At 44.6% G+C, this 56,674-nt stretch carries 51 protein-coding genes, 15 tRNA genes, 4 rRNA genes and 1 pseudogene (2 of these 71 running past the window's edge); 28 read left to right on the top strand and 43 right to left on the bottom strand.

Going from position 1 to position 56,674, the window contains the following annotated elements; genetic code table 11:
• The 4 genes from lptA to VA249_RS12495 all read right to left on the bottom strand — a co-directional run.
• Positions 1-188, bottom strand: the 5' end (the start) of a protein-coding gene (gene lptA, locus VA249_RS12510) for a lipopolysaccharide transport periplasmic protein LptA (protein ID WP_221068173.1). Its footprint begins 307 nt before the window's first position; the window shows 188 of its 495 coding nt (coding positions 1-188); the start codon lies at positions 186-188; the stop codon falls past the left edge of the window.
• Positions 169-732: an LPS export ABC transporter periplasmic protein LptC gene (lptC, locus tag VA249_RS12505; RefSeq protein WP_221068172.1), complete on the bottom strand. Its 564-nt coding sequence runs from the start codon at positions 730-732 to the stop codon at positions 169-171. The genes lptA and lptC overlap by 20 nt, the downstream gene beginning before the upstream one ends.
• Positions 733-831: 99 nt before the next feature.
• Positions 832-1,803 carry an arabinose-5-phosphate isomerase KdsD gene (gene kdsD, locus VA249_RS12500; RefSeq protein WP_221068171.1) on the bottom strand — a complete coding sequence of 324 codons (972 nt, stop codon included), beginning with the start codon at positions 1,801-1,803 and terminating at the stop codon, positions 832-834.
• Positions 1,804-1,840: 37 nt separating this feature from the next.
• Complete coding sequence (locus VA249_RS12495; RefSeq protein ID WP_221068170.1) at positions 1,841-2,806, bottom strand: calcium/sodium antiporter; 966 nt, start codon at positions 2,804-2,806, stop codon at positions 1,841-1,843.
• A gap of 398 nt (positions 2,807-3,204) precedes the next feature.
• Here VA249_RS12495 and mlaF point away from each other — a divergent pair, with 398 nt between their 5' ends.
• From mlaF to VA249_RS12455, 8 genes are all read left to right on the top strand, one after another.
• Positions 3,205-4,008, top strand: a complete 804-nt coding sequence (gene mlaF / locus VA249_RS12490; protein WP_211915910.1) for a phospholipid ABC transporter ATP-binding protein MlaF — start codon at positions 3,205-3,207, stop codon at positions 4,006-4,008.
• A complete protein-coding gene (mlaE, locus tag VA249_RS12485; RefSeq protein WP_128810089.1) occupies positions 3,998-4,789 on the top strand; it encodes a lipid asymmetry maintenance ABC transporter permease subunit MlaE in 792 nt (263 codons plus the stop codon). Before mlaF ends, mlaE begins: the two co-directional genes overlap by 11 nt.
• 2 nt (positions 4,790-4,791) lie before the next feature.
• Positions 4,792-5,280: an outer membrane lipid asymmetry maintenance protein MlaD gene (gene mlaD, locus VA249_RS12480; protein WP_128810090.1), complete on the top strand. Its 489-nt coding sequence runs from the start codon at positions 4,792-4,794 to the stop codon at positions 5,278-5,280.
• 3 nt (positions 5,281-5,283) lie between these two features.
• Complete coding sequence (gene mlaC / locus VA249_RS12475) at positions 5,284-5,922, top strand: phospholipid-binding protein MlaC (protein WP_221068169.1); 639 nt, start codon at positions 5,284-5,286, stop codon at positions 5,920-5,922.
• Positions 5,922-6,242, top strand: coding sequence for an STAS domain-containing protein (locus VA249_RS12470; protein WP_221068168.1), 321 nt, complete (start codon positions 5,922-5,924; stop codon positions 6,240-6,242). Before mlaC ends, VA249_RS12470 begins: the two co-directional genes overlap by 1 nt.
• A 3-nt stretch (positions 6,243-6,245) precedes the next feature.
• Complete coding sequence (gene ibaG, locus VA249_RS12465; protein ID WP_005432865.1) at positions 6,246-6,500, top strand: BolA family iron metabolism protein IbaG; 255 nt, start codon at positions 6,246-6,248, stop codon at positions 6,498-6,500.
• A 9-nt stretch (positions 6,501-6,509) separates the two neighbouring features.
• On the top strand, positions 6,510-7,775 hold the full coding sequence (gene murA, locus VA249_RS12460) for a UDP-N-acetylglucosamine 1-carboxyvinyltransferase (RefSeq protein ID WP_221068167.1): 1,266 nt from the start codon (positions 6,510-6,512) through the stop codon (positions 7,773-7,775).
• Positions 7,776-7,917: 142 nt separating this feature from the next.
• Positions 7,918-8,643: a 1-acylglycerol-3-phosphate O-acyltransferase gene (locus tag VA249_RS12455; protein ID WP_221068166.1), complete on the top strand. Its 726-nt coding sequence runs from the start codon at positions 7,918-7,920 to the stop codon at positions 8,641-8,643.
• A gap of 139 nt (positions 8,644-8,782) precedes the next feature.
• On the opposite strand, the gene VA249_RS12450 is transcribed toward VA249_RS12455, so the two are convergent.
• The 6 genes from VA249_RS12450 to arcA form a co-directional block, all read right to left on the bottom strand.
• On the bottom strand, positions 8,783-9,172 hold the full coding sequence (locus VA249_RS12450) for a RidA family protein (protein WP_211915915.1): 390 nt from the start codon (positions 9,170-9,172) through the stop codon (positions 8,783-8,785).
• Between the two features lie 135 nt (positions 9,173-9,307).
• Entirely contained in the window at positions 9,308-9,769 is a 462-nt protein-coding gene (gene pyrI / locus VA249_RS12445) for an aspartate carbamoyltransferase regulatory subunit (protein ID WP_128810096.1), read from the bottom strand.
• 17 nt (positions 9,770-9,786) lie between these two features.
• A complete protein-coding gene (gene pyrB, locus VA249_RS12440) occupies positions 9,787-10,716 on the bottom strand; it encodes an aspartate carbamoyltransferase (RefSeq protein WP_211915917.1) in 930 nt (309 codons plus the stop codon).
• Positions 10,717-10,806: 90 nt separating this feature from the next.
• Complete coding sequence (locus VA249_RS12435) at positions 10,807-10,902, bottom strand: aspartate carbamoyltransferase (RefSeq protein ID WP_225923909.1); 96 nt, start codon at positions 10,900-10,902, stop codon at positions 10,807-10,809.
• Positions 10,903-10,992: 90 nt separating this feature from the next.
• Complete coding sequence (argF, locus tag VA249_RS12430; RefSeq protein WP_128810099.1) at positions 10,993-11,997, bottom strand: ornithine carbamoyltransferase; 1,005 nt, start codon at positions 11,995-11,997, stop codon at positions 10,993-10,995.
• A gap of 156 nt (positions 11,998-12,153) precedes the next feature.
• Positions 12,154-13,374 carry an arginine deiminase gene (gene arcA, locus VA249_RS12425; RefSeq protein ID WP_211915919.1) on the bottom strand — a complete coding sequence of 407 codons (1,221 nt, stop codon included), beginning with the start codon at positions 13,372-13,374 and terminating at the stop codon, positions 12,154-12,156.
• A gap of 585 nt (positions 13,375-13,959) precedes the next feature.
• On the opposite strand from arcA, the gene rraB reads away from it, so the two are divergent.
• Together rraB and VA249_RS12415 are read left to right on the top strand one after the other, a co-directional pair.
• Positions 13,960-14,376 carry a ribonuclease E inhibitor RraB gene (gene rraB, locus VA249_RS12420; RefSeq protein ID WP_128810101.1) on the top strand — a complete coding sequence of 139 codons (417 nt, stop codon included), beginning with the start codon at positions 13,960-13,962 and terminating at the stop codon, positions 14,374-14,376.
• 149 nt (positions 14,377-14,525) lie between these two features.
• On the top strand, positions 14,526-15,326 hold the full coding sequence (locus VA249_RS12415; protein ID WP_221068165.1) for a glycosyl hydrolase 2 galactose-binding domain-containing protein: 801 nt from the start codon (positions 14,526-14,528) through the stop codon (positions 15,324-15,326).
• A 16-nt stretch (positions 15,327-15,342) separates the two neighbouring features.
• On the opposite strand, the pseudogene VA249_RS12410 reads toward VA249_RS12415, so the two are convergent.
• The 5 genes and pseudogenes from VA249_RS12410 to pepA form a co-directional block, all read right to left on the bottom strand.
• A pseudogene (locus VA249_RS12410) lies at positions 15,343-15,813 on the bottom strand (GNAT family N-acetyltransferase); the annotation flags it as partial.
• Positions 15,814-15,885: 72 nt separating this feature from the next.
• Positions 15,886-16,284, bottom strand: a complete 399-nt coding sequence (locus tag VA249_RS12405) for a DUF2061 domain-containing protein (RefSeq protein WP_005441986.1) — start codon at positions 16,282-16,284, stop codon at positions 15,886-15,888.
• A 226-nt stretch (positions 16,285-16,510) separates the two neighbouring features.
• Positions 16,511-19,366, bottom strand: a complete 2,856-nt coding sequence (locus tag VA249_RS12400; RefSeq protein WP_221068163.1) for a valine--tRNA ligase — start codon at positions 19,364-19,366, stop codon at positions 16,511-16,513.
• 96 nt (positions 19,367-19,462) lie between these two features.
• Positions 19,463-19,912, bottom strand: a complete 450-nt coding sequence (locus VA249_RS12395) for a DNA polymerase III subunit chi (RefSeq protein ID WP_221069948.1) — start codon at positions 19,910-19,912, stop codon at positions 19,463-19,465.
• 115 nt (positions 19,913-20,027) lie between these two features.
• A complete protein-coding gene (gene pepA / locus VA249_RS12390; protein ID WP_128810106.1) occupies positions 20,028-21,536 on the bottom strand; it encodes a leucyl aminopeptidase in 1,509 nt (502 codons plus the stop codon).
• A 199-nt stretch (positions 21,537-21,735) separates the two neighbouring features.
• On the opposite strand from pepA, the gene lptF reads away from it, so the two are divergent.
• Together lptF and lptG are read left to right on the top strand one after the other, a co-directional pair.
• Positions 21,736-22,836, top strand: a complete 1,101-nt coding sequence (lptF, locus tag VA249_RS12385) for an LPS export ABC transporter permease LptF (protein ID WP_221068162.1) — start codon at positions 21,736-21,738, stop codon at positions 22,834-22,836.
• A 3-nt stretch (positions 22,837-22,839) separates the two neighbouring features.
• Entirely contained in the window at positions 22,840-23,910 is a 1,071-nt protein-coding gene (lptG, locus tag VA249_RS12380) for an LPS export ABC transporter permease LptG (RefSeq protein WP_221068161.1), read from the top strand.
• Between the two features lie 76 nt (positions 23,911-23,986).
• On the opposite strand, the gene VA249_RS12375 is transcribed toward lptG, so the two are convergent.
• A complete protein-coding gene (locus tag VA249_RS12375) occupies positions 23,987-24,466 on the bottom strand; it encodes an RDD family protein (RefSeq protein WP_128810108.1) in 480 nt (159 codons plus the stop codon).
• Between the two features lie 280 nt (positions 24,467-24,746).
• Here VA249_RS12375 and VA249_RS12370 point away from each other — a divergent pair.
• Positions 24,747-24,831: transfer RNA gene (locus VA249_RS12370), tRNA-Leu, on the top strand.
• A gap of 136 nt (positions 24,832-24,967) precedes the next feature.
• Entirely contained in the window at positions 24,968-25,264 is a 297-nt protein-coding gene (locus VA249_RS12365; protein WP_221068160.1) for a hypothetical protein, read from the top strand.
• 91 nt (positions 25,265-25,355) lie between these two features.
• Here the strand turns inward: VA249_RS12365 and VA249_RS12360 are convergent, their stop codons facing one another.
• Positions 25,356-27,077, bottom strand: coding sequence for a DUF4955 domain-containing protein (locus tag VA249_RS12360; protein ID WP_221068159.1), 1,722 nt, complete (start codon positions 27,075-27,077; stop codon positions 25,356-25,358).
• Between the two features lie 199 nt (positions 27,078-27,276).
• On the opposite strand from VA249_RS12360, the gene VA249_RS12355 reads away from it, so the two are divergent.
• The 9 genes from VA249_RS12355 (at position 27,277) to VA249_RS12315 (ending at position 38,004) form a co-directional block, all read left to right on the top strand.
• The gene (locus VA249_RS12355; protein ID WP_221068158.1) at positions 27,277-28,812 is read left to right on the top strand and encodes a bifunctional GNAT family N-acetyltransferase/carbon-nitrogen hydrolase family protein; all 1,536 of its coding nucleotides are present in this window, start codon (positions 27,277-27,279) and stop codon (positions 28,810-28,812) included.
• Between the two features lie 224 nt (positions 28,813-29,036).
• Positions 29,037-30,287 carry a cyclic di-GMP phosphodiesterase gene (locus VA249_RS12350; protein ID WP_221068157.1) on the top strand — a complete coding sequence of 417 codons (1,251 nt, stop codon included), beginning with the start codon at positions 29,037-29,039 and terminating at the stop codon, positions 30,285-30,287.
• Between the two features lie 503 nt (positions 30,288-30,790).
• Positions 30,791-32,345 (top strand): 16S ribosomal RNA (locus VA249_RS12345).
• A 363-nt stretch (positions 32,346-32,708) separates the two neighbouring features.
• Positions 32,709-35,601: ribosomal RNA gene (locus VA249_RS12340) — 23S ribosomal RNA — on the top strand.
• A 91-nt stretch (positions 35,602-35,692) separates the two neighbouring features.
• Positions 35,693-35,809 (top strand): 5S ribosomal RNA (gene rrf / locus VA249_RS12335).
• 58 nt (positions 35,810-35,867) lie between these two features.
• Positions 35,868-35,943 (top strand) — tRNA-Thr (locus VA249_RS12330).
• An 18-nt stretch (positions 35,944-35,961) separates the two neighbouring features.
• Positions 35,962-36,078: ribosomal RNA gene (gene rrf / locus VA249_RS12325) — 5S ribosomal RNA — on the top strand.
• The 16S, 23S and 5S rRNA genes sit together here with 2 tRNA genes alongside, the layout of an rRNA operon.
• Before the next feature lie 31 nt (positions 36,079-36,109).
• A tRNA-Asp gene (locus VA249_RS12320) sits at positions 36,110-36,186 on the top strand.
• A gap of 381 nt (positions 36,187-36,567) precedes the next feature.
• Entirely contained in the window at positions 36,568-38,004 is a 1,437-nt protein-coding gene (locus VA249_RS12315; RefSeq protein WP_221068156.1) for an NAD-dependent succinate-semialdehyde dehydrogenase, read from the top strand.
• Between the two features lie 185 nt (positions 38,005-38,189).
• Here VA249_RS12315 and VA249_RS12310 read toward each other — a convergent pair.
• The 16 genes from VA249_RS12310 to mutY all read right to left on the bottom strand — a co-directional run bounded on the left by VA249_RS12310 (position 38,190) and on the right by mutY (position 44,367).
• A tRNA-Asn gene (locus VA249_RS12310) sits at positions 38,190-38,265 on the bottom strand.
• Positions 38,266-38,324: 59 nt separating this feature from the next.
• Positions 38,325-38,400 (bottom strand) — tRNA-Thr (locus VA249_RS12305).
• Positions 38,401-38,436: 36 nt separating this feature from the next.
• A tRNA-Asn gene (locus tag VA249_RS12300) sits at positions 38,437-38,512 on the bottom strand.
• Between the two features lie 59 nt (positions 38,513-38,571).
• Positions 38,572-38,647 (bottom strand) — tRNA-Thr (locus VA249_RS12295).
• Between the two features lie 51 nt (positions 38,648-38,698).
• Positions 38,699-38,774 (bottom strand) — tRNA-Phe (locus tag VA249_RS12290).
• Between the two features lie 235 nt (positions 38,775-39,009).
• Positions 39,010-40,635 carry a methyl-accepting chemotaxis protein gene (locus VA249_RS12285; protein WP_221068155.1) on the bottom strand — a complete coding sequence of 542 codons (1,626 nt, stop codon included), beginning with the start codon at positions 40,633-40,635 and terminating at the stop codon, positions 39,010-39,012.
• 254 nt (positions 40,636-40,889) lie between these two features.
• Positions 40,890-40,965, bottom strand: a tRNA-Asn gene (locus VA249_RS12280).
• A gap of 54 nt (positions 40,966-41,019) precedes the next feature.
• Positions 41,020-41,095: transfer RNA gene (locus VA249_RS12275), tRNA-Phe, on the bottom strand.
• A 7-nt stretch (positions 41,096-41,102) separates the two neighbouring features.
• A tRNA-Thr gene (locus tag VA249_RS12270) sits at positions 41,103-41,178 on the bottom strand.
• 89 nt (positions 41,179-41,267) lie between these two features.
• Positions 41,268-41,343 (bottom strand) — tRNA-Asn (locus tag VA249_RS12265).
• A gap of 42 nt (positions 41,344-41,385) precedes the next feature.
• Positions 41,386-41,461: transfer RNA gene (locus VA249_RS12260), tRNA-Phe, on the bottom strand.
• A gap of 7 nt (positions 41,462-41,468) precedes the next feature.
• Positions 41,469-41,544 (bottom strand) — tRNA-Thr (locus VA249_RS12255).
• Between the two features lie 56 nt (positions 41,545-41,600).
• A tRNA-Phe gene (locus VA249_RS12250) sits at positions 41,601-41,676 on the bottom strand.
• A gap of 100 nt (positions 41,677-41,776) precedes the next feature.
• Entirely contained in the window at positions 41,777-42,916 is a 1,140-nt protein-coding gene (gene mltC, locus VA249_RS12245) for a membrane-bound lytic murein transglycosylase MltC (protein WP_221068154.1), read from the bottom strand.
• An 82-nt stretch (positions 42,917-42,998) separates the two neighbouring features.
• A complete protein-coding gene (locus VA249_RS12240; protein WP_128810126.1) occupies positions 42,999-43,271 on the bottom strand; it encodes an oxidative damage protection protein in 273 nt (90 codons plus the stop codon).
• Between the two features lie 19 nt (positions 43,272-43,290).
• Positions 43,291-44,367: an A/G-specific adenine glycosylase gene (gene mutY, locus VA249_RS12235; protein WP_221068153.1), complete on the bottom strand. Its 1,077-nt coding sequence runs from the start codon at positions 44,365-44,367 to the stop codon at positions 43,291-43,293.
• A 203-nt stretch (positions 44,368-44,570) separates the two neighbouring features.
• Between mutY and trmB the strand changes: the two genes are divergently transcribed.
• The 3 genes from trmB to glsB all read left to right on the top strand — a co-directional run bounded on the left by trmB (position 44,571) and on the right by glsB (position 47,359).
• Positions 44,571-45,290 (top strand): tRNA (guanosine(46)-N7)-methyltransferase TrmB, encoded by a 720-nt coding sequence (gene trmB, locus VA249_RS12230; protein WP_128810128.1) that lies wholly within the window; start codon positions 44,571-44,573, stop codon positions 45,288-45,290.
• Between the two features lie 18 nt (positions 45,291-45,308).
• Entirely contained in the window at positions 45,309-46,337 is a 1,029-nt protein-coding gene (locus tag VA249_RS12225; RefSeq protein WP_221068152.1) for a TRM11 family SAM-dependent methyltransferase, read from the top strand.
• Between the two features lie 101 nt (positions 46,338-46,438).
• Positions 46,439-47,359 carry a glutaminase B gene (gene glsB / locus VA249_RS12220; protein ID WP_211915942.1) on the top strand — a complete coding sequence of 307 codons (921 nt, stop codon included), beginning with the start codon at positions 46,439-46,441 and terminating at the stop codon, positions 47,357-47,359.
• A 123-nt stretch (positions 47,360-47,482) separates the two neighbouring features.
• On the opposite strand, the gene hemW is transcribed toward glsB, so the two are convergent.
• The 7 genes from hemW to VA249_RS12185 form a co-directional block, all read right to left on the bottom strand.
• On the bottom strand, positions 47,483-48,655 hold the full coding sequence (hemW, locus tag VA249_RS12215) for a radical SAM family heme chaperone HemW (RefSeq protein ID WP_221068151.1): 1,173 nt from the start codon (positions 48,653-48,655) through the stop codon (positions 47,483-47,485).
• Between the two features lie 33 nt (positions 48,656-48,688).
• Entirely contained in the window at positions 48,689-49,291 is a 603-nt protein-coding gene (locus VA249_RS12210; RefSeq protein ID WP_221068150.1) for an XTP/dITP diphosphatase, read from the bottom strand.
• 94 nt (positions 49,292-49,385) lie between these two features.
• The gene (locus tag VA249_RS12205) at positions 49,386-49,817 is read right to left on the bottom strand and encodes a DUF4426 domain-containing protein (protein WP_211915945.1); all 432 of its coding nucleotides are present in this window, start codon (positions 49,815-49,817) and stop codon (positions 49,386-49,388) included.
• Positions 49,818-49,880: 63 nt separating this feature from the next.
• Entirely contained in the window at positions 49,881-50,171 is a 291-nt protein-coding gene (gene yggU / locus VA249_RS12200) for a DUF167 family protein YggU (protein ID WP_221068149.1), read from the bottom strand.
• The gene (locus tag VA249_RS12195) at positions 50,171-50,728 is read right to left on the bottom strand and encodes a YggT family protein (RefSeq protein WP_221068148.1); all 558 of its coding nucleotides are present in this window, start codon (positions 50,726-50,728) and stop codon (positions 50,171-50,173) included. The genes yggU and VA249_RS12195 overlap by 1 nt, the downstream gene beginning before the upstream one ends.
• 52 nt (positions 50,729-50,780) lie before the next feature.
• Positions 50,781-51,599, bottom strand: coding sequence for a pyrroline-5-carboxylate reductase (proC, locus tag VA249_RS12190; protein WP_221068147.1), 819 nt, complete (start codon positions 51,597-51,599; stop codon positions 50,781-50,783).
• Positions 51,600-51,773: 174 nt separating this feature from the next.
• Positions 51,774-52,484 carry a YggS family pyridoxal phosphate-dependent enzyme gene (locus VA249_RS12185; protein ID WP_221068146.1) on the bottom strand — a complete coding sequence of 237 codons (711 nt, stop codon included), beginning with the start codon at positions 52,482-52,484 and terminating at the stop codon, positions 51,774-51,776.
• 28 nt (positions 52,485-52,512) lie between these two features.
• On the opposite strand from VA249_RS12185, the gene VA249_RS12180 reads away from it, so the two are divergent.
• Complete coding sequence (locus VA249_RS12180) at positions 52,513-53,553, top strand: type IV pilus twitching motility protein PilT (protein ID WP_128810138.1); 1,041 nt, start codon at positions 52,513-52,515, stop codon at positions 53,551-53,553.
• 27 nt (positions 53,554-53,580) lie between these two features.
• Positions 53,581-54,687 (top strand): PilT/PilU family type 4a pilus ATPase, encoded by a 1,107-nt coding sequence (locus VA249_RS12175; RefSeq protein ID WP_221068145.1) that lies wholly within the window; start codon positions 53,581-53,583, stop codon positions 54,685-54,687.
• Positions 54,688-54,772: 85 nt separating this feature from the next.
• Here the strand turns inward: VA249_RS12175 and ruvX are convergent, their stop codons facing one another.
• The 3 genes from ruvX to gshB all read right to left on the bottom strand — a co-directional run.
• A complete protein-coding gene (ruvX, locus tag VA249_RS12170) occupies positions 54,773-55,198 on the bottom strand; it encodes a Holliday junction resolvase RuvX (RefSeq protein WP_221068144.1) in 426 nt (141 codons plus the stop codon).
• Positions 55,199-55,228: 30 nt separating this feature from the next.
• Positions 55,229-55,792 carry a YqgE/AlgH family protein gene (locus tag VA249_RS12165; RefSeq protein WP_221068143.1) on the bottom strand — a complete coding sequence of 188 codons (564 nt, stop codon included), beginning with the start codon at positions 55,790-55,792 and terminating at the stop codon, positions 55,229-55,231.
• Between the two features lie 139 nt (positions 55,793-55,931).
• A protein-coding gene (gene gshB / locus VA249_RS12160; protein WP_221068142.1) for a glutathione synthase crosses the window boundary here: on the bottom strand, positions 55,932-56,674 show its 3' portion. 208 nt of this gene lie beyond the right edge of the window; only the last 743 of its 951 coding nucleotides appear in the window; its start codon lies beyond the right edge, outside the window — the gene reads right to left on this strand; it ends in the stop codon at positions 55,932-55,934.

The following is a 56,674-nucleotide window of genomic DNA, read 5'->3' as shown; positions in this document are numbered from 1 at the left end:
TCAGCATCAATATTGATGCTACCTTGTTTCAAAGAGACATCGCCCTCGAAGACAACCTGATTACTCTTCATGTCCACTTGCTGTGTGTCAGAATTAATGTAAACGGGCTGTTGTGTGTCTGATTTTAGTGCCAGCGCTTGTGGCGCAGCTAATACCAGTGCTAATAGGCTAAGGTGTAACGGTTTCATATCGACCTTGAACTTCACTTGTTAGAGTCGCAGTGTGAGCATTTAAGTTGCCTTTCATTGCGCCTCCTGTCGTTTCAAATTGCGGTCCAACCAACATTACTTGTTGATCCGCTTTAAAATCACGGTTGGTTAGATTGATGACCATCTTGTCTGTTGCCATCGTGTCAAAGCTTGCATCTGGCAATAGGTTTTGCATGAGTACGTTATCGTACAACGTCAGGATTTGGTCTTCATCTAGTACGGCTTTGACCGCGCTAACTTTCCATTCAATAACGCTACCATCACGGTAAACCATTAGTGTTGGGTCATTAAAAATGGTTTCACCACTTTTGGCATAATGATCTAATGTGGTAGAACGAATGATGTAACTGCGGACACCATTTTCACCATATGTGATGTTTTCTAGTCCAGTACCACTGAACATAGGCAGTTCTAAATTGGGTGCGACTTGTAAACCATCGTTATTTTTCGGCGTGAGTAAGTAATACCCACACCATGCAATAACAAAGATCAACAGCACATAAATAAGGCGAGTTAAACTCATATAATAAAGGCCTTCTTTTAGCTCAGTACTTCCCTGACTACTGCCTTAATCTGATAAATTAATCGTTAAATTTGTTGTATTGTGCAACTCATGTACAAGTTACATTACGCCTGCTTTCAATAAGTCATGCATATTCAAAGCGCCGACGATTTTGTTATTGTCACATAAAATCAGTGCATTGATGTTCTTGTCTTGCATCATATTCAATCCCTCAACCGCGAGCATTTCAGGGGGCGCAGTCGTTGGGTTTTGTGTCATGACTTCACCAATTTTCGTGGTATGAATGTCGATGCGTTTGTCTAGCGTACGGCGTAAATCCCCGTCAGTGAATATACCAAGCATAGCATCGTGTTCATCAACGATGGCGGTCATTCCTAATCCTTTCTCTGAAATTTCGAGTAATGCATCGCGAATGAGCGCATTTGGCGCGACTTTTGGTAGAGCGCTACCTATATGCATAATATCAGACAGTTTCAGAAGCAGTTTTCTTCCCAGTGCGCCGCCTGGATGAGAAAGTGCAAAATCTTCGGCAGAGAAGCCTCTCGCTTGAAGCAAAGCGACAGCAAGCGCATCGCCCATAACTAATGTTGCGGTTGTGCTGCTCGTTGGTGCTAGACCTAACGGGCATGCTTCTTTCGGTACCGTGATTTGCAGATGCAGATCAGATAGCTTTGCCATGTTTGAGTCGGGCTTGCCCGTCATGCTGATGATGGTGATGTTCAATCGTTTTAGTACAGGAAACAGCGATAAAATCTCGTGGGATTCACCAGAGTTTGATATTGCGATAACAATATCTCCAGCGCTGATCATGCCCAAGTCACCATGAGCGGCTTCGCCAGGGTGAACAAAAAATGCAGAGGTGCCTGTACTTGCGAGGGTTGCCGCGATCTTATTACCGATATGGCCTGATTTTCCCATGCCCATAACAACAACTTTACCGCGGTTAGAAAGAATCAACTCGCAAGCTTGTTCGAATTGCGCATCAAAGTATTGGTCTAGTTGTTGAAGCGCAGAGACTTCGATATCTAGAACTTGTTTAGCAGCAGCACGAAAATCAAACTGAATGGACATATTAATGCTCCAATTTATCGTAATTTATTCTATTTTTTTAAGCGGTCATGTTTGTGAGTAGGTAGCCTTGGTATGCGACGAAACAGACCAATAAAATGCTGGCTTCAATACGATTAATACTGCGTGATTTACCTAAGCACATTGCGACAAGCAGCAGTGATACGCCAAGCATTACCCAGAAATCACGGCCCATAGCGTATTCGCTTAGCATTGATGGGTTGATAATGCCTGGTAGGCCCATTACTGCAAGAATATTAAACACGTTTGAGCCGATAATATTACCTACCGCCATATCGTCTTCACCTTTCAATACGCCAGCTAATGAAGCTGCTAGCTCAGGCAAACTGGTACCAACTGCAATAATCGTTAGGCCGATGACGAGGTCACTCATGCCGAAGAACTTGGCAATAATAACCGCGTTATCAACGAGTATACTTGCGGCAATCGGCAGCAAAATAAGACCGATAACGACCCACATGATGGCTTTTGGATTGCTTACGCCCTCAGGGATTTCGGCTTCTTGCTCTTCAATAAAGGCATCGCCCGCGTTTTGTTCTTTGCGACTTATCTTAAGCATGGCATAGAGGAAGCCACCAAATAACACAAATAACAGAACGCCCTCGTAAAAACCTAAGTGGTTATCCCATAGCAAAATACCAGCAAGGACAGTTACTGCTATCATTAAAGGCAATTCACGACGAATGACAGCAGAGCTGATAGAAAGTGGTTTAATCAGAGCAGTAATACCTAGGATTAGCGCGATGTTTGCGATGTTTGAACCGAGCACATTGCCGACGGCAGTATCGGTTTTGCCATCCCATGCAGCAGTCGCAGATACCATCATTTCAGGCGCGGATGAGCCCATCGCTAAGATTGTCATGCCGATAACTAAAGGTGAAATGCCAACGTTGCGGGCAAGAGCAGCTGAACCGAAAACCAGTTTGTCTGCACTCCAAACGAGTAATACAAGACCGACGATAAGCAACGCTACGGCTTCGAGCATGATAATTCCTAAGTAAGTAAATATGTAAAATGAGTAACCGCCAATTTTGACCTTTTGCAGCGAAAAATGGAAGATAAACAACAAATAAATTAAGACTTAGTAACGAAAATGCGCATCCAATTCGAGTTCTTCTGCGCGATGAGAGTTCGGTTTGCAAATAAGAAGACGGGTGCTGAATTTCATTTTGTTTTTTAAAAGATTAACGAAAGCTAGGATCCTTGAATTAATTGAACAGTGCTTTTAATTGCATCTCAATGTGCTTATGATTGCATCCATAATAAATGTACCGACGTAGTATTGAGATGTTCATCTTTCGAAGTAACCTCAAAATGCTTGGTTCAGCGAGAATGACTTAACGACTTTGTAAGTGAACACTTATAAAGTGTAGAAGAGATAATATGTCGAACAACGATTTAGTTACTTTACATAATCTCACTTTCTCTCGCGGTGATCGTACGATCTTTGATGATATAGATTTGCGTGTACCAAAAGGTAAAGTGACGGCCATTATGGGCCCATCAGGAATTGGTAAAACGACCCTACTGCGTTTGATTGGTGGTCAGTTGTCTCCTGAAAAAGGTGAAATCTGGTTTGATGGTGACAATATTCCCGCGTTGTCACGCAAGAAGCTTTACCATGCACGAAAAAAAATGAGCATGTTGTTTCAATCGGGTGCGTTGTTTACGGATTTGACGGTGTTCGATAACGTTGCATTTCCTTTGCGTGAACACACAGACCTACCAGAGACACTGATTCGAACCATGGTTCTTCTAAAACTCGAAGCGGTTGGACTTCGCGGGGCTGCGGAGTTAATGCCAAGTGAACTTTCTGGTGGTATGGCGAGGCGTGCGGCATTGGCACGTGCCATTGCACTTGATCCTGACCTGATTATGTATGATGAACCGTTCGTTGGTCAGGACCCGATCACGATGGGGGTTTTGGTCGAGTTGATCAGTAACTTAAATCGAGCTTTAGGCCTTACGTCAATCGTGGTATCTCATGATGTTCCAGAAGTAATGAGTATTGCCGATTGGGTTTATTTACTCGCAGACGGAAAAATTGTTGCTTGTGGTACGCCACAAGAGCTAAACGAAAATCCAGATCCTCGCGTACAGCAATTTTTGCAAGGTGATGCCGATGGCCCTGTACCATTTCGTTTTCCTGCACAAAGTATCGAGAAGGACTTATTTGATGGTCGATAACTTTATTCATTTTGTCGCCTCATTAGGAAAGCGAACATTGGCGATTTGTGAAGCCTTTGGTCGAGCGACGCTAATGCTGATTGGTGCTTTGGTTTCTCGGCCCCAGCCCGTCAAAAACTTCCCTTTACTCCTAAAGCAATTGTATTCCGTTGGTGTGCAATCACTGGCAATTATTGTGGTATCTGGCCTATTTATCGGCATGGTGCTCAGTTTACAAGGCTATGTTGTTCTAGTGGATTACGGTGCAGAGGGGAGCCTTGGTCAAATGGTCGCGTTATCGCTTTTACGTGAACTTGGCCCGGTTGTCACTGCGTTACTGTTCGCTGGGCGTGCAGGCTCTGCATTAACGGCAGAGATTGGTTTGATGAAAGCAACGGAGCAATTGTCTAGCTTAGAAATGATGGCTGTTGATCCTCTTAAGCGCGTTATCGCGCCGCGTTTTTGGGCTGGTGTTATCTCAATGCCACTGCTTGCTATGATTTTTATGGCGATAGGCATTTGGGGCGCGGAATTAGTTGGGGTTGACTGGAAAGGCGTTGATCACGGCAGTTTCTGGGCCGCAATGCAATCATCGGTAGAATTAGGTCAAGATATCGGTAATAGCACCATTAAATGTGTTGTATTTGCTATTACGGTTACTTGGATTGCTCTATTTAATGGCTATGACGCTATTCCAACTTCGGAAGGAATCAGTCGAGCAACCACGCGCACTGTTGTGCATTCTTCTTTAGCAGTACTAGGACTAGACTTTGTACTGACCGCATTGATGTTTGGGAATTAATCATGCAACAAACACGTAAAACTGAATTATGGGTTGGCAGCTTTGTATTAGCAGGAATTTGCGCGATTCTTGTGATGATTTTTCAGGTTGCTGACGTAAAAAGCATGGGCTCTGGCAATACTTATACCCTTAAAGCAGAGTTCGATAATATTGGTAGTTTGAAAGTTCGCTCTCCGGTGAAAGTTGGTGGTGTCGTGATTGGGCGTGTAAGTAACATTACACTTAATCCTCAGAGCCTATTACCCGTGGTGAGCTTATCGATTAACAGCCAGTACAATCAATTTCCAGAAACTTCTAGCGTGCAAATTTTGACATCTGGATTGATTGGTGAACAGTACATTGGCTTGGTACCAGGCTTTGTTTTTGATGATGAAGAAATGCTAGTCGATGGCGATACGATTGAAGACACCAAATCTGCATTGGTGTTGGAAGATCTTATCGGTCAGGTTTTATATAGCATTGGTGGTTCAGGCGATTCAGGTAAGGAATAACCCATGTTTTCAAGATTATTACTTTCTTTTGTAGCGGTATTTACTGCATTCGGTGCAATGGCCACTGAAGTAGATAAGACTCAACCCTATCAAATGATGAAGCAGGTTGCGGAAGTGACATTTGATCGTTTGAAAGCGGAACAACCACAGATTAAACAAGATCCAAATTTACTGAAAACCATCGTTGAAGAAGAGTTGATGCCTTACGTTAACGATCGCTACGCAGCATTAAAACTGTTAGGTCCAAATTTAAAAGGGGCAAAGCGTGAAGATGTCGGTGAATTCATTACCGCATTTCGTGCTTACTTGGTAACGTCATACGCGCAAGTGTTAACACAATATTCGGATCAGAAAATAGAATTTGGTCCTGAGCCCTACTTAGATGCGTCTAAACGCGTTACCAGCATCAAAGTTGATATCGTCGACGCACCGCGTCCTAACATCAAACTTGAGTTTAAACTGCGTAAAGATAAGAAAACGGGTGAGTGGTTAGCGTTTGATATGGTGGCTGAGGGTATTAGTTTACTGTCAAGCAAACAGTCAGAGTGGAATACGAAGATTCGCCAAGACGGCATTCTTGCCGTAGCGAAAGACCTTGAGAAATTGGCGGCTAAGCCAATTCGTTTCGAGGCGAGCAAGTAATGGCATCATCTCATAGCCAGTGGCATTTACAGACAGACATTCTTAAGCTTACAGGAGCGTTGGATCGGGATTCCGTACCAGGCTTATGGGCCGTGGCACAACAGTGGATGCCTTCTCAAGCAGAGTTAGAATGCTCGCTAAAGGGGATTGAGCGTGTTGACTCTGCCGGAATGGTGATGTTAATCCACTTAATAGAGCATGCAAAAAAACGAAACTGTCATATAATGCTCAGTTTCGTGCCGGCGCAATTGCGCACTTTGTTTCAGCTAAGCAACGTTGAATCTTTAGTGGCCAAACATATACAGAATTATCAGGGGTAAATTGTGGATAGCGCAAAAGTACAACAGTTACTAGAAGAAGCACTAAACCTTCAAGAAGTGCATGTTAAAGGTGAAGGTAGCCACTATGAAGTGGTTGCTGTTGATGCTTGTTTCGATGGAATGAGCCGCGTTAAGAAGCAGCAGTTAATTTACGGTCCTCTGATGGATTACATCCAGCGTAATGACATTCACGCGCTATCGATCAAAGCGTTCACTCCTGAAGAGTGGGCACGTGACAAAAAGCTAATGTCGCTTTAAGGTTTATTGATGGAAAAGTTTCGAGTTATTGGGTCAGACAAACCACTTGTTGGTGAAGTGACTATTTCAGGTGCAAAAAACGCAGCACTGCCGATTTTGTTTGCGTCTATCTTAGCGGAAGAGCCGGTAGAAGTGGCGAACGTGCCACACCTTCGTGATATTGATACGACGATGGAACTACTTAAGCGTTTAGGCGCTAAAGTAAGCCGCAATGGTTCTGTTCATGTCGATCCGAGCAGCATTAATGAATACTGCGCACCTTACGACTTGGTGAAAACCATGCGTGCATCAATTTGGGCGCTTGGCCCTCTTGTTGCTCGTTTTGGGCAAGGCCAAGTATCTCTACCTGGTGGTTGTGCAATCGGTGCTCGTCCAGTTGACCTACACATTACTGGTCTAGAACAGCTAGGTGCAACGATCACTCTAGAAGATGGTTATGTAAAAGCTGAAGTTGATGGCCGCCTTAAAGGTGCTCACATTGTGATGGATAAGGTGAGTGTTGGCGCAACGATTACGATTATGTGTGCGGCAACGTTAGCTGAGGGTAAAACCACGCTTGATAACGCAGCACGTGAACCAGAGATTGTCGATACGGCGGACTTCCTAAATAAGCTAGGTGCGAAAATCTCTGGAGCAGGTACTGATACGATCACGATTGAAGGTGTTGAGCGCCTTGGTGGTGGTAAGCACAGCGTTGTTGCTGACCGTATCGAAACCGGTACTTTCCTTGTGGCAGCAGCCGTTTCTGGTGGTAAAGTTGTTTGTCGTAACACCAATGCTCACCTACTTGAAGCTGTGCTAGCGAAGCTAGAGGAAGCAGGTGCGTTGGTAGAAACTGGTGAAGACTGGATTTCTGTTGATATGACAGATCGCGAACTGAAGGCGGTAAGTATTCGTACAGCTCCACACCCAGGTTTTCCAACTGATATGCAGGCACAATTTACGCTGTTGAACATGATGGCGAAAGGCGGCGGCGTGATCACTGAAACAATCTTTGAAAACCGCTTTATGCACGTACCAGAGTTGATGCGTATGGGCGCGAAAGCGGAGATCGAGGGCAACACGGTTATTTGTGGTGATGTCGATTCGCTAAGTGGTGCGCAAGTGATGGCAACAGACCTACGTGCATCGGCGAGTTTGGTGATTGCCGGCTGTATTGCTAAGGGTGAAACGATTGTTGATCGTATTTACCACATCGACCGTGGTTACGACAAAATTGAAAATAAACTGGCTGCACTTGGCGCAAATATTGAGCGAGTGAGCGAGGCAAGTTAAACTGCGTTGCAGGTGACTTGGATATCAAGAGAGCCGAAACTCAAGTTTCGGCTTTTTTATATCGCGTTTTCTTTCATAACTTTGATTATGAAAAGACAATAATAGCTGTACCTGGCGCAAAGCCGGTTCCTGGAGAACAACAATGATTGCACTGTTACGTGTATTTGCTGTCGCAATTTTCGCAATTGTGATGTTTATTGGTGGTTGTGGTTACTGCCTATTTAGCCCTCGAAACCCTAAACACGTTTTCACCTTTGGTCGACTTTTCGGCAAGATGTCTCGCGTGTTTGGTATTAAATTAGAATTACGCATTCCAGAAAACGCTTATGCCTGTGGTCAGCATGTTTATATTGCTAACCATCAAAATAATTATGATTTGTTTACGGTCTCTTCTGCGGTCACGCCAAAAGTGGTGACTGTGGGTAAAAAAAGCTTGGCGTGGATGCCATTGTTTGGTCAGCTTTACTGGCTAACAGGTAATATTTTGATTGACCGTGCAAACCGCTCTAAAGCGAAAGGTACGATTGACCAAGTCGTTGATAGCATTAAAAAGAGCGACGTTTCTATCTGGATGTTCCCTGAGGGGACACGTTCACGTGGTCGTGGCTTACTGCCATTCAAAACCGGAGCTTTCCATGCAGCAATTGGTGCAGGGGTACCTATCATTCCTATCGTGTGCAGTTCAACGGATAAAGTGAAATTGAACCGTTGGAATAACGGTCATGTGATTGTTGAAATGCTACCACCAATCAGTACTGAAAATTATGGCAAAGACAGTGTGCGCGATCTGGCGAATCTCTGTCGAGAGCAAATGAAAGAGAAATTGGAAGCGCTGGATGAAGAAGTGAAACAGCGTAATGCCGCTTAAGTTTCACTGCGAAGTCACAGCAAAATGACCATAAAAAAACGGGTAGCCTGAGCTACCCGTTTTTTGTGCTTGCAAACATTTTTCAGCTTATAAACAGTTTTTGGTTTACAAGCAATTTTTAGCTTATGAACAATAGCAATTATTTGCGAACTGCAATTGCTTCAATTTCGATACCTACATCTTTAGGTAGACGTGCTACTTCTACACAAGAACGCGCAGGGTAGTTTGCTACTTCATGCTCATCGAAGAACTTGCCATACACTTCATTTACCGTACCGAAATCGTTTAGATCTTTAACGAATACCGTCATTTTTACGATATCAGTGACTTTAAGGCCTGAAGCTTCAACGACTGCTTTTACGTTCTCTAGTGATTGACGAGCTTGCTCTGCGATGTCTTCAGACACTTCACCTGTTGCTGGGTTTACTGGGATTTGGCCTGAGGTTAGAACCATATTACCTAGATCTACGCCTTGAACGTAAGGACCGATTGCTGCCGGTGCAGATTCAGTGTGAAGTACTTTCGTCATTTGAATGCTTCCATCAGTTTGTGGGGATATAAAGAGTGATCAGTGTGCCTTTAAACACGTGGCACGTAAAGAGCAAAATACCCCGCGAAAGCGGGGTATTAGTCAGTTTAGCGTAAACAGAAAGTGAAATTGCATTTAACGTTCAGTCACAATTTCACGAGCGAATACTTTCTCGCAGTACTTACATCTTAAGCGGATTTCTTCTTTCTTTTTGATAACCGTAAAGCTGCTTGCTACAGGTTCATTATGTGTAATGCAGTTGCTGTTTGGACACTCAAAGACATTACTGATGGTCTCTGGTAATTCAAGAGCTAGCTTCTTAACCACTTCATAGTTTTCAATTTGGTTTACGGTCGCATTTGGTGCGTACAAAGCGAGTTTGCTTGCCTGTTCTTCACTGATGAAGACGTTCTCAATTTTCAACAGATCTTTATGGCCGAGTGCTGATGATGGTAGGTTGAGACCGATAGTCACACGTTGGGAAGAATTGTGCATATTAAATAGCTTTAGCACTTTAATACCGATCAGTGCAGGGATATGGTCGATAACCGTACCATTTTTGATTGCTTCTACCTGCAATTGAGTTTCTTTAGTCATGTGTTTTTCTCCCTCGATTACAGTGTTTCGTTTAGAACCAATGCCAACAGCGCTTGGCGTGCATAAACGCCATTTTCAGCTTGTTGGAAGAAGTAAGCATGCGGTGTAGCATCAACATCAGTGGTAATTTCATCGACGCGTGGTAATGGGTGCAGCACTTTTAGATTCTCACGTGCGCCCGCTAGCATTGATGCGGTTAAGATATACGCAGATTTGATGTGTGCATATTCTGACTCATCAAAGCGCTCTTTCTGAACGCGAGTCATGTATAGAATATCTAGCTCTGGGATCACGCTTTCCATATCGGTATGTAGGCTGTATTGAATGCCTGCCTCATCAAGCTCTTCACAGATGTAATCTGGCATAGCGAGAGCATCAGGAGCGACAAAGAAAAAGCGAATATTGTTAAATTTCGCTAGCGCTTGCGTCAAAGAGTGCACTGTACGGCCATATTTAAGATCACCGACAAATGCGATGTTAAGGTTATCTAGACGGCCTTGCGTTTCGGCAATGGTGTACAGATCAAGGAGTGTTTGTGTTGGGTGTTGGTTTGCACCATCACCAGCGTTAATCACAGGTACGCCATTTGAAAATTCTGACGCTAAGCGAGCCGCACCCTCTTGAGGATGACGCATGACGAATGCATCTACGTAAGAAGAGATCACTTGAACCGAGTCCGATAGCGTTTCCCCTTTATTAGCAAGAGAGGTGTTACCACCATTGTCAAAGCCAATTACATCGCCGCCAATGCGTTGAATTGCTGTTTCAAACGAGAGACGGGTACGTGTGGACGGCTCAAAGAAGCAGCTAGCAACAACCTTATTTTTAATTAGCTCTGGACGAGGTTCTTTTTTTAACTGACCTGCAGTTTCAACAATCAGTTCCAGTTCTTCACGTGAAAGCTCTGGAATAGAGATGATGTGCTTTTGGTAAAGCGAGTTCGCCATGATCTTCTTCCCTATAACAGTGGTGACTATCCCCAAAATTAACCGCCGCGGAATTTTGGACATAAAAAAACCTCCCCAAATGGGGAGGTTTTAAAATTCAATAGAATTAACGAAAATAACAGCACGTAAGCGTAGTCGCTTAGTTAGAGCAAATCGCATTTTTACGTCCGCAATTGGCTTGTTCATTTCGTAATCCTCAGACAAATTGCCGAGCATTATACGCTTAACTTTAGTGAGCGCAAGCGATTACATCATGCTTTTTATCACCAATATTGGTTAACTTCCTAATGTCGCGACCATCACGGCTTTGATGGTATGCATGCGGTTCTCTGCTTCATCAAATACGATAGAGTATTCTGACTCAAACACCTCTTCGGTGACTTCAAGACCTTTCATTCCGTATTTCTCAGCGACCTCTTTGCCAAGAGTCGTCTCATCATTATGGAAAGCAGGGAGACAGTGCATAAACTTCACGTGAGGATTGCCTGTTTGTTTAATCACATCCATGTTGATTTGATAAGGTGTCATAAGCGCTACTCGTTGATCCCACGCTTCTGCAGATTCACCCATAGAGACCCAAACATCGGTGTATAAGAAATCACAACCTTTTACGCCTTCTTCGACGTTCTCGGTAAGTGTGATCTTTGCGCCACTCTGTTGTGCAATCTCTTGGCAAGTCGCCACTAACGCTTCTTCTGGCCAGAACGCTTTTGGTGCAACGAGGCGGATGTTCATGCCCATTTTTGCCGCACCAACCATAAGTGAATTCCCCATGTTATTGCGTGCATCACCAAGGTAAGCAAAGGTTATTTCGTGCAACTGCTTTCCTCGCCCATGTTCTTGCATCGTTAGGAAGTCAGCAAGAATTTGGGTTGGGTGGAATTCATCCGTTAGTCCATTCCAGACGGGGACGCCTGCGTGGGCTCCGAGTTCTTCCACGATGGATTGACCAAAACCACGGTACTCAATGCCATCATACATACGGCCCAGCACTCGTGCGGTGTCTTTCATTGATTCTTTATGACCAATTTGTGACCCCGATGGTCCGATATAAGACACTTGGGCACCTTGATCGAACGCTGCTACTTCAAACGCACATCGGGTACGAGTCGAAGATTTTTCAAAGATTAATGCGATGTTTTTACCTTGAAGTTTCTTCTGCTCTGTTCCTGCATATTTCGCTTTTTTTAGCTCTGCAGACAGTTCGAGCAAAAACTGGATCTCTTTAGTTGAGAAGTCCAATAGCTTCAAAAAGTTGCGATTACGGAGATTGAAAGCCATAGCTCGTCCTTAAGTACGTTAGTGGTGATAAGATAAAAGCATTTAAACATATAAATGCTTTTATTGTGAATAATTATTTTAAAGTAATAACAAAAAAGGTTGATGCATACACATCAACCTTAGTCTTTATTCTGTAAATATAGTGAGTATCTGTTCTCAAATATCGTCGCGTTCGATAGGACAGCTCATGCAACGTGCACCGCCACGACCACGGCCAAGCTCATTGCCCGGAATGGTTAATACCTCAATGCCTGCTTTGTCGTATTTCTCGTTGGTGTAAACATTGCGCTCGTAACCAATAACGACACCTGGTTTTACAGTGAGTACGTTGTTGGCATCGTTCCATTGCTCACGTTCAGCCTCATAACTGTCACCACCCGTTGTGATGATTTTTAATTGGTCTAAACCGAGTGCGGATTCAATCGCGTGCAGATAGTTGTGTGAGGCTTCAACATGCATTTCACCATTTGTTTTTGGTGTTAAGCGCCATGTGTCGAGATCTTTGCGCATGATTTCAGGATACACAGAGAATGTATCCACATCCATGTGTGTCATCACCGTATCCAAGTGCATGCATGAGCGATGTTTTGGTAAATCGATCGCAATCACTTCTTTCGCTTGGCCTGATTTGAAGAGGTTTGCCGCTAGGTTTTCGACACCTTGTGGGGTTGTACGTTCGGAGATACCAATCAGAACAGCCCCGTTGCCAATCACCAATACATCCCCCCCTTCGATGTTGGCATTGTCATAGTGGAGATCTTCATCGCCAAAGTATTTGATAAAGTCTTGTCCAGCAAAGGTAGGGTGCCAGTGATATATTGCTCTAAGATGATTGGTCTCACGCTGGCGAGCGGGCATCATCATCGGATTAAGAGAGACGCCACCATATACCCAGCAAGATGTATCACGAGTAAATAGGTGATTTGGCAGAGGTTCAATAACAAAATCAAGAGGCTGCTTCATCTTTGGCAGCATAGAAGATGATTGAATAGGCAGTTCTGAATAAGCTAAACCGCCAAGCAAGATTGTGGCTAGGTGTTCGTTGTCCATCGCCATGAAATATTGGCGTAAATCTCGAGCGAAAGTTGGGCCATAGCGGAAGTCTGATATTTGAGTGCCGAGTAACCACTGTTTGGCTTCTGGCACGTCGAGTGTTTCTACGAGCAAATCATGCAACAGCAATACTTCAACGCCTTGACCACGCAATGTACGAGCAAATGCATCATGTTCTTCGCCTGCAGCTTCAACCGCAAGTACATCATCAAACAATAAATCATGACAGTTTGATGGGGTCAGGTGGGTTAGGGCACGCTCTGGGCGATGTAATAGTACTCGTCTTAGTTGACCGACTTCTGAACCAACGTACAGCTTACTCATTTTGTATCCTTACAAATTTTCCAGCGGTTAGTTATGACAAGCTTGAAGCAAAGATGCAAGTTGTAGTGCTTTGCTAATATCCTGCGTATTATTATTTTTATGTTCGATTACTCTACATTGTTTGTTGTCATGTTTACTTTTCGATATTTTATTTTTTACGAGATAGTTGGGGAAAAGTGCGTTTTTATTCTTTTCTCTTTCGATTATGCGAAATACACGGTTTGTGCATAAAAGATGACTAAATATTCCCAAATATGCACATGCGGCTGTTTCTTTATTCGGATCACTTCTCATGTTCCTGTTTGACTGTATTCATTCCATAGTCATAAACACGCAAAGCGCGTGGAATTTAGGGTGTCTTGGGTTTATTAGGATCTTCTGAATATTAAATATTCACGGTTTTTGTTAATTTTTTGTTTTTTGTAATTGGATTTCTAATTTAGGAAAGAAATAATCACTGAGAATCGGTTCTGATTGCGGTTTGTTTGTGGCTTTTCGTTGCGATCCATGCCATATTTCACCGCATCAGCGTACTCAAGTTTTGGGTATAATGTTTCTATCAAGTCACTAATCTGGAGCTAATACATGTCTCACGAAGATGAATATCTATCAGTAGAAGAATTAATTGAGATTCAAAAGGAAGAGACTCGCGATATCATTGCAGCACTGCTAGAAGACGGCAGTGACCCAGATTCTCTATACGAGATCGAACATCACCTGTTTGCAGAAGATTTTGACACGTTGGAAAAAGCGGTAGTTGAAGCATTCAAAATGGGTTTTGATGTGCTTGAAGCAGAAGAAACAGAAGATGAAGACGGCAATAAACTGCTTTGCTGTGATGCAACGATGGAGTCTGCGCTAGATGCAGAGGCAATTGACGCACAGGTTGAGAAGTTGGTTCATCTTGCAGAAAAATACGACATCATTTATGACGGTTGGGGTACTTACTACGAAGGCGAAGATGCGCTTTACCCAGACGAAGATGATGAAGACGAAGAGTAATCGACTCATTAATACAAAGAGAAAGCCAGCGCTTAGTGCTGGCTTTTTTGTGCCTGTCATTTACGAAAGTGACATAAGCATCGTGATTCGTGCATATTGAAGTCACTTGAGTATATAATGCGTGAAAATTGATCTAGCTCAAGGTGTATATGCAACTCTCACTCGCCGGTTTATGGCAAGTCTCTCCACTGACGGACCTTTCTATCCCACAGGATGACATCACTTTCCCAGCTCCTTTGAGTCAGGTTTTACCTGCTGAACTGACAGAAGAAGCAATTCGTCAGCAAGAGTGGCATCTGATGCACGACATTGAAGTGGACGAATCCATGATGGCATTTCCAGCGGTAGAAATGGTGTTGGGTGGTGTGGATTACCATGCAGAAGTGCGTTTGAACGGAGTCGCATTGTTTGACTGTGACGGCTCACAAAGCGTGTACAAAAAAGACATTCGCCCATTCATGCAGATGGGACGTAACCGTTTTGAGATCTTGTTCCTTGAAGAAGAAGAAGATCTTCTGCTGGATGAGGACAAACCAGAGTTGTGCTCACTTGCGGATCATGAATACCAAAAGAGTGATGATCGCTTAGGGGTATGGCAAGAACCGTATTTGCAGTTCATTCGCAATGTACGTTTAGACCGTGTGGCAACCGAGCAGATTTGGCACCACGGTGGTGGTTGCGAGTTTAAAGTAGACTTGTACTATCAAACTTTTGCGCCGGGTCTCGTATCGGCCTCGGTTAAATTTAATAGCATGACTTACCATATTCCTATTGATGTACGAGCGGATCATGCGAGTGCTTTATTCCAGGTCGAAGCGCCAAAATATGCCGATTTGAATGATCCCGATCCAAAAGATCTCTATGAACTCGTGGTGGAGTTGGATGGGCAACGCCAAGCATTTACAGTGGCACTTAGCCAAGAGCTCTGTGTTACCCATCTTGTACTTTAAGTTTGGGGATAAAACGCTATAACGTTTTAAGCATCACGACTTCACATGCATCATGCCCTGTTTGTCCTAGCGGGGCATCGAGATGCTCAAAGCCTAGCTTTTCATACAAGCCTACCGCTTCTCTTAGACATTCTGTCGTTTCTAAATAGCACTGCTGATACCCAAACTGTTTCGCCAGTTGTAAGCTCAATGCGACGATGCGTTTAGCTAAGCCGTGCCCTCGTGTTTGAGGTAAGAAGTACATCTTTTGCAGCTCACACACATTTGGCTCACCAGCTAAAGGTGCAAAGCCGCCGCCGCCCACAATCTCGCCTTGGTATTCGACTACCCAGTAGGCTGCGCCTTGTTGGTCGTAAACCGAGTGCATGTCATCCAGTGTTGGATCGGCCACACCATAACCTTTGTCTGCGGTTAAGCCATACTCAGCAGAGACTTTTCGAATGACTTGAGCAATGCCAGGGTTATCTTGCATTGTCATTGTACGGAGGGTGAAACCAGCAATTTGTTCCATGTTTTGCCTATAAAAAAGGGTCACGAGTGGTGACCCAATATATTTCGTTTAAGCGTGTTGGTGCAAACAAAACTGTGGTGCTTGGCTATCTGATTTGCGCATCCATACTTTCTCGTGAAAGTAGTAAGCCACTGTGTTCAAGCTTGGCTCTAGCATCGCCATGATACCGCCGACAAACGCATCACCTGTTAGCAAGTAAACCACGCTAAAGGCAACACTGAAGTGGATAGTAGCAAAGCTTGCGGTTTTTAATTTGGTCATCCACTGACGAGCTTTAAGCGCTGGGACTTTTGCCCATGCCTTTTCATGAAAGTAGAAAGCGACGGTGTTCACTGAAGGCTCAATCATGGCAATTAAACTACCAATTAGAATGTCGCCAGTAAGCACGTAAGCGACACTAAACGCGATAGTAAAATGGAGTGCTGCAAAGGTTAGTGTCTTTTTCATGATAATTACTCAATCGTTGTGTTGTTTCGTTAGGTCTATTATTGAGAATTATTATCATTAAATCTAATGGGCAGTTAAGATTAGTTTGATAGGTAAAAACTATTAAATAGGAGGGAGGGGAGGAGAAAAGATCGAATATCTTTGAAAGCTTTCCGAGCGATAAAATGCAAAAAGGGCTGATGCTTTCACACCAACCCTTTGATTCTTTTATTCTAGCTTTTAGCGATTAAAGTGCAGCGATCGTTGTCTTCTGCTCTTCTAGCTTAGCTAGCGTCTCTTTGTAGCCGTCAAGCTTCTCACGCTCTTTAGCAACAACGGCTTCAGGCGCTTTTGCTACGAAGCCTTCGTTACCTAGTTTGCCTTCGATACGCTTGATTTCGCCGTGAGTCTTCTTGATTTCACCATCTAGACGAGCAAGCTCAGCGTCTTTGTCGATCAGACCCGCCATTGGGATCATCAGCTCAGACTTAGCAACCAATGCCGTTGCACACGCTGGCGTTTCTTCACCTGCTGCAAGTACGCGTACTGATTCTAGTTTTGCTAGAGACATCAGTACTTGTTTGTTTGCTTCTAGGCGAGCTGCGTCTTTTTCGTCAGCTTTAAGCATTACATCAAGCGGCTTACCTGGGTTGATGTCGTATTCAGCGCGTAGGTTACGGATGCTGGTAATGAACGCTTTCACCCATTCAATATCGTCTAGCGCTTCTTGGTTGAAGTTTGCTTCGTCGAATTGAGGCAGTGCTTGCAGCATAATTGTCTCGCCTTCTACACCTTCAACCAGTGGCTTGATGCTTTGCCAGATAGTTTCAGTGATGTAAGGAATCACTGGGTGAGCTAGACGTAGAGTCTTCTCAAGAACTGTGATTAGCGTACGACGAGTACCACGTTGTTGCGCTTCAGTACCTTTCCATAGAACTGGTTTAGTTAGCTCTAGGTACCAGTCACAGAATTGGTTCCAGATGAATTCGTAAAGCGTGTTCGACGCCATATCTAGACGGAAGTTGTCGATATGGTTGTTGAACGCTTTCGCCGCGAGTTCAAACTGAGACTCGATCCACTTGTCCGCTAGTGAGTATTCAATCTCACCACCGTTGAAGCCACAATCTTGCTCTTCTGTGTTCATCATTACGTAACGGCTTGCGTTCCATAGTTTGTTACAGAAGTTACGGTAACCTTCAAGACGCTTCATATCCCAGTTGATATCGCGACCTGTTGATGCCATTGCTGCAAGAGTGAAACGCAGTGCGTCTGTACCGTATGCTTCGATACCGTTTTCAAACGTCTTACGAGTGTTCTTCTCGATCTTTTTCGCTAGCTGAGGCTGCATCATGTTACCACAACGCTTCTCTACTAGAGACTCTAGATCGATACCATCGATCATGTCGATTGGGTCAAGTACGTTACCTTTCGACTTAGACATCTTGTCGCCGTTTTCGTCACGGATTAGGCCAGTAACGTAAACTGTTTTAAATGGTACTTGTGGTTTGCCGTTTTCGTCTTTCACGAAGTGCATGGTCATCATGATCATGCGCGCAACCCAGAAGAAGATGATGTCGAAACCAGTCACTAGTACGTCTGAAGGGTGGAAAACTTTCAGATCGTCAGTTTGCTCTGGCCAGCCTTGAGTACCGAACGTCCATAGTGCAGAAGAGAACCATGTATCCAGAACGTCTTCGTCTTGGTGAAGTTCAATGACTGACTCTAGGTTGTTGTTCTTACGAACTTCGTCTTCGTCACGACCTACGTAAACATTGCCTTGGTTATCGTACCAAGCCGGGATGCGGTGACCCCACCATAGCTGACGAGAGATACACCAGTCTTGAACGTCACGCATCCAAGAGAAGTACATGTTTTCGTACTGCTTAGGAACGAATTGGATGTCGCCGTTTTCTACTGCTTCAACCGCTGTTTTCGCTAGAGGTGCAGTACGTACGTACCATTGGTCAGTTAGCATTGGTTCGATAACCACGCCACCACGGTCGCCGTAAGGAACTTGTAGATCGTGATCTTTTACTTCTTCAAGTAGACCTAACTCGTCGAATTCAGCAACGATAGCTTTACGAGCAGCAAAACGCTCCATACCGTGGTATTTAGCTGGTAGTTCTGTGCTGTACGCGTCGCTTGCTTCGCCGTTCGTGTTGAACACTTCAGAAGCGTCACGGATGTTCGCGTCGAAAGTCAGAATGTTGATCATTGGTAGTTGGTGGCGCTTACCAACTTCGTAGTCGTTGAAGTCGTGCGCAGGTGTGATTTTCACACAGCCAGTACCTTTTTCCATATCTGCGTGCTCATCGCCCACGATTGGGATGCGACGCTCAACGATAGGAAGGATGATGTCTTTACCAATAAGATCTTTGTAACGTGGATCTTCTGGGTTAACTGCAACACCAGTATCGCCTAGCATGGTCTCTGGACGAGTCGTAGCAACAACGATGTAGTCTTTGCCATCTGCGGTTTTAACGCCATCTGCGAGTGGGTAGCGGAAGTGCCACATGTTGCCTTTGGTGTCTTTGTTCTCTACTTCTAGATCTGAGATAGCAGTGTGTAGCTTTGGATCCCAGTTAACTAGACGCTTACCGCGGTAGATTAGATCGTCTTCGTATAGACGAACGAACACTTCTTGAACGGCGTTAGACAGGCCATCGTCCATCGTAAAGCGTTCACGATCCCAGTCTACAGATGCGCCAAGACGACGAAGCTGTTTGGTGATAGTGCCGCCAGATTCGCCTTTCCATTCCCAGATTTTGTCGATGAAAGCTTCACGACCGTAATCGTGCTTTGTTTTGCCTTCTTCTGCAGCGATCTTACGCTCAACAACCATCTGTGTTGCGATACCTGCGTGGTCCGTACCTACCTGCCAAAGAGTATTTTTACCCTTCATGCGCTCACAACGGATAAGCGTATCCATGATCGTATCTTGGAACGCGTGGCCCATGTGTAGGCTACCAGTGACGTTCGGTGGCGGAATCATGATGCTGTAAGCTTCTTTAGTAGTGTCACCGTGTGGCTTAAAGTAGCCTTTCTCTTCCCAAGTCTGATACAGAGCTTGTTCGATTGAAGTTGGGTTGTATGTCTTTTCCATAGCGCTCTTTTAATGGATACGTTGATGGTTGAATCTAAGTCAATCTTTATAAGTGAGGGATCTTCGTAAGATCACCTTAACTATAAGGATTGACCGTTAAGGATAATCAATTTCGATTGTTTGCAGTTGGTATCCTGCTTGACGATAAATTTTATACCTTTCTCTTGCGAGCTGTTTAGCTTTTTCTTCGCAAGGGACGAAGTCTACCACTTGAGCAAACTTGTTCGCAAAGGTTGTCTCATTTTCCGCCAAATTAATTACTAACTGACGATTCCAAGATGGCTTAACACCCTCATGGCCGATTTCTATATTCGTAGCGTATTTGGGCCCTTCACCTACGAGATTATGTGCCATGTACTTATCAGCATCAATTTGCCAGAAAGCCTCAGCAAGTTGCTCCGCGTGCAATTTATCTTGGCAGTTCAAATATACTTTAGCGCCTTGACGAGCAAAGTGCTGAGTCAAAAACACGATGTATTGTTCAAACCCCGAAACGGTGGCTTGTGGGCTTTCTTCTTTAATGATGTAGAAAGTGGCGTTGTGCATCATTCTCTCGTTTGCTTAAGGTCTCATCCTAAGACCATCTTAACCCTCATTCATTCTCAAGAATATTGGGATAATAAAAAAGGGCCTTGCGGCCCTTTTTGATGTTGTTCAGAAATTACTCTTCTGTCTCTTGGCCGCTGCGGTTCAAAAGGAATTGGACAAGCATTGAGACAGGGCGACCTGTTGAGCCTTTTGCTGCCCCTGATTTCCAAGCAGTACCCGCGATATCAATGTGCGCCCAGTTGTACTTCTTAGTAAACTTAGACAAGAAACAACCCGCAGTAATTGTGCCAGCTGGACGGCCACCGATGTTTGCCATATCAGCAAATGGGCTCTTCAACTGTTCATGGTACTCATCTGCCATTGGTAGACGCCATGCGCGGTCACTTGCTTGCTCTGATGCGTTTACTAGCTCGTGAGACAGTGGGTTGTGGTTTGAAAGTACGCCACTGATGTGGTGGCCAAGTGCGATAACACAAGCACCGGTCAACGTTGCAACGTCAACCACACAATCTGGTTCGAAACGCTCTACGTAAGTCAGTGCATCACACAATACCAAGCGACCCTCAGCGTCTGTGTTCAGAACTTCAACGGTTTGACCAGACATGGTTGTTAAGATATCACCTGGACGGTAGGCGTTGCTGCCTGGCATGTTTTCACAACCTGCAAGTACGCCAACTACGTTTAACGGTAGATTTAGCTTCGCCAGTGCTTTCATGGTACCGAACACTGATGCCGCACCACACATGTCGTACTTCATCTCATCCATACCTTCACCAGGTTTTAGTGAGATACCGCCTGAGTCGAAAGTCAGGCCTTTACCAATTAGTACGATAGGTTTTGCATCTGAATCTGGATTGCCTTTGTACTCGATGACCGACATCATAGATTCATTTTTGGAGCCACGACCTACCGCTAGGTAAGAGGTCATGCCTAGCTTTTCCATCTCTTGCTCACCAATGATTTTGGTCGTGACTGTTTCGTAGTCATCGGCAAGACGACGAGCTTGAGAAGCTAGGTAAGCTGGATTTGCTACGTTAGGCGGCATGTTGCCTAGATCTTTCGATGCTTTTACACCAGACGCAATCGCTAGGCCGTGAGAAATAGCTTTCTCGCCTAGGTTTAGCTCACGACGCGTTGGTACGTTGAACACAAGTTTACGCAGTGGGCGACGAGTTTCTGGTTTCACACTCTTGAATTGGTTGAATGTGTATAGACCATCTTTTGTTGCTTCAACAGCCTGACGAACTTTCCAATAAGTATCGCGGCCTTTAACGTGCAGCTCTGTTAAGAAACATACGGCTTCCATTGAGCCTGTTTCGTTAAGTGTGCTGATCGTCTTTTGAATGATTTCCTTGTACTGGCGCTCGCCTAGTTCACGTTCTTTACCACAACCAACGAGTAGAACGCGCTCTGACAAAACACCTGGTACTTGATGCAGTAGCAGCATCTGACCAGGTTTACCCTCTAGATCACCACGGCGAAGTAGTGAACTGATGTAACCGTCACTGATTTTATCAAGTTGTTCGGCTACTGGAGAGAGGCGACGTGGTTCAAACACACCAACAACGATACATGCGCTACGTTGTTTCTCTGGACTGCCACTTTTAACACTGAACTCCATGCGTACTCCTACATCCTGAAGACAAATTGCTCTAAATGTTAGATAATGAACGCTTACTTGTTGAATTTAAGCTCTAGCATTACCACTGAGCTGATTTAAGCGCTAACATTTAGTTTATAATTTTTAAAAAAATAAATGGTTCAACGGGAAACTATAGTGATTCGACCAAAAAAACAAGTTTTGTATAGGTAATTTCAGCGTGATTATTGTTAGATATTTGATCCGCGAAACACTCAAGAGCCAATTTGCGATTTTCTTCGTGCTTTTTTTGGTGTTTGTGAGTCAGAAGTTCATCAGTGTACTTGCTGACGCTTCTGATGGGGATATTCCAGCCGGTTTGATTTTCTCTGTTGTAGGTTTAAATATGCCTGCGATGGGGCTTTTGATGCTGCCATTAAGTTTGTACATCGGCATATTGATTACCTTTGGGCGTCTATATGCAGAGAGCGAGATAGTGGTTATGAACGCGACAGGTATCGGGAATAAGTTCTTGGTACAGGCGGCGTTGTATTTAGCATTGATTACCTCTGCTGTTGCGGCTTTCAATGCTTTATGGTTATCACCTTGGTCTCAAGATCGCGTTGAACAACTGTATGAACAGGTGGCAGCGGAAAACAGCGTTGATCTTTTGAAAAAAGGGCAATTCCAAGGTACGCCAGATGGATCTTCGGTTGTCTTTATTGACGACATAAAAAATAGCACACTCAGCAATGTGTTTGTTGCGCAGATGCGTCCACGAGATTCTATCTTGCCTAGTGTGATGTTCTCTTCTTCTGGTGAAGTAAAAGAACTGTCCGATGGGCGTCAGATCATCACCATGCATGAGGGGACGCGTTATGAAGGTGTGCCAACTCGCGTTGAATACATGGTGACTAAGTTTGATCAGTACGAAGGTGTAATTGGTCAACGAGAAGTGAAAGAAAAAGGTCGTGATTGGGAAGCTTACCCAACGGTGGATTTAATCGGGCATCCAGATCCGGAAGCTCAGGCTGAACTGCAATGGCGTATTTCTCTATTTGTCTGTATTCCATTGTTGACGATGCTCGTCATTCCTCTTTCTGCGGTGAATCCGCGTCAGGGGCGCTTCGCTAAGATGGGACCCGCGATTTTGATTTACTTAGCCTATTTCCTAGCAATCAGTGCGACGAAATCGGCACTGGAAGATGGAGCGATCCCTGCTGCAATTGGTATGTGGCCGATCAATGCTATGTTGCTCATTGTCGCTATTTTGGCAAACATGATGGACAGTGTTCCTGCTCGACGTATGAAAGACAAATTCCGTAAGAAGAGGCTCGCGTAAGCTGTGTTCAAAATCTTAGACCTATATATCGGTAGAACCATTATTTCTACCACAGCCTTGGTTTTGGCGACCTTTGTTGGCTTGTCGGGCATCATTAAATACGTAGAGCAATTGCGTAAGGTTGGGCGTGGTGCTTACGATTTGATGCATGCTCTTTACTTTGTATTGCTGAGTATCCCTCGCGATGTTGAAATGTTTTTCCCAATGGCGGCACTGCTGGGGGCATTGATTGGCCTTGGTATGTTAGCATCAAGCTCTGAACTTGTTGTGATGCAAGCCGCAGGTTTTTCAAAGTTGGACATTGGCCTTTCGGTATTGAAAACGGCAGTGCCTCTGATGCTCATCGTGATGACGCTTGGTCAGTGGGGGGCCCCAGAGGCGCAAAAAATGGCACGTGACTTACGAGCATTTGCCCTGTCTGGTGGTAGCATTGCTTCGGTTCGAGCTGGGGTATGGGCGCGTGATGCCAATGACTTCATCTTCATCGGTAAAGTTGAGGATGACAAGCTTTATGGTTTGAACATGTGGCGCTTTGATGAAAATAAGAACCTCGACAAAGTGATCTTTGCGGAAGAAGTGGATTACCAGCAAGATAACAATTGGTTGATGCGCTATGTACAAATCACGGATATGGAAAATGAAAATGTCATTACTAAGCGTGATTTAGAACAGATGGAATGGCATACCTCTTTAGCGCCAGACAAGCTAGCGGTAGTGACGGTTAAACCAGAAGAGCTTTCTTTGAGTGGACTGTATGATTATGTCACTTATTTAAAAGCTTCAGAGCAAGATGCTTCTCGCTATGAACTCGCGTTTTGGCGTAAGTTGACTCAGCCGCTATCTATCGCAGTGATGATGTTAATGGCACTGTCATTTGTGTTTGGCCCGCTGCGCAGTGTGACGATGGGGGCGAGAGTGCTTTCTGGCGTGGTTGCAGGCTTTACGTTCTACATATCCAGTGAATTCTTTGGTCCGCTTACTTTAGTTTATGGCATACCGCCAGTATTTGGTGCCTTAGCGCCAAGCTTGGTGTTCTTAGCCATTGCGGTTTCGCTGTTACGAAGAAAGCTATAGTTATTTAATAGATTATCGGCATAAAAGAAAAGGAAAGCACAGTGCTTTCCTTTTTTTGTTTGCTTTTCCCGCTCTGCTATCTCGCTTTTGGCAAGACCACAACTTCGGTTTTTGCCCAGATGTCATGGAAGCCTCGTTTTTGCGGATCAATTGGAACCGTTAGGTTTGCCAATCCAAAACCAGAGGTTGCCAAGCGAATTAACGCTTGAGTGATGGTAATAGGCCCACCATCTTTGCTGTTACGGATCTGCATCTTCCAAGCTCGCATCCCTAGGGTTTGTCCTGCTCTTGTCCAGAAAAATACAAAGAAGTAAATCCATACCGCTGCAAGATATAATGTGAACAGCGGGCTTAGCACCGGATGTTTTCCTAGCATATCAGCAGCATCCACATATTCGCCATAGCTTAATAACCCTGCTGCATTCAAAGCAAAAACAATTGCCATGACAACTCCCGCAGCCATCATCTCGATCGCGAGAATGATAAGAGTGTCATAAATCAAAGCCGCGATTCGACGAAAAAAACCGGCGGGTGGAAGAGTCGTTGAAGTAGTCATAGTTCTATCACTTACCTTTAAAATTGTGCGTCAGAATATAGATTCCGCTTGCTTGTGAAAAGAGACCTAACGCACAGAGTCACAGTTTACGATCAGATTGATTATGTTATTCGAGAAAGTTTAGAGACAGCAGTAGAGGGGAATCACCCATCAGAATAGATTCTTTATCACACTTTGTGGCTAAATTATCAGCAAACGGTCGTTATCAAAGATTTTTCTGCTTGCGAAGCATAAAAGCTTACGTATAATGCCAATCATCAAAGGGCAATAGCCCAAAGATGCCGGTATGGTGAAATTGGTATACACGACGGATTCAAAATCCGTTGCCTTCGGGCGTGGCGGTTCAAGTCCGCCTACCGGTACCATATTTAAACAACAAAGCCTCGACGAAAGTCGGGGCTTTGTTGTATCTGCTCTAATAAAAATCTCGTTGTTCTTTCCTTATACTCAGATTGAATAATATTGATGGCTAATGTGAAGTAGCCTTTAGTCGAGCACAAAATGACAAGTAACAGACAGCTATTCATTAAATTTATCGTACTTATTGGGCTTCTCGGCTTTGTGAGCGTAGTAGGGTATAACTTCATCACAGAAGGCATACATGATGCAGTGATCTTCACTCCCATGATAGATGATTTTATGTGGGGGATTCTTTGTTCGCTTATTGGCGTTGTTAGCTTTGCTACCGTACTGAGTAACAAATCAGTATCTGGAAAAATGTGGCATGTGCTGAAAGGTGTTTTCTTTTTAGTCAGTGGGTTAATGATGCTATTTAGTGGTGTAAAGGCATTGTTTTAATTAGAAAATGCACGGTCTCTTCATAGAAAAAAACAAGATAGAACAAAGCCTCGGTACAGCCCGAGGCTTTGTTGTTTGTGACGCGTTATAATTACTTTTCTTTTAGAGATAGCCTGTGGTCTAGTTGCGCTTCATACAGTGATTCTGGAAACACTCGCTTACCGTTTGACTCGATATATGCTTGTGCAACATTTGGTGCAGGTAAGTGTTTGTATTCCGCCCATTGCTTTTGCGTTGCAGCCTGCATGTATTCTCGTTGGGATTGCACCTGTAAAGGATTGCCATGTAAACCAATTAAGTGCGGCATGATTAATTTACCGTATTTGCCATCACTGGACATAAAGTAGAGATCTTTGTTCGACTCCCCCAAGTTTTCAGCATTCCACAGATATAAGCCTTTCAGGTGATTTGGTTGGTTCTGCACAGCGGCTCCCCAATGTCCTTTTACAAATCCACCTCTCACATTGTCAAATAAATTATCCATAGATTGAGCACCATGCAAATCTAGCCCCATCTTTGGCGAATATTGGCTACGCAAAATGACATTGTGGGTAGAAAACTTTGATAAACCTGGAGCATGCCATGTATGAGCCGAATCATTCACATCCTTAATTAGATTGTGGTTCCCGTATAAAATGGACAGCGCTAAATGGCCTGGGTTACCCGTTAAGGTGATGTCTTGCACCGTGGTGTTGAATGAGTTAGCTACCTGTATGCCTTGGCTAAAGTTCGTGATTTTCACGTTTTTAATCCAGCTATCTACAGCAAGCGATAATCGGAGAAAACTATAACCACTGTCGTGAATAGCATTTTTGTGATGGATAAAATCGCCATTCCAAGCACCCTCAAAACTTAAATCTTGGATACCAATATTAGCCGCAGGGTTTATTTTTGATACGGTCCATGTGTCTTGAGCGATGATGTTATGGGCAATAGGTACATCAAAGGTCATTCGATTGCCATTGATCGCGATAATCCGGTGCTTTTCGAGTTTGCGTAGATTGGCTGCAAGAGCGGCCCAAAGTGGTTTTCCTTGTTTGTTTCGTTCAAATTTATAAGGATCAATCGCTTCTTTTATTCGTTCCTGATTAGAAATGTTGCCCTCAAGTTCAACATAGTCTCCCACATTAAAGGTACTTGCATCGGCCACATATACATCAAAACTACTGCCTCGAATTGCGTCTTTCACTACCTTTGTCGTAGTGGCGGTTTTAAATTTAGATTTATCCCCTCCAACTTGAACTAGGTAAGGCGTTGACCACATCTTACTTTCTGATTCTGGAAATAAATGATCTTTCATGACAAGAATGGTTTTGTCGGTACCATCGCCCTTTATTACGATGTTGCTGCCAATAATTCGGATGGTTTGATGGTGAGTGATTTGTTGTTTATCTTTTTTATCAATTAGTTGATTGTCAGAGTCTGAATTGATTATGTAACGTCCTTTTGGAACATAAAAGATCGCGCCATTTGTCCCGTTTTTGACATACTCTGAAACGGCTTTTGCCATACGTTGAAAAGCAGGTTTATCGCTTACGTTGTCGTTAGCAATGGCCCCAAAATCGAGTATGTTGAATACCTTATAGCTAGGGTCAATATTTTGAGGTAAGGGGGTAGCCCCTGTCTGGTAGCCTGCATACGAAAAATTAGGTGGAATCAATCCATCTAGCTCGTATTTGTTAACATCAATGAGATCGCTATTGGCGTTTCTGCTCGCTAAATAGTTTTGCCAGTATTGAGATGTGTTTTCAGATGCGGTTGCTGTTGTAGCAACAGAGGCTACTATCAATAAAGAGTAAATTTTTTTATGCATGACATATCCATTATTTTCTTTCACTTTCTTTCGTTTTTGTGTTTTATCTGATATTTGGCATTAAATGAAGAATTTTGAAATGTTTAGTGGTGAGCCGTCACACTATAAATTCATATATGTGATGATCTTATATATCTGATTTCTTCCTTTTGTGACATTCTCGTTCATGCACTACTGAATGAATAATGGAATATCTAAAATGGACAGCAACACGCCCAAACTCTCTCTACGAACGATTGAAGCGGTAGATTACTCAGAGCTTGCCGAATTAATGGATCTTGTATTTCACGATGTTGGAGGTTCTTGGCCTCGAATGACGATTATGGACCTGATTCACCAGTTTCCAGACGGGCAGATTTGCATTGAAGACAATGGGAAAATTGTGGGCGCGGCACTGACGATAAAAGTTGATTACAACCGTTTTTCGCTTCCTCATTTATATACAGACATCATCACGGAAAACAACGTTATTCAGAACCAAGTGACGGGCGATGCAATGTACGGACTTGATGTGTTTGTTCACCCTGATTATCGAGGGCTTCGTTTAGGGCGACGGCTTTATGATGCACGTAAAGAGTTGTGCCGAAGTAAAAACTTCAAAGCAATTTTAGCTGGTGGACGTATTCCCAATTACCACAAATATTCTGACGAGTTTTCCGTCGCTGATTACATCGATAAAGTAAAACGCCGTGAACTGCATGATCCTATTCTCTCTTTTCAATTAGCGAATGGCTTTGATGTCAAACGTATCATGCGTGGATACCTGCCAGAGGACGATGCATCAAAAGGTTATGCCACCTTATTGGAGTGGGATAATTTCTTTTATGAAGAAGATATCGAATCAATCCATGATGTCGAAAAGACCCTCGTTCGTATTGGCGTTGTCCAATGGCAAATGCGAGCCATGAATGATTTGGACGATCTTCTAGAGCAGGCCGAGTTTTTTATATCATCGCTCGCCAATTACAAAGCGGACTTTGCCTTGTTCCCTGAATTTTTTAATGCGCCACTTATGGGACTGCAAAAAGACCAAAACTCAGTAGAAGCAATTCGCTTTTTGGCGAGTTTTAGTGACGAGATAAAACGACGCTTTTCTCAGATGGCTGTGACCTACAACATCAATATTGTTGCCGGAAGTATGCCCGTAATTGAAGATGGGAAGCTATTTAATGTTGCTTATCTATTACAGAGAGATGGTCAAATTAATGCTCAGTACAAAATCCATATTACACCGCATGAAGAAAAAGACTGGGTGATTGATGGTGGTAATCAAGTACAAGTCTTTGAAACGGACGCAGGTAAAATCGGTATTTTGATCTGCTATGACAGTGAGTTCCCAGAGCTCGGTCGAATGATGGCGGAGCAAGACGTTCAGATCATCTTTGTTCCTTTTTGGACGGACACGAAAAATGGTTATCAACGCGTCCGTCTTTGTTCTCAAGCTCGAGCGATAGAGAATGAGTGTTATGTCGCGATTGGTGGAAGTGTTGGTAATTTGCCTCGGGTGGACAATGTAGATATTCAATATGCGCAGTCAGCAGTATTTTCTCCATCTGACATTTACTTTCCGCATGATGCAACGTTAACAGAAGCAAATGCGAATACAGAAATGATCATTTTTGCCGATGTCGACTTAACCAAGTTAAAACAACTGAACACAGAGGGTTCTGTCACAAATTTACGTCACAGGCGTTTGGATTTGTACGGCGGGTTTACAAAGGCAAAAGAGCAATAATGAGGAATTGGATGAGTTGAAATAGCAAAGAGTATGTTTCATCTCCTTTATTGCTCTTCTCGTTACATATTGCGCATTCTAGGCCACAAGTTTTGTGGCCTAATTTTTTGGTTCTTTGATAGGAAGCACAGAGAGAGCATTAATCGTCTTCCAGTAGATGATTTAGTTTAATGAATTCACTAACATTCTGAGCTGAGAATTATAACGAGAATCTTGTTAATACAGTGGCTTCATTAAAACTGACAGTGGACCGGATACAACCCGGCTTACATATTCGTCTTCCTCTAAAATGGAATGATCATCCTTTCTTACTGAATAGCTTTAAAATTAAAGATCATCAACAAGTAGAAATGATCCGTCATCTTGGCATTAAGTTTGTCTACTTTAACCCAGAGCAAAGTGACGCATCGCCTTTACCTGTAAACCAACCACAGGAAGATGTTTCTACAGATGAATCGCTCGATCTCGAAGCTCAAAAGTTATGGCAAGAAAAGCAAAATCGTATTGAAAAACTCAATGCTTATCGTCGTCGTGTGATTAAGTGCGAAAAAGAGTTTGAGCGCTCGCTTGCACGTATGCGAGCGGTGATGATGAAAATACGTAATCGTCCGATTGATGCTGTAGATGAAGCTAAGCAGTTAATCGATGACATTGTTGATAAGTTGATGTCTGACGACAATGTCACGCTGCACCTTATGAATGGTAAGAATGAATTTGAAGATGTTTACTTTCATTCTCTTAATGTTGCGGTCATCGCTATGATGATTGGCAGAGCAAAAGGCTATTCAGCTGAGAAGCTGAAAGCTCTGTCTTTTGCTGCGCTATTTCATGATATGGGGAAAATTAAGATTCCCACTGCGATATTGAGAAAACAACAGCCATTGACCGAACCTGAAAGTAACTACCTCAAGTTACATACAAAGTATGGCTTAGACATCGCTCATGAGATTGACTGCTTTCCGGATAGTGCAAAAACCGTTATTGCTCAGCATCACGAGTTAAATGATGGTTCAGGTTATCCAGAGGGATTAAAAGGAGATGCGATCTGTGAATTGACTCAGGTGATCATGGTTGCTAATGCATTTGACAACTTGTGCCATACGCCAGTTGTCGCGGAACAGAAAATTCCTTACACCGCGCTCTCTCATCTCTATAAGAATTGCAAACATCTATATAAAGAAGAAAACCTCAATATTTTAATCAAGTTTATGGGGGTATTCCCGCCTGGAACGGTGGTTCAACTTTCAAATAACATGATTGGCTTGGTGATCTCGGTAAACGACTCCCATTTGTTATATCCCAATGTATTGGTGTACGACCCGACGGTACCGCGCACTCAAGCACCGATTATTGAGCTTGCATCCAAAGATATTAAGATAGTTAAGGCGATTCATCCGTCGAAACTCCCAGATAAAGTAAAAGAGTACATTAATCCACGCTCTCGAATATCGTATTTTTTTGATAGTGACGAATAGTTACCCACAGATTTTTGTGAATAATCTGTGTAAACCCTGAGTGTTATTTTGCTCTTTTCTTCTTGTTGGATGCAAAGTGTTCGGTTGATGCTTTTTTTGGGAAAAAATGCATATTTAGTATTGCCAAAGAAAAGTAACTCCCTATAATGCGCATCCACCGACACAGCAGACGCGATAAGGCTTCAGCAATGTCGGAGAGGTAAAAATCTTCTGAGAAAATAAATTGAAAAAGTACTTGCTACTCTCAATTATCTCGTTAGAATGCACCTCCGCTTTGAGAGAAAGTTTTCAATCAAAGCAAGCTCTTTAAAAATAAGAACCTATCAATCTGTGTGGGCACTCGTTGATGATAATCCAAAATTAGAAGCTTCGGCTTCAAATTAGATTTCAATGAAACGAAGTGACCATTGAATCGAAAGATTCAGCACAGTCAATTCAAACATTACTTCTGCTATTTATTAGCGAAAGGAATGTTCAGTATTCATTGAGTCGAACAAAATCTTAAATTGAAGAGTTTGATCATGGCTCAGATTGAACGCTGGCGGCAGGCCTAACACATGCAAGTCGAGCGGCAGCGACAACATTGAATCTTCGGAGGATTTGTTGGGCGGCGAGCGGCGGACGGGTGAGTAATGCCTAGGAAATTGCCCTGATGTGGGGGATAACCATTGGAAACGATGGCTAATACCGCATGATGCCTACGGGCCAAAGAGGGGGACCTTCGGGCCTCTCGCGTCAGGATATGCCTAGGTGGGATTAGCTAGTTGGTGAGGTAAGGGCTCACCAAGGCGACGATCCCTAGCTGGTCTGAGAGGATGATCAGCCACACTGGAACTGAGACACGGTCCAGACTCCTACGGGAGGCAGCAGTGGGGAATATTGCACAATGGGCGCAAGCCTGATGCAGCCATGCCGCGTGTGTGAAGAAGGCCTTCGGGTTGTAAAGCACTTTCAGTAGGGAGGAAGGTTCATGCGTTAATAGCGTATGGATTTGACGTTACCTACAGAAGAAGCACCGGCTAACTCCGTGCCAGCAGCCGCGGTAATACGGAGGGTGCGAGCGTTAATCGGAATTACTGGGCGTAAAGCGCATGCAGGTGGTTTGTTAAGTCAGATGTGAAAGCCCGGGGCTCAACCTCGGAATTGCATTTGAAACTGGCAGACTAGAGTACTGTAGAGGGGGGTAGAATTTCAGGTGTAGCGGTGAAATGCGTAGAGATCTGAAGGAATACCGGTGGCGAAGGCGGCCCCCTGGACAGATACTGACACTCAGATGCGAAAGCGTGGGGAGCAAACAGGATTAGATACCCTGGTAGTCCACGCCGTAAACGATGTCTACTTGGAGGTTGTGGCCTTGAGCCGTGGCTTTCGGAGCTAACGCGTTAAGTAGACCGCCTGGGGAGTACGGTCGCAAGATTAAAACTCAAATGAATTGACGGGGGCCCGCACAAGCGGTGGAGCATGTGGTTTAATTCGATGCAACGCGAAGAACCTTACCTACTCTTGACATCCAGAGAAGCCAGTAGAGATACAGGTGTGCCTTCGGGAACTCTGAGACAGGTGCTGCATGGCTGTCGTCAGCTCGTGTTGTGAAATGTTGGGTTAAGTCCCGCAACGAGCGCAACCCTTATCCTTGTTTGCCAGCGAGTAATGTCGGGAACTCCAGGGAGACTGCCGGTGATAAACCGGAGGAAGGTGGGGACGACGTCAAGTCATCATGGCCCTTACGAGTAGGGCTACACACGTGCTACAATGGCGCATACAGAGGGCAGCCAACTTGCGAAAGTGAGCGAATCCCAAAAAGTGCGTCGTAGTCCGGATTGGAGTCTGCAACTCGACTCCATGAAGTCGGAATCGCTAGTAATCGTGGATCAGAATGCCACGGTGAATACGTTCCCGGGCCTTGTACACACCGCCCGTCACACCATGGGAGTGGGCTGCAAAAGAAGTAGGTAGTTTAACCTTTCGAGGAGGACGCTTACCACTTTGTGGTTCATGACTGGGGTGAAGTCGTAACAAGGTAGCGCTAGGGGAACCTGGCGCTGGATCACCTCCTTATACGAAACGGATAGTTTGCTTTCACTTTTTAAAAGTGAAGACAAATGAGTCTCGATGAGTGTCCACACAGATTGATGGTTTTGAAGCGAAAGCTTCGAGCTATTATTGCTCTTTAACAATTTGGAAAGCTGACAAAACAAATCTTGTCTTAAATAGATAAGCGTTTGTTTGTAAAGTTCTCAAAGTATTCATTTCGATGAATACACAAAAACACATTCAAGTGTTCTTGGGTTTTGCGAAAGCAAAACATATTTGAGTCCGGCAAAATCGATAGCTATCTCGCTCATTCAAATAATGAGATAGCAACTTTGGTTGTTTAAACAACAAACTCAAGATTTCTTCTGAAACTCTTTGGGGTTGTATGGTTAAGTGACTAAGCGTACACGGTGGATGCCTTGGCAGTCAGAGGCGATGAAAGACGTAGTAACTTGCGATAAGCCCAGATTAGGTAGTAACAACCATTTGAGTCTGGGATTTCTGAATGGGGAAACCCACTAGCATAAGCTAGTATCATTAACTGAATTCATAGGTTAATGAGGCGAACCGGGGGAACTGAAACATCTAAGTACCCCGAGGAAAAGAAATCAACCGAGATTCCGAAAGTAGCGGCGAGCGAAATTGGACTAGCCCTTAAGCTTTATATGCGTTAGACGAACGGTCTGGAAAGTCCGGCGATACAGGGTGATAGCCCCGTAGTCGACAACGCACATTCAGTGAAATCGAGTAGGGCGGGACACGTGATATCCTGTCTGAATATGGGGGGACCATCCTCCAAGGCTAAATACTACTGACTGACCGATAGTGAACCAGTACCGTGAGGGAAAGGCGAAAAGAACCCCTGTGAGGGGAGTGAAATAGAACCTGAAACCGTGTACGTACAAGCAGTAGGAGCAGGCATTGCGTCCTGTGACTGCGTACCTTTTGTATAATGGGTCAGCGACTTATATTCAGTGGCAAGGTTAACCATCTAGGGGAGCCGTAGGGAAACCGAGTCTTAACTGGGCGTTCAGTCTCTGGATATAGACCCGAAACCAGGTGATCTAGCCATGGGCAGGTTGAAGATTGAGTAACATCAATTGGAGGACCGAACCGACTAATGTTGAAAAATTAGCGGATGACTTGTGGCTAGGGGTGAAAGGCCAATCAAACCTGGAGATAGCTGGTTCTCCCCGAAAGCTATTTAGGTAGCGCCTCGGACGAATACTACTGGGGGTAGAGCACTGTTAAGGCTAGGGGGTCATCCCGACTTACCAACCCTTTGCAAACTCCGAATACCAGTAAGTACTATCCGGGAGACACACGGCGGGTGCTAACGTCCGTCGTGGAGAGGGAAACAACCCAGACCGCCAGCTAAGGTCCCAAATTATTACTAAGTGGGAAACGATGTGGGAAGGCTCAGACAGCCAGGATGTTGGCTTAGAAGCAGCCATCATTTAAAGAAAGCGTAATAGCTCACTGGTCGAGTCGGCCTGCGCGGAAGATGTAACGGGGCTAAGTAATAAACCGAAGCTGCGGCAATGAAGTTTACTTCATTGGGTAGGGGAGCGTTCTGTAAGCCGTTGAAGGTGTGTTGTAAAGCATGCTGGAGGTATCAGAAGTGCGAATGCTGACATGAGTAACGATAAAGGGGGTGAAAAACCTCCTCGCCGGAAGACCAAGGGTTCCTGTCCAACGTTAATCGGGGCAGGGTAAGTCGACCCCTAAGGCGAGGCCGAAAGGCGTAGTCGATGGGAAACGGGTTAATATTCCCGTACTTCTTACAATTGCGATGGGGGGACGGAGAAGGCTAGGTGGGCCTGGCGACGGTTGTCCAGGTTCAAGTGCGTAGGCTTAAGAGTTAGGTAAATCCGGCTCTTTTTAAGGCTGAGACACGACGTCGAGCTACTACGGTAGTGAAGTCATTGATGCCATGCTTCCAGGAAAAGCCTCTAAGCTTCAGATTGTAAGGAATCGTACCCCAAACCGACACAGGTGGTCGGGTAGAGAATACCAAGGCGCTTGAGAGAACTCGGGTGAAGGAACTAGGCAAAATGGTACCGTAACTTCGGGAGAAGGTACGCTCTTGATGGTGAAGTCCCTTGCGGATGGAGCTGACGAGAGTCGCAGATACCAGGTGGCTGCAACTGTTTATTAAAAACACAGCACTGTGCAAAATCGTAAGATGACGTATACGGTGTGACGCCTGCCCGGTGCCGGAAGGTTAATTGATGGGGTTAGACTTCGGTCGAAGCTCTTGATCGAAGCCCCGGTAAACGGCGGCCGTAACTATAACGGTCCTAAGGTAGCGAAATTCCTTGTCGGGTAAGTTCCGACCTGCACGAATGGCGTAATGATGGCCACGCTGTCTCCACCCGAGACTCAGTGAAATTGAAATCGCTGTGAAGATGCAGTGTACCCGCGGCTAGACGGAAAGACCCCGTGAACCTTTACTACAGCTTGGCACTGAACATTGACCCTACATGTGTAGGATAGGTGGGAGGCTTTGAAGCAGGTACGCTAGTATCTGTGGAGCCGTCCTTGAAATACCACCCTTGTAGTGTTGATGTTCTAACGTCGACCCCTTATCGGGGTTGCGGACAGTGCCTGGTGGGTAGTTTGACTGGGGCGGTCTCCTCCCAAAGAGTAACGGAGGAGCACGAAGGTGGGCTAATCACGGTTGGACATCGTGAGGTTAGTGCAATGGCATAAGCCCGCTTGACTGCGAGAATGACAATTCGAGCAGGTGCGAAAGCAGGTCATAGTGATCCGGTGGTTCTGAATGGAAGGGCCATCGCTCAACGGATAAAAGGTACTCCGGGGATAACAGGCTGATACCGCCCAAGAGTTCATATCGACGGCGGTGTTTGGCACCTCGATGTCGGCTCATCACATCCTGGGGCTGAAGTCGGTCCCAAGGGTATGGCTGTTCGCCATTTAAAGTGGTACGCGAGCTGGGTTTAGAACGTCGTGAGACAGTTCGGTCCCTATCTGCCGTGGGCGTTGGAGAATTGAAAGGGGCTGCTCCTAGTACGAGAGGACCGGAGTGGACGAACCTCTGGTGTTCGGGTTGTGTCGCCAGACGCATTGCCCGGTAGCTAAGTTCGGAATCGATAACCGCTGAAAGCATCTAAGCGGGAAGCGAGCCTTGAGATGAGTTCTCCCTGATACTTTAAGTATCCTAAAGGGTTGTCGGAGACTACGACGTTGATAGGTCAGGTGTGTAAGTGCTGTGAGGCATTGAGCTAACTGATACTAATTGCCCGTGAGGCTTAACCATACAACACCCAAAGGGTTTTGATGGACTCAAAGCAAGAACAGACTTGATTGTGTAGAGAACACAAAAACAGCTTTCCAGATTAAAGAATTTGCTTGGCGACCATAGCATTTTGGACCCACCTGATTTCCATTCCGAACTCAGAAGTGAAACGAAATAGCGCCGATGGTAGTGTGGGGTTTCCCCATGTGAGAGTAGGACATCGCCAGGCTTTAATTAAAAAGATCCGGTCAATAGTACGGGGTTTTGGTCCGAGAAGGACATTTGATGCTGATATGGCTCAGTCGGTAGAGCGCATCCTTGGTAAGGATGAGGTCCCCAGTTCGATTCTGGGTATCAGCACCATTCACAAACAGAATTTTACTTGGCGACCATAGCACTTTGGACCCACCTGATTTCCATTCCGAACTCAGAAGTGAAACGAAGTAGCGCCGATGGTAGTGTGGGGCTTCCCCATGTGAGAGTAGGACATCGCCAGGTTCTTATTTAGACTCCAGAGTCTAACCATTGCGGAGCGGTAGTTCAGTTGGTTAGAATACCGGCCTGTCACGCCGGGGGTCGCGGGTTCGAGTCCCGTCCGCTCCGCCATTTATTCAGACGAAGCCCTAGCAGAAATGCTGGGGCTTTTTCGTATATGCATAAACTTGGTCTTCGACCAACGAGTCCCGCTTGAACGCAAGCCCGGCCGCTCCGCCATTTATTCAGACGAAGCCCTGACGATCTTCAGTCCTCCAGCCTTTCTCCTATTTGTTGAAGCAAAACCTTAAACGTACGTTATTGAAGCAATACTAAGTCTTTATCATATCGAGCGTTTGTTACTACGATATTTTGGAAATACGTCTGAAAACGTGATTTAGGAGAGGCAAAGAACAGACAAACTGATGAGCACACATCAGTAAACTATGTTTGCTTTACTCTTATTGGGTGTGAGGGCTACTCTAAGAACAGTCTGTTTTGGAGTGCAAACTAATGATCCAGCTATTACGTAGTACAAAATTAAAAAAATTATTTGAAAGCCTGTCCTCACCAGAGGGGATCGCAGTCATTAACCCTGCGACAGAGGAGACGCTGATTCGCTTAGAGCCAAGTTTGCTAACGGAGCTGGATGAACAGATTGAACAATGCAGAACAGCACAACAAGAGTGGTCGAAGTTGGCAGCGAAACAACGATCTCAGATACTCAAAAGCTGGTTTCAGTTGCTTGTAGAGCACGCTGAAGATATCGCTACTATTATCACGTTGGAGCAGGGGAAACCGCTCGCAGAAAGCCGTGGAGAGGTCGCATATGGTGCATCCTTTGTGGAATGGTTCGCAGAAGAGGCTAAGCGCGCTTATGGAGAGGTTATTCCGGCAACATCTATGGATAGACGCTTGTCTACGATTAAACAGCCTGTAGGTGTTTGTGCGGCGATTACGCCATGGAATTTTCCTATTGCTATGATCACTAGAAAAGCGGCTCCTGCTCTTGCTGCAGGCTGCGGAATGATCGTAAAGCCATCAGAATTAACGCCACTAACGGCTCTTGCTGTTGTGGATTTAGCTCATCAAGCAGGTATTCCTAAAGCGTTATTATCTTTGGTTATCTCTGAGCAAGCGGCGGAATTCGGTCAGATACTGAGTACCGATCCAAGAATCAAGAAAATATCTTTCACTGGGTCGACTCGTGTTGGGAAAATCTTATTAAAGCAAGCGAGTGATACCGTAAAGGCCGTCTCTATGGAGCTTGGCGGAAATGCCCCTTTTATTGTTTTTGATGATGCAGATATAGAAGGTGCCACAAATGGATTGATTGCATCTAAATTTCGCAATGCAGGACAAACGTGTGTATGCACCAACAGATTATATGTACACGAGAGCATTAAAGATGAATTTGTTGCAGTCCTATTAGACAAAGTATCTGCATTACAGGTCGGTAATGGACAGGAACCAACAATCACACTTGGTCCGGTTATCACGATGGCTTCTAAGCATCGCCTAGAGGCAAATATCGATCAGGCAGTGCAAGAGGGGGCTGTCATCATTAACCAGCCTCAAAAGCTGCCTGGGCGCTTTATGGAACCTGTTTTACTCGACAATGTCGAACAAGACATGGCGATTGTTCAGCAGGAGTTATTTGGACCTGTCTTACCCATCATTACGTTTGAGAATGATGAACAAGTTCTCGCAATGGCAAATGATACGGAGTATGGATTAGCGTGTTACTTCTACACAGATAGCTTGAAACGTATTATCAAATTCAGTGAATGTTTAGACTATGGCATGGTTGGTGTTAATGAGGGGATTATATCTACTGAAGTCGCTCCCTTTGGAGGCATTAAAGAGTCAGGGATAGGGCGTGAGGGAGCAAAGCAAGGTATGGATGAATACTTAGAGACTAAGTATGTTTGTCTCGGTGGGATAAATTAGTGCTTTTATGCCCATAGCTATAACCTATTAATAGTTATAACCCATAAAAGGATAAGAGGGAGCGAGATGTCAGTCTGGCTTCTCTCATATTAGGGCTGATTGAATTGCTGATTTTGTGAAAAGTGATAAAGACCCGTTCTTTTAGAGCGAAAAAAGCCGTATCAAATGATACGGCTTTTCGAAAGTGGCTCCTCCTGCTGGGCTCGAACCAGCGACCTGCGGATTAACAGTCCGTCGCTCTACCAACTGAGCTAAGGAGGAACTATCCTGTTTGTGCTTTCTTAAAAATAGTTTAAAACTAATCAAGTGCACTGAATAAATGGTGCCGACTACCGGAATCGAACTGGTGACCTACTGATTACAAGTCAGTTGCTCTACCTACTGAGCTAAGTCGGCGCCGAATCAATAAGATCTTATCTTATCAATTAAAAGTGGCTCCTCCTGCTGGGCTCGAACCAGCGACCTGCGGATTAACAGTCCGTCGCTCTACCAACTGAGCTAAGGAGGAACTATCCTGTTTGTGCTTTCTTAAAAGTAGTTTAAAACTAATCAAGCGCACTGAATAAATGGTGCCGACTACCGGAATCGAACTGGTGACCTACTGATTACAAGTCAGTTGCTCTACCTACTGAGCTAAGTCGGCACATTGTATTCTTTATTGTCGTTCGTGCTAAGCACCAACAACTAGAAATTGTGGTGCCCGGAGGCGGAATCGAACCACCGACACGAGGATTTTCAATCCTCTGCTCTACCGACTGAGCTATCCGGGCGACGAGGTGTATTAAAAGGCTTTTCGGTCTCTAGGTCAACAATAAATTTAAAATAAAATATCGTTTGATGAAATTGTGCTCGGAGTGGGGTGTTTTTATGCATTTTAATATAGTCGTACACCATATTTTAAGCTTTTAGGCACACCAGAATGATAAATCCTAATACGGTTAATGGTGTCTAAAATGAAAGGAGCACGTCCTAAAACGTGCTCTTGTCTAACTAAATGGGATTAAACTAGTTCTTTACTGAGAACTTCTTCACCCAACCTTCAAGTTCATTTGCTAAAGCGGATAGGGTTTGTGTACTTGTTTGACTCTCATTTACGACCAAGTTTAATTGACAACCACTCTCTTCGATTAAGTTAATGCGATGTGCAATGTCATCACTTACTTGTGTTTGTTCTGCTGCTGCGGTTGCAATTTGTTGGCTCATTTCAGATATAGACTCAAGTGCCGTAACAATTTGCTGAAGCGCCTCTGACGCATTCATAGATTCTGCCACAGTGCTTTCACTCGTCTCAGCACAGATCTCCATGGTCTGAATCGCATTACGTGAACCGTCTTGCAGATTGGCAATCATTAGCTGGATTTCTTTTGTACTGTCTTGTGTGCGGCCTGCGAGGTTACGTACCTCATCAGCGACAACAGCAAATCCACGGCCTTGTTCGCCCGCTCGTGCAGCCTCGATTGCTGCGTTTAGCGCTAGGAGGTTTGTTTGTTCGGCAATATCGCCGATCACATCAAGAACCTTAACGATGCTGTTTACGTCTTGATCCAGATCTGCAACCGCTTGGCTGGCCGTATTAAGTTGCGTTGCTAAACCTTGGATATTGTCAACGGTGCTGTGAATGAGAGATTGTGTGTGTTGGCTCTGTTTGTCAGCTTCGTCGGTATTGTTTGCCGTATCACTTGCAGAGGTAGCAACGTGATTTGCAGAAGATGCCATTTCTGTCATTGCTGTTGCGATCATTGCAGTGGATTGTTGTTGAGACATGGTTAGCTCTGCAATTGAATTGGAGCGCGATTCTACCGCTGACAGTTCAGATCGAAGATCATGCATTGAACTTTCCAAGTTAGTGACCATTTTAGCCAGAGATTGACTCATATCCTGTACTGCGTCGTAGATACTGCCTTTTGGTGCAACGGTATCAAATGTGATTTGGATATTGCCTTGTGCTACGGCTTGTACCGCTTTTCGTACGTCATTTGGTTCACCGCCAAGAAGGTTGAGCATTTTGCGAATAGAAATGATCAAACCACCCAAAATTGCCCCTGCGATCGCCAAACATAATGCGAGTTGCCACTGCGCAGTTGACCAAAAGCGAGCGTTTACCTCATTAAATCCAATACCTGTACCAACAACCCATCCCCAATGAGGCGTCTTCTCTGCGATAGAGTGCTTTTCTTCAATCGTGCCGTTTGGTAACTGCTGCGTCCAAGTGTATTCAACGATTTGACCTGTTCTATGGCCCAATACATCGACTATCAATTGACCGACGCTATTACCATTTCCATCTCGGAAATCATGAAAGCTTGTACCGTGCAGTTGAGGATCAAGTGGCGCGGCAATAAACATCATATTTTCATCGGCAACATAAACATATTCGTTATCTTTATAGAGATTATTTCTCAATAGTCGAGTTGCCAGGGCCTTAGCTTCGCTTTCTGACATTTTGCCCTCGATGGCCATTTTTTCCACTTCGGTCAGAATGCTGTAAGCACTTTTAAATAGTTCTGTTACTCGAGCTTTGTTATCAAGATTGCTTGCAACTCGAAGAGTCCAAAGTCCTGATGCCGTCAGAGCAAGTAGAGCAATCAATATGATTGCAGATAAGAAATAAGCTTGAGTTTTTAGTTTCATAGTAGGCTCACAATAATAGAAACGTCATACTGTATATTTAAAGAGGCTAATAATAAATTCTTCTGGTGATCTTTGTACAGGGGTGTTGGCGTTGAACCGGTGAAATTATGATTTAGCCTAAATTTTTATCGTGAAATAAGTGTAAGTAACGGGATAAGAGTGGATTCTGAATCTGAGTATTGGGCGGAATGAGCAGGGAAGTAGAAAGCAGCTGAAAAGAAAAAAGCCAAGTCCTAAGACTTGGCTTTTTAATGTGGCTCCTCCTGCTGGGCTCGAACCAGCGACCTGCGGATTAACAGTCCGTCGCTCTACCAACTGAGCTAAGGAGGAACTATTCTGTTTGTGTCTTGCCGATTATTTAAAATCAAGCAAACGCACCAAAAATGGTGCCTCGAGGCGGAATCGAACCACCGACACGAGGATTTTCAATCCTCTGCTCTACCGACTGAGCTATCGAGGCAAAAGAATGGTGCCGACTACCGGAATCGAACTGGTGACCTACTGATTACAAGTCAGTTGCTCTACCTACTGAGCTAAGTCGGCACACGATATTCTTTTTAAGCAATAATGCTTTTTTAGAAGAGATAAACTCTTCATTTTTCAGAATCTCATCGAGATGAAACTCTAGAAAGTGGCTCCTCCTGCTGGGCTCGAACCAGCGACCTGCGGATTAACAGTCCGTCGCTCTACCAACTGAGCTAAGGAGGAACTATCCTGTTTTGTGTCTTGCTTAAGCAAGCGCACCAAAAGTGGTGCCTCGAGGCGGAATCGAACCACCGACACGAGGATTTTCAATCCTCTGCTCTACCGACTGAGCTATCGAGGCAAAAGAATGGTGCCGACTACCGGAATCGAACTGGTGACCTACTGATTACAAGTCAGTTGCTCTACCTACTGAGCTAAGTCGGCACATTATATTCTTTGCAATTTGTCATTCGTGCTTCGCACCAACGACTTTTAATTCGTGGTGCCCGGAGGCGGAATCGAACCACCGACACGAGGATTTTCAATCCTCTGCTCTACCGACTGAGCTATCCGGGCAACGGAGCGCTATTAAACGGATTTTCCTGCATTTCGTCAACCACTTTTTTTAAATAATTTCAAAAAAGTGGTTGTTCGAGTGCTTTTTGTCCAAGTGCTGCTACAAAGTTTGATTGGCGTTAAATTCCTTTTTGAAATTTGTAACTTTTTCTAGGTATCTACGAGCTTCCGCTTTTGGGTGTTTATTTGTGAGCGCCCAATAAACTTGATTTGGTTGTAAAGAATTTAGATCGTTCATCGCGCGTTTTCGATCTGAACGGTTAAATGTGTTCAAAACACCACCAGTTCCACCATTGTATGCGGAAATCATGCTGTACTCTAACGAGGTTGGATGGCGAACATCTTTCAAATAACGATTTTTGAGAATGTAAAAGTAAGCTGTCCCAGCATCAATATTGTTTTCTGGATTAAATAAGTATTCTGGGCTTGGTTGTCCTGGTTTGTTTTTGACCAGTTTAAACACATCTCTACCAGCGGTTGTTGGCACAACTTGCATCAGCCCATAAGCGTTAGCCCAACTTACCGCGTAAGGATTGAAACTACTTTCCGTTTTTATGATGGCGTAAATGAGATCTTCAGGAATGTCGTATTTTGTTGAGGCTCTACGAACAATCTCTGAATATTGGTAGCTGCGTTGCGAGAAGTGGTCTTCGACCATGGGTATTTCTACGTAATACGCTTTTTTGAAATCGACATCTTTTGTTTTGACGTTATTCGCTATCAGGTAGTCAGCAAATCGATTTGCGCGCCAAGACCATTGGATCGGTTTTTTGTCTTGGTCTACAACTTGGTTGTAGAGAAATGGTTGCCCTTCCAACGTGATCTCTTTAGAAGAAAACAAATCAACATTTGCCGGATCGTCTGGCGTCAATAGGGTAGTAATAATGGCGTTTTTTAAATGTTTTTGCGGTTCTGTAGGGGAAACCGTTTCAATGGTTATCATCCCCTTTTGAAAATCCACTTCCGCTCGACTCAAGTAGTTATCAATGTACTTTACGTAATTACTTTTACCCGCCACCTTAACTTCACGTTGGCCCCAACGCTTTTCAATATTGCCGGAAAAACTGCGGATGAGTGCATCCAGAGCTCCGGTGTCTTTTTCAAATTGTCCTGGCAGTTCCGCGAGGTTAGTGGCAAACCGATTCGTTGGTTCGTAGTCCACGTCGTAGATGTTTTCAATAAACTCACGACTGCAGCCTGTCATTAACACCGCGACTGCAATAAGGGCTAGTTTTTTCATGATGATAGAAGTTTTTGAGTCTGCATATAAAAATGACACCACAATTGGTGTTGTGATGTCATTGTTTTAAAACAAATTTATCTTATTCGCTTGGTGGCGTGTAACCTTCAATATGAACCTCTTTACCTTCAAAAAGGAAGTTCACCATTTCGGTTTCGATCAGTTTGCGATGCTCTGGATCCATCATGTTGAGCTTTTTCTCGTTGATCAACATCGTTTGTTTGTGTTGCCACTGAGCCCACGCTTCTTTCGAAATATTGTCAAAAATACGTTTACCTAGTTCACCAGGGTAAAGTTGAAAGTCTAAACCTTCGCCTTCTTTTTTTAGTCGAGCACAAAAAACAGTGCGGCTCATAATGACTCCTTGCAATTAATTAACGAAGTTCGTGGGGTACTGCTTCCAGTAGTAGTTTTACTGGTGCAGCCAAACCGACTTCTTCAGGTTTAGATAAGTTATACCAAAGACCTTTGTTACCTTCCATTACCACATTGGGTTGCTTTGACAGGTCAATCAAAATCGGAGTGATATCGAGATGATAATGACTGAAAGTATGGCGGAATGTAATTAGTGTCTCTTGATGTTTAATATCGCAGGCTGGAATACCACGTTGTTCTAGCAGCAATTCAATATCGCTTTCAACATCGATATGCTCGGTTTGCGGGAAACAAAATAACCCGCCCCAAATACCTGTTTGTGGTCTTTGTTCTAGCCACACTTCATGGCCATTTTCATTTTTGTAATGAAGCATGACGAAACGAGTTTGCTTCACGGGCTTGTCTTTCTTCGGCTTCTTACCGGGATAATCAAGTACATTGCCTTGTTTCTTTGCTACACAAAGATCGCTGACCGGACACAATGTACATTTTGGTTTGCTGCGGGTACACATCATTGCGCCCATGTCCATCATGGCTTGATTGTATTTGTCGACATCGGTTTGTGGTGTATGCGCTTCTGCTATTTCCCACAGTTTATTTTCAACTTTCTTTTGTCCCGGCCAACCATCAACAGCAAAGCAGCGTGAGAGTGTTCGCTTCACATTCCCATCTAATATGGCGTGAGGCTGTTTGTAGACCGATGACAAGACTGCAGCAGCGGTGGAACGGCCAATCCCCGGTAGAGCATTCATTTGCTCTAGGTCTAAGGGAAACTCACCATTGTATTTATGGGCGACCTCTCTTGCCGCTTTATGAAGGTTACGAGCGCGTGCGTAATAGCCCAAGCCAGTCCATAGGTGCAGCACTTCATCTTGCTCGGCATTGGCAAGATCGACCACGGTCGGGAAGCGCTGTAAAAAACGCTGGTAATATGGGATCACGGTAGTGACTTGGGTTTGCTGAAGCATAATTTCAGACAACCAAACACTATAAGCGGTTTTGTGTTGTTGCCATGGAAGATCTTTTCTTCCATAAGCGTCATACCATTCTAAGATGGCGCTGGCGAAAGGTGTCACGACTTGCTCTGTATTCTATTATTGGTTAGGAACAAAATTGCACCACAGATCGTGGTGTAAGTACAACAGATAAACTGTGGGGATATTTTATCTGATTTGATGGCTTTTGGGTTGCCATAGTCTGATCGCTAAACAAATACTTGCACCCAAGAGAATTCTTTGGATAATCCCCGCTTTGATTAATCAATGTGCAGGCACAACCAATGACTGAAGTAACCACTAACGAATACAATGAAGACGGAAAAATGATCCGTAAAATACGCAGTTTCGTGCGTCGCGAGGGCCGCCTAACGAAAGGTCAAGAAAATGCGATGAACGAATGCTGGCCGACTATGGGCATTGATTACAAAACTGAACTTCTTGTTTGGAAAGAAGTGTTTGGCAATGATAATCCCGTTGTTTTGGAGATCGGTTTTGGTATGGGCGCTTCATTGGTTGAAATGGCAAAGAACGCACCTGAGAAAAACTTTATTGGTATTGAAGTACATAGCCCAGGTGTTGGTGCTTGTCTTGCGGATGCACGCGAAGCGGGTTTAACTAACCTACGTGTTATGTGTCACGATGCCGTTGAAGTGTTTGAGCATATGATCCCAAATGATAGCCTATCAACATTGCAATTGTTCTTCCCTGACCCATGGCACAAGAAGCGTCACCACAAGCGTCGCATCGTGCAACTAGAGTTCGCGGAAATGGTTCGTCAAAAGCTTATCCCTAACGAGGGTATTTTCCATATGGCGACAGACTGGGAAAACTATGCTGAGCATATGATTGAAATCATGAACCAAGCTCCAGGCTTTGAAAATGTGGCAGAAAACGGTGATTTCATTCCTCGTCCTGATGAACGCCCTCTCACTAAATTTGAAGCGCGTGGCCATCGTCTAGGTCACGGTGTATGGGATATCAAATTCAAGCGTACTGCATAACGTTTAAGGAGCTTATCGATGTACCGTTACGCGATATTAGCGAATCCGGGTCATAACCGAATTTACTTTGATAGCGCAATGAGCATTGCATGTTCAGAACTCAAAGCAATACTGGATTCTGAGGGGGTCGACGTCACTGAAATTGGCAGCCAAGAGGTAGGTCTACCTGCTGCGCTCGTATTCTCTTGCGAAAATGAACTGAGTGAAATGCAGTCTTGTAAGATTGCAGCATCCTCCATTTATTATGCATTGTTTGAAGTGCGTGAAGATGGCTTGCTACGTCCAATACAAGCGCCTGCATTCAATACTTTCCCTGAGAGTATGAGCCAGATCTTGCGTTACACCGGAAAAACAAATGAGCAGTTTACGCGTTTGATGGTGAACCTAGGCGTAAGTGCTGCCAACACGGGCAGTGCGCAATTAACGCTGATGGATCCTATGTGTGGTAAAGGTACAACACTGTTTGAAGGTTTGATCCACGGTTTGAATGTTGTGGGTGTTGAGATCAACCAGAAATGGGTTCAAGAGATCCAAACTTTCATCGTTAAGTTCATGAAGAACGGTCGCTTTAAGCACAAAGTGAGCAAAGAAAAGCGCACTTCTGGCGGTAAAAAAGTGGCAGATGGTTTCGTGGTTGAGGCAGCAGCAGACAAAAACGATTACAACAAAGGTAATCTTCAAACAATGAAGCTGTACTCGGCAGATACGCGTATTGCAGATCAAGTTGTGAAGAAAAACTCGGTAGATGTGATGGTGTCTGACTTACCTTACGGCGTGCAACACGGCAGCAAAAATGCCAAAGACAGCAAACTGAATCGCAGTCCTCTTGAGCTTCTAAAAGAGGCTCTGCCTGCATGGAAAGTGGTACTGAAAAAGCAAGGTTCAGTGGTGTTGTCTTTCAATGAGTTTACGTTGAAGTGGAAAGACGTCGCCGCTCTATTTGAAGAGCAAGGGTGGAAGGTACTTTCCGAAGCGCCTTACATCGGTTATCTTCACCGTGTTGACCAGTCGATTAACCGCAATATCATTGTGGCCGTAAAACCATAATCGACGAAGTAAAACAAACTCTATGGAAAAGCCAACGTCTGCGTTGGCTTTTTTTACCTCTGAGTTCTGGCATTTGGGTTCTTGTGACAAGAAGGTAGAAAATGAAACCTACAGCGCAAATTTTGACGGACATTCTAGCGGAAGTTCGCCCTTTGATAGGCCAAGGAAAGGTTGCCGATTACATTCCTGCATTGGCAAAGGTACCGCACACCAAGCTTGGTATCGCGGTGTACACAAATGAAGGAGAAGTGATTCAAGCTGGGGATTCACAAGAACCGTTTTCAATTCAATCAATCTCAAAAGCATTGAGCCTGACACTTGCTATGTGTTTATACAAGCAGGAAGAGATTTGGGCTCGAGTAGGCAAGGAGCCGTCCGGTCAAGCATTTAACTCGATGATCCAGTTAGAGATGGAGCAAGGTATTCCACGTAACCCATTCATCAATGCCGGTGCTATTGTGGTCGCTGATTTACTTCAAAGCCGCCTATCAGCACCGCGTCAGCGCTTACTTGAGTTTGCTCGCCAATTGTCAGGTGATACCCATATTGTCTATGACAAAGTCGTTGCGGCTTCTGAAATGATGCATGGTGACCGTAACGCGGCGATTGCTTACCTGATGCGCTCGTTTGGTAACTTCGAAAATGAGGTGATCCCGGTATTGCAAAATTACTTTCATGCCTGCGCACTGAAGATGAGTTGCGTGGATTTAGCTAAGACGTTTAGTTACCTAGCTAATAAGGGCACGTCTGTTCAAACGGGTAAGTCAGTGGTGACGGCAATGCAAACGAAACAGCTCAACGCGTTGCTTGCCACGTGTGGTTTATACGATGGTGCTGGTGAGTTTGCGTATCGTGTTGGGATGCCGGGTAAATCAGGCGTGGGCGGCGGCATTATCGCTGTTGTACCGGGGGAGATGACAATAGCGGTTTGGTCACCAGAACTTGATGCATCAGGTAACTCTCTGGCGGGCACGAAAGCGCTTGAATTACTTTCCGAGCGAATAGGCCGTTCGATTTTTTAAGCCCCTTCTCAAGCAATACCCTTGTAATTTGATGAGATAAGAATATGAAAATGCCTCTCAAGTGAGAGGCATTGTTTAGATTAATTTTTATATTTCAAAAACTAATAACCCAAGTCAAAGCCCTTAGTCTTCTTCGGCCATAAAGGCTTCAAGCAAGTCATTGAGGAAGAGTTTGCCTTTTTCGGTTATTTGCCAGTGGGTCTCTGTTTCACTTAGATAACCCATCTCAAGCGCCCAATCGATAGTCTCTTGAATTGAGCTCAGAGGCAGACCTGTCGTATCGATGTAGTCTTGTTTCGGGCACGCTTCCATTAAGCGGAAACGGTTCATAAAGAACTCAAACGGACGATCTTCATCAGCAACAATCTGTTCACTATCCAGATACGGCTTCACCATGTTTTGGTATGCCATCAGATAGCCACGTGGGTGTTTGACCTTAGTCGTGCGAACGATGCGCCCATCAGCAAAACTCAGCTTGCCGTGTGATCCACAACCAATGCCAAGGTAATCACCAAAGTGCCAGTAGTTTAGGTTATGTTGACACTGATAGCCCGGCTTGCTGTATCCAGAAATCTCGTATTGAACGTAACCTGCCGCTGCGAGTTTCTTATGTCCTTGCTCGAAGATATCCCACAAGTCATCGTCATCTGGCAGAGTCGGTGGCTTGTAGTAGAACATAGTGTTTGGTTCGATGGTCAGTTGATACCAAGACAAGTGCGGTGGCGCTAACTCAATCGCTTTGTCTAAGTCTGCTAAGGCTTGCTCGATGGTTTGATCCGGTAGCCCATGCATAAGATCAAGGTTGAAACTGTTCAAACCAATTTGGTGTGCCAGTTTCGCCGCTTTTACTGCTTCATCTTGACCATGAATGCGGCCCAAACGTTCGAGCTTTTGTTGTTCAAAACTCTGTACGCCGATTGAGATGCGCGTTACGCCAGCCTTGCGGTAGCCAACAAAACGCTCTGCTTCGATGGTGCCTGGGTTGGCTTCCATGGTGATTTCAATGTCAGGCTTGAACGGAATGCGCGCTTCAATGCCTTTGAGTAGTCGCTCGATGCCCTCTGCCGAAATCAAGCTCGGCGTACCACCGCCAATGAAGATTGAATGCAGTGGACGTGGCGCATCGTTTAGACGGTATTTCTCAATGTCGGTATCCAGATCTTCGAGAAGGGCATGGATGTACTCTTCTTCAGGAATCTCAGCTTTAAGCGCATGAGAGTTAAAGTCGCAATACGGGCACTTTTGCACACACCATGGGATATGGACATATAGGCTCAGTGCTGGTGGCGTTAGCATGGTTAATTTCGCTCTATATTACTGAGAAACATATTACTGAGAAACGTGCTCAGACAATTGAGCGAATAGAGATTTCAATGCTTTACCACGATGAGAAAGTTGTTTCTTACGAGTTGGCTCAAGCTCTGCTGATGCGCAGTTATCTTCTGGTACGAAGAAAATAGGATCATAGCCAAAGCCGTTTTCACCATGTGCTTCAGTTAGAATTCGACCTTCCCACTTACCGTGACAAACGATAGGAGTTGGATCGTTTTCATGACGCATCAAAACCAATACGCAGTGGAAACGAGCGGTACGTTCGGCTTCCGGCACGCCATCCATTGCTTTAAGCAGTTTCTCTAGGTTCTCTTGGTCAGAGGCTTTTTCGCCTGCGAAGCGCGCAGAGTAAATACCTGGCGCACCTTTTAAGTAATCCACTTCTAAGCCGGAGTCATCTGCAATCGCAGGGAGGCCCGTTTCTTGTGCTGCATGGCGAGCTTTGATGATCGCGTTTTCGATGAATGTCGTGCCAGTTTCTGCTACTTCAGATACGTTGAATTCACTTTGCGCTAATACTTCAAAACCGAAGTCAGACAGTAGATCTGCCATCTCACGCACTTTGCCTTGGTTGCCTGTTGCTAGCACTATTTTTTTCATGATCATCTCGTTTTGTAGCAAAAAGAAGAGTTTGATGCTCTTCAGAGTCTATGTTTATCCTAGTCTAAAAGTGAATGAGGCGATTTCGAATCAATCATTCTTCGACATAGAATTTTTGGGTAAATTTAAGCTTACCTGAACCTTTGTTTCCAGCTTTAATATCAATATCAAAAGTAAAGGTTTCTTCGTTACTGATGTTTAACTCAGAAAGGTAGTAAATCGCCTCTCCTTCTTTCACTTCACGGAATGTGAGCTTTTGTGTTTGACCAATTAAGTTTTTTGCTTGGCCGCTGATCATCGCACTAACCGCAGGTTTACCGAGTGACGCCCTGTCTAATACGCTGATGTTTATCACTGCATTGTAGCCATTACGCTTGATATCGTAGCTACGTGCGATTTTAGGCGTTAGAAAGGTAGAGTTAAACGCAATATAGTGTACTTCGATGTCTTTCATTGTTTTGAACTGACCAGCAATGCTTGGTAAAGACACAAGACTGATCAGTAGGGCCGTTATCCATTTACTCATTGTTTCTTCCTTAAATCGATATCCGTTGTTAGTTTGATACGAATTTTCGTAAATAAAAAGCCATCAAATGATGGCTTTAATCTCGGTGGGTATTTGTCCTGGGGATTCTATTCGAATTTGCTTGTGACGCCCCAGTTCTCCTTTCTCTATGTGAACCAAGCCTTTAGCAACTTTGAACTGCTTGGCTAGAAACTTGGTCAAGTGAGCGTTTGCTTTCCCGTCGACAGGCGGAGCAGTGATGGCTACTTTTAGCTCTTCACCGTGCAAGCCGACGATCTTATCTCGGCTTGCTTTCGGTTGAATGTAGAGCTTGAGTATGACATCTTCACAATCATGCCAGACAGCCGCTGTCATTATAATTGGTACCAGATAGGACCAATGATATCACCCATTAAGAAGTTGGCGAATTGTAGCAAGATGAAAAGCACTAGCACGCTTAGGTCAAAGCCACCCATAGCTGGAATAATGCGACGTATTGGCGCAAGCATTGGCTCAGTAAGTTGATGGAATACATACTCAATAGGGCTGCGGCCTTGGCTTACCCAACTCAGAATTGCGCGGATCAATAGTACCCAGAATAACAAGCCACCTGCGGCTTTAAGCAGTGATAACAAACCTAAAAATAAGAAGTCGGCACTAAAAGAGACCGAACCATTGGATGCGATAAGGATCAGTGCGACGAATTTTAGTACACATAAAACATAAGCAAACAGTACGGTTGCTAAGTCAATTCCGCCGACGGATGGAATCACTCTGCGCAGTGGAGCCACAACGGGTTGCGTCGCCTTAACAATGAATTGCGAGAACGGGTTGTAAAAGTCTGCTCGTGCAGCTTGTAACCAAATACGCAAGATAACGACCATAATATAGAGGTCGAATAGGGTTGAGATGAGAAAACTCATTGAATTCATAAGATACCCTTAACAGTAATGAACGACAGATCTCATTTTGTCGCACAGTTAATTAAAACAGTTTTTCCATTTCTTCAGCACGAGCAACCGCCGCTTGCATGGCTTTAGCTACAATATCAGACAGTTGATGCTCGTTAAATGTGCGTAAGGCCTCTGCGGTTGTTCCACCTTTTGATGTTACGTTTTCGCGCAGTGTAGACAGCTCAGTATTTGGATTCTCTACGACCATTTTTGCCGCACCAAGAGCAGACTGTTGCACCAGCATACGAGCAGTGTCTTTATCAAAACCTTGAGCTATTGCTTCTGCTTGCATTGCTTCCATAAATAGGAAGAAATAAGCAGGTGCGCTGCCCGCTGCAGCAATGACGTTGTTGATGCCAGATTCTTGTTCAACCCAACATACCTCACCGCAAGCTTTCATTAGCTCTGCCGCGAAAGCTTTATCTTGTTCTTGCACATGTTCAGGCGCATACAGACCACTCATACCCAAACCAAGTTGCGATGGTGTGTTTGGCATCACACGAACCAAGTTGAGCTTAGTCGTTAGCATGTCATCCAAACGTGAACAGTTGATGCCAGCCGCAATAGAGATAACCAGTTTATTGCTGAAGTCGATAGATTGCAGTGGTTTACACACTTCTGCCATCATTTGAGGCTTCACAGACAATACCACAACATCCGCATCTTCTGCGGCTGCGATGTTATCGCTGGTGGTTCGGATACCAAAATCTTGCTCAAGAGGTTGGCGACGCGTCTCTGATGGGGCAGTTGCAACGATGTTTTGGGCTGGATAGCCATCCGCTACTAGACCTGAAACAATCGCTCTTACCATATTGCCCGCGCCAATAAAGGCAATCTTTTTATGTTCCATATGTCTGATTTCCAAATATAAGTGCTTACAGTTTGTTGTGCGCACAGGTGTATAATGACACCCGTTCCACCTTACTTCTCTATGAGCAGTAAGGCATTGCGTCACCATGTTTGACGATGGGGCGCTGTTATTCCGTTGTGCAGTTATTGCTTTATTTAGCTTTTGCTTTTTTAGCTACGGCTTTGTTCCGTAGTCACGCGCGCCAAAAATAGCAGTGCCGATGCGAACCATGGTGCTACCTGCTTCGATAGCAGCATCCATATCACCACTCATCCCCATAGATAGCGTATCGACATCTGGGTATTGTTGAGTTAGCTTTTCTTTTAACGTTGCCAATTGTTTGAAAGCGCGAAGCTGTGATTCGTAATCGGATACGTTAGCAGGAATCGACATCAACCCTCTTAACGTGAGGTTAGGTAGGCGAGAAATCAACTCTGCCAGCTCGAATACTTCGGCATCATTGACGCCCGACTTGGATTCTTCTCCGCTGGTGTTTACTTGAATCAACACTTGCAATGGCGCGAGTTCATTAGGACGCTGGTCGCTAAGACGCTGAGCAATTTTAGCGCGATCAATGGTATGAACCCAATCGAAATGTTCGGCGACAGGGCGAGATTTATTGGATTGAATGGGACCAATAAAGTGCCATTCGATGGCATTATCAGGGTAGTGTTCCGCGAAGTGTTGAACTTTGCTGACCCCTTCTTGAACATAGTTTTCGCCAAAAGCGATTTGGCCAGCGTGGTGAGCTTCTAGAATTGCGTCTACAGGTTTTGTTTTGCTGACGGCTAGAAGTTGCACTGACTCTGGAGAACGACCACATTTTTGTTCATCGTGGCGAATTTGGGAGGTGATATGTTCAATATTTTGTTGAATACTACTCATAGCTGTACTTTAGACTTAAGGATTTTAAATGGATATCACTGAGTTACTGGATTTTAGTGTAAAACATAATGCATCAGATCTACATCTTTCTGCCGGTGTTCCCCCAATGGTACGTATTGATGGGGACGTAAGAAAGCTTGGCATACCAGCGTTTACACACCAAGAAGTGCATCGTCTCGTTTTTGAAATCATGAACGATGCACAACGCAGTGAATTCGAAGAAAAACTCGAAGTCGATTTTTCCTTTGAAATGCATAATGTCGGTCGTTTCCGTGTGAACGCTTTCAATCAATCTCGAGGTTGTGCTGCTGTCTTTCGTACCATCCCAAGTAGCATTCCAACCTTGGATGAGTTAGAAGCGCCAGAAATTTTCAAAAAAATAGCGAATGCTGAAAAAGGTTTGGTGTTGGTGACAGGGCCAACGGGTTCGGGTAAATCGACAACACTCGCTGCTATTGTTGACTACATTAACCGCAATCACAACAAGCATATCTTAACAATTGAAGATCCGATCGAGTTTGTTCATACCAATAACAAATGTTTGATCAACCAACGTGAAGTTCACCGTGATACCCACAGTTTCCAAAATGCACTGCGTAGCGCGCTCCGTGAAGACCCGGACGTGATTTTGGTCGGGGAAATGCGTGATAAGGAAACCATCAGCCTAGCACTTACAGCCGCAGAAACCGGCCACCTTGTTTTTGGTACGCTGCACACAAGTTCAGCGGCGAAAACCATCGACCGTATTATTGACGTATTCCCAGGCAGCGATAAAGACATGGTACGCTCAATGCTGTCTGAATCACTGCGCTCTGTTATTGCCCAAAAGCTATTAAAGCGAAATGGTGGCGGCCGGATTGCTTGTCATGAAATCATGATGGCAACCCCTGCTATTCGTAACCTTATTCGCGAAGATAAAGTTGCTCAGATGTACTCTATTATTCAAACGGGTGCCGCTCATGGAATGCAAACCATGGAACAAAATGCGCGTCAGTTGATGGCTCAAGGTATGGTTTCTCATGATGAGGCCGAAAAAAAGGTTGGCCTTGAAGCACAACAATTCTCGTAACGAATTTGATAATAGCGAACACGTGGTATGGATCTGAACAAATTTCTTGAGGGTATGCTCACGCTTAAAGCTTCGGACCTCTATATTACGGTCGGTGCTCCAATACTGTTTCGAGTTGATGGAGAGCTCCGCCCACAAGGTGAGAAGCTGACCGAGCATGATGTAGCGCAGTTGCTTGATAGTGCCATGGAGCCTGATCGTCGCCGAGAATTTCGTAGTAGCCGTGAATCTAACTTCGCCATAGTAAGAGGCTGTGGGCGTTTTCGCGTCAGCGCTTTTTTTCAGCGTGAATTACCAGGGGCGGTGATTCGTCGTATTGAGACCAATATTCCGACCTTTGAGCAATTAAAGTTGCCGTTGGTTTTGCAAGATCTTGCTGTTGCTAAGCGAGGGCTAGTGCTGGTGGTTGGTGCGACAGGGTCGGGTAAATCGACGACAATGGCTGCAATGACGGGGTATCGAAACAACAATAAAGCGGGTCATATTCTAACGGTTGAGGATCCCATTGAGTTTGTGCATGAGCATAAGCGTTGTATCGTCACACAACGAGAAGTGGGTTTAGATACTGAAAGCTACGAGGTGGCGCTTAAGAACTCGCTCCGTCAAGCGCCAGACATGATTTTGATTGGTGAAATTCGCAGTCGAGAAACGATGGAATATGCGATGACGTTCGCGGAAACTGGGCATCTTTGCATGGCAACCCTGCACGCTAACAATGCTAACCAAGCCCTTGAGCGCATCTTACATTTAGTGCCAAACGATCAAAAAGAGCAGTTTCTATTTGATTTGTCGATGAACTTAAAAGGTGTGATAGGCCAACAACTTATCAGAGATAAAAATGGTCAAGGTCGACATGGGGTATTTGAAGTTCTGTTAAATAGCCCGCGAGTTTCTGATTTAATTCGTCGAGGTGATTTACATGAACTCAAAGCGACGATGGCACGCTCAAATGAATTTGGTATGTTGACGTTCGACCAGTCACTCTACAAGTTGGTGATGCAAGGTAAGATCAGTGAGGAGGATGCGTTGCACAGTGCGGATTCTGCAAATGATCTTCGCTTAATGTTGAAAACTCAGCGCGGAGAATCTTTCTCATCGGGCAGTTTAGAAAACGTTAAGATCGATATGGATTGAGCTGTTTTAGCTGGTCAGCATTCTAAATGGTTAAAAGGTTGGTGAATTCCAACCTTTTTTGTTTGATGCTCATTGGCGAAAAGAGTTATTCACCCCACAGGGTTTCAAACCAACTTTCTAGGATAACAACAGCAGACTGGCAGTCAATATTGCCTTTAGATAGCGCTTTGTAACCGCCCATACTAAATAGTTCCGCGCGCGCTTCTGCAGTAGATAAGCGTTCATCGTGCAACTCAACGGGTAGTCCATATCGCCCGTGCAAGCGGTTCGCGAATTTTTTTGCTCGAGGTGTGATGGTTGCTAGATCCTTACCATGGAGGTCAGTGGGTAAGCCGACAACCAATAGATCGGGTTGCCACTCTTTGATCTGTTTTTCGATATCATCCCAATTTGGAATACCGTCGTTGGCTTTAAATGCTTTCAGTGGAGAAGCGGTACCAGTAACTTCTTGGCCGATGGCGCTGCCAATACTCTTTGTACCAAAGTCAAAAGCCATAATTGTGCGTGACATGTCGAGTCTCGAATCTAAATGTTGAATGAATTAAGCGTGACCAGCATCAGAAGATAGCTGGCTCGGGTCGATCCCCAGTTTCTCTACCGCTTTCTTCCAGCGTTCCGTAATCGGAGTATCGAAGATAATTTCTGGTGTGGCTTCAATGGTTAACCATGAATTTTCTGCCAACTCGGTTTCTAGCTGTCCGGCGCTCCATCCTGCGTATCCTAGTGCAACTAAATAGTCGCTCGGCTCTGCTTCCGTACCCAATACAGATAAAATGTCACGAGAGGTCGTAACGGACAGGTCGTCGGTCATTTGGATGCTCGATTCATAGTAATCTTTTGGTTTATGCAGAATGAAACCACGATCTTCAGAAACCGGCCCCCCATTATATACCGGTCTGTCTAGACTTGCTTCAAACAGGCGAGGATGAACAGGTTGTACTTCCACTTGTTTTAGCATGTTCCCCACGGTGATATCGACAGGCGCATTGATGATAAAACCCATAGCGCCTTCTTCATTATGTTCACAAAGGTAAATGACACTATTTTGGAAATAAGGGTCTTTCATTCCTGGCATTGCAACTAAGAAGTGGTTTTTAAGGTTCATCTGGTTGACCTTTAAGAAAAGTGAGGTCACTTAAGTAAACATCAAGATGTGGAATCTGAGTTTGTTAAGTTAACAAGGGACTGTGCAACATACCCAAGCCCGTTAACGCTGCTTGGGTATAATTGTACTACAATTTGAGTTATTCGCCTTTTATACGGCGCTCAATCGCGTCCATTAGCTTACCGGTGATAGAAATATCAAAAGCTGCTTCGATTTCGCGAATACAAGTTGGGCTCGTTACGTTGATTTCCGTTAGTTTGTCACCGATGACATCAAGGCCAACAAAAATAAGCCCTTTCTCTTTTAGTGTTGGCGCAACTGCTTGTGCGATCTGCATGTCAGTTTCGCTTAGTGGACGAGCTTCTCCAGTACCACCCGCCGCTAGGTTACCACGCGTTTCACCTTTCGCTGGGATACGAGCTAAGCAGTAAGGCATTGGTTCACCATCGACCACAAGAATACGCTTATCACCATTGCTGATATCTGGCACGAACGTTTGTGCCATTGCGTAGTTTTGACCATGATTGGTGAGTGTTTCGATGATCACAGATACGTTTGGATCGTTTTCTTTTACGCGGAAGATCGAAGCGCCACCCATACCATCAAGTGGTTTTAGGATCACGTCACCATGCTCTTCTCGGAACGCTTTAATTTTTTCTGCTTTACGCGTTACGATGGTGGTGGGTGTTAGCTCTGGGAACCAAGCGGTAAATAGTTTCTCGTTACAGTCACGTAAGCTTTGCGGCTTGTTCACGATCAGAGTGCCTTGCTCTTCTGCACGTTCAAGAATGTAAGTAGCATAGATGTATTCGGTGTCGAACGGAGGATCTTTGCGCATCAGAACCGCATCTAGTTCAGAAAGTTCGATAGTTTGCTCTGATT

The organism is Vibrio alfacsensis (assembly GCF_019670485.1).
GTDB lineage: Bacteria > Pseudomonadota > Gammaproteobacteria > Enterobacterales > Vibrionaceae > Vibrio > Vibrio alfacsensis.
The sequence above is the reverse complement of the archived record's forward strand: the minus strand, read 5'-3'. Positions and strand labels throughout refer to the sequence as shown.

What these genes read in the sequence shown, in the direction of transcription:
- lptC (WP_221068172.1), bottom strand. Translation starts at nt 732, where the DNA reads ATGAGTTTAACTCGCCTTATTTATGTGCTGTTGATCTTTGTTATTGCA.
- kdsD (WP_221068171.1), bottom strand. Translation starts at nt 1,803, where the DNA reads ATGTCCATTCAGTTTGATTTTCGTGCTGCTGCTAAACAAGTTCTAGAT.
- VA249_RS12495 (WP_221068170.1), bottom strand. Translation starts at nt 2,806, where the DNA reads ATGCTCGAAGCCGTAGCGTTGCTTATCGTCGGTCTTGTATTACTCGTT.
- mlaF (WP_211915910.1), top strand. Translation starts at nt 3,205, where the DNA reads ATGTCGAACAACGATTTAGTTACTTTACATAATCTCACTTTCTCTCGC.
- mlaE (WP_128810089.1), top strand. Translation starts at nt 3,998, where the DNA reads ATGGTCGATAACTTTATTCATTTTGTCGCCTCATTAGGAAAGCGAACA.
- mlaD (WP_128810090.1), top strand. Translation starts at nt 4,792, where the DNA reads ATGCAACAAACACGTAAAACTGAATTATGGGTTGGCAGCTTTGTATTA.
- mlaC (WP_221068169.1), top strand. Translation starts at nt 5,284, where the DNA reads ATGTTTTCAAGATTATTACTTTCTTTTGTAGCGGTATTTACTGCATTC.
- VA249_RS12470 (WP_221068168.1), top strand. Translation starts at nt 5,922, where the DNA reads ATGGCATCATCTCATAGCCAGTGGCATTTACAGACAGACATTCTTAAG.
- murA (WP_221068167.1), top strand. Translation starts at nt 6,510, where the DNA reads ATGGAAAAGTTTCGAGTTATTGGGTCAGACAAACCACTTGTTGGTGAA.
- VA249_RS12455 (WP_221068166.1), top strand. Translation starts at nt 7,918, where the DNA reads ATGATTGCACTGTTACGTGTATTTGCTGTCGCAATTTTCGCAATTGTG.
- VA249_RS12450 (WP_211915915.1), bottom strand. Translation starts at nt 9,172, where the DNA reads ATGACGAAAGTACTTCACACTGAATCTGCACCGGCAGCAATCGGTCCT.
- pyrI (WP_128810096.1), bottom strand. Translation starts at nt 9,769, where the DNA reads ATGACTAAAGAAACTCAATTGCAGGTAGAAGCAATCAAAAATGGTACG.
- pyrB (WP_211915917.1), bottom strand. Translation starts at nt 10,716, where the DNA reads ATGGCGAACTCGCTTTACCAAAAGCACATCATCTCTATTCCAGAGCTT.
- VA249_RS12435 (WP_225923909.1), bottom strand. Translation starts at nt 10,902, where the DNA reads ATGAACAAGCCAATTGCGGACGTAAAAATGCGATTTGCTCTAACTAAG.
- argF (WP_128810099.1), bottom strand. Translation starts at nt 11,997, where the DNA reads ATGGCTTTCAATCTCCGTAATCGCAACTTTTTGAAGCTATTGGACTTC.
- arcA (WP_211915919.1), bottom strand. Translation starts at nt 13,374, where the DNA reads ATGAGTAAGCTGTACGTTGGTTCAGAAGTCGGTCAACTAAGACGAGTA.
- rraB (WP_128810101.1), top strand. Translation starts at nt 13,960, where the DNA reads ATGTCTCACGAAGATGAATATCTATCAGTAGAAGAATTAATTGAGATT.
- VA249_RS12415 (WP_221068165.1), top strand. Translation starts at nt 14,526, where the DNA reads ATGCAACTCTCACTCGCCGGTTTATGGCAAGTCTCTCCACTGACGGAC.
- VA249_RS12405 (WP_005441986.1), bottom strand. Translation starts at nt 16,284, where the DNA reads ATGAAAAAGACACTAACCTTTGCAGCACTCCATTTTACTATCGCGTTT.
- VA249_RS12400 (WP_221068163.1), bottom strand. Translation starts at nt 19,366, where the DNA reads ATGGAAAAGACATACAACCCAACTTCAATCGAACAAGCTCTGTATCAG.
- VA249_RS12395 (WP_221069948.1), bottom strand. Translation starts at nt 19,912, where the DNA reads ATGCACAACGCCACTTTCTACATCATTAAAGAAGAAAGCCCACAAGCC.
- pepA (WP_128810106.1), bottom strand. Translation starts at nt 21,536, where the DNA reads ATGGAGTTCAGTGTTAAAAGTGGCAGTCCAGAGAAACAACGTAGCGCA.
- VA249_RS12375 (WP_128810108.1), bottom strand. Translation starts at nt 24,466, where the DNA reads ATGACTACTTCAACGACTCTTCCACCCGCCGGTTTTTTTCGTCGAATC.
- VA249_RS12365 (WP_221068160.1), top strand. Translation starts at nt 24,968, where the DNA reads ATGACAAGTAACAGACAGCTATTCATTAAATTTATCGTACTTATTGGG.
- VA249_RS12360 (WP_221068159.1), bottom strand. Translation starts at nt 27,077, where the DNA reads ATGCATAAAAAAATTTACTCTTTATTGATAGTAGCCTCTGTTGCTACA.
- VA249_RS12355 (WP_221068158.1), top strand. Translation starts at nt 27,277, where the DNA reads ATGGACAGCAACACGCCCAAACTCTCTCTACGAACGATTGAAGCGGTA.
- VA249_RS12315 (WP_221068156.1), top strand. Translation starts at nt 36,568, where the DNA reads ATGATCCAGCTATTACGTAGTACAAAATTAAAAAAATTATTTGAAAGC.
- VA249_RS12285 (WP_221068155.1), bottom strand. Translation starts at nt 40,635, where the DNA reads ATGAAACTAAAAACTCAAGCTTATTTCTTATCTGCAATCATATTGATT.
- mltC (WP_221068154.1), bottom strand. Translation starts at nt 42,916, where the DNA reads ATGAAAAAACTAGCCCTTATTGCAGTCGCGGTGTTAATGACAGGCTGC.
- VA249_RS12240 (WP_128810126.1), bottom strand. Translation starts at nt 43,271, where the DNA reads ATGAGCCGCACTGTTTTTTGTGCTCGACTAAAAAAAGAAGGCGAAGGT.
- trmB (WP_128810128.1), top strand. Translation starts at nt 44,571, where the DNA reads ATGACTGAAGTAACCACTAACGAATACAATGAAGACGGAAAAATGATC.
- VA249_RS12225 (WP_221068152.1), top strand. Translation starts at nt 45,309, where the DNA reads ATGTACCGTTACGCGATATTAGCGAATCCGGGTCATAACCGAATTTAC.
- glsB (WP_211915942.1), top strand. Translation starts at nt 46,439, where the DNA reads ATGAAACCTACAGCGCAAATTTTGACGGACATTCTAGCGGAAGTTCGC.
- hemW (WP_221068151.1), bottom strand. Translation starts at nt 48,655, where the DNA reads ATGCTAACGCCACCAGCACTGAGCCTATATGTCCATATCCCATGGTGT.
- VA249_RS12210 (WP_221068150.1), bottom strand. Translation starts at nt 49,291, where the DNA reads ATGAAAAAAATAGTGCTAGCAACAGGCAACCAAGGCAAAGTGCGTGAG.
- VA249_RS12205 (WP_211915945.1), bottom strand. Translation starts at nt 49,817, where the DNA reads ATGAGTAAATGGATAACGGCCCTACTGATCAGTCTTGTGTCTTTACCA.
- yggU (WP_221068149.1), bottom strand. Translation starts at nt 50,171, where the DNA reads ATGACAGCGGCTGTCTGGCATGATTGTGAAGATGTCATACTCAAGCTC.
- VA249_RS12195 (WP_221068148.1), bottom strand. Translation starts at nt 50,728, where the DNA reads ATGAATTCAATGAGTTTTCTCATCTCAACCCTATTCGACCTCTATATT.
- proC (WP_221068147.1), bottom strand. Translation starts at nt 51,599, where the DNA reads ATGGAACATAAAAAGATTGCCTTTATTGGCGCGGGCAATATGGTAAGA.
- VA249_RS12185 (WP_221068146.1), bottom strand. Translation starts at nt 52,484, where the DNA reads ATGAGTAGTATTCAACAAAATATTGAACATATCACCTCCCAAATTCGC.
- VA249_RS12180 (WP_128810138.1), top strand. Translation starts at nt 52,513, where the DNA reads ATGGATATCACTGAGTTACTGGATTTTAGTGTAAAACATAATGCATCA.
- VA249_RS12175 (WP_221068145.1), top strand. Translation starts at nt 53,581, where the DNA reads ATGGATCTGAACAAATTTCTTGAGGGTATGCTCACGCTTAAAGCTTCG.
- ruvX (WP_221068144.1), bottom strand. Translation starts at nt 55,198, where the DNA reads ATGTCACGCACAATTATGGCTTTTGACTTTGGTACAAAGAGTATTGGC.
- VA249_RS12165 (WP_221068143.1), bottom strand. Translation starts at nt 55,792, where the DNA reads ATGAACCTTAAAAACCACTTCTTAGTTGCAATGCCAGGAATGAAAGAC.